This window comes from Enterobacter sp. 200527-13, from assembly GCF_027924865.1.
Lineage (GTDB): Bacteria > Pseudomonadota > Gammaproteobacteria > Enterobacterales > Enterobacteriaceae > Enterobacter > Enterobacter ludwigii.
The window spans coordinates 922,747-977,596 of sequence record NZ_BSCM01000001.1 but is presented as its reverse complement, the minus strand read 5'-3'; the positions used below and the strand labels follow the sequence as shown (position 1 = coordinate 977,596).

Sequence of the window (54,850 nt, the reverse complement as noted above, 5' to 3'; positions counted from 1 at the left end):
TCCTGCTAGTCGATAACATGCTGGTCGTGCTCGGCTTTTTTGTCGTGTTTCCTCTTATCTCGATCCGCTTTGTCGATCAAATGGGCTGGGCGGCGCTGATGGTTGGCATCGCGTTGGGGTTACGCCAGTTTGTCCAGCAAGGCCTTGGGGTGTTTGGCGGCGCCATTGCTGACCGCTTCGGCGCGAAACCGATGATTGTGACCGGTATGCTGCTTCGTGCGGCAGGCTTTGCCACGATGGCGGTTGCCCATGAGCCCTGGCTTCTGTGGTTCTCCTGCTTTCTCTCCGGGATCGGCGGAACCCTGTTTGACCCGCCGCGCACCGCGCTGGTGGTGAAGTTAATTCGCCCGCAGCACCGCGGACGTTTCTTCTCGATTTTGATGATGCAGGACAGCGCGGGCGCGGTAATTGGCGCGCTTCTGGGGAGCTGGTTGCTGCAGTACGATTTCCGTCTGGTCTGCGCGGCTGGCGCGGTGCTCTTTATTCTGTGCGCCCTCTTTAATGGCCTGTATCTGCCAGCATGGAAATTGTCGACGGTGAAAGCGCCGGTACGCGAAGGGCTGGGCCGCGTCCTGCACGACAAACGTTTTGTCACCTACGTATTGACCCTGACGGGTTACTACATGCTTGCCGTGCAGGTGATGCTGATGCTGCCTATCATGGTCAATGATATTGCGGGAACCCCGGCCGCCGTGAAATGGATGTACGCCATCGAAGCCGCGCTTTCGCTGACGCTGCTCTATCCGATTGCCCGCTGGAGTGAACGGCGTTTTCGCCTGGAGCATCGTCTGATGGCCGGGCTGTTTTTAATGACACTGAGCATGATGCCCATCGGTCTGGTGAATTCTCTCCAGCAGCTGTTTACGCTGATTTGCACCTTCTATATCGGCTCTATCATCGCCGAGCCGGCTCGTGAGACGCTGAGCGCCTCGCTTGCAGATGCGCGTGCCCGCGGCAGCTATATGGGGTTCAGCCGACTCGGTCTGGCCTTTGGTGGGGCTTTGGGTTACGCCGGCGGCGGCTGGCTGTTTGATGCAGGCAAAGCGCTGAATCAACCGGAACTGCCGTGGATGATGCTCGGCGCGGTGGGCTTTATGACGCTGCTGGCCCTCTGGTGGCAGTTCAGCCAGAAGCGCAGCGCAAGCGGCATGCTCGAACCGGGCGCGTAGCCCTTCCCTCTGGCGGGAGGTCGCTCCCGCCTCACTTCTCAGTTTTTTCTGCTGGTTTCTGCCATTTCACACTGACATACTGACGTAACAGGACAGAAGCGCCGATTTTTCGTTGAGGAACACTATGAAGAAAATTGTCATTGCCGCTGCATTCATTGTCAGCGGTCTGCTGGTGGGCTGTAACCAGCTTACGCAATACACCGTCAGTGAACAGGAAATTAATCAGGCGCTGGAAAAACATAACAACTTTTCAAAAGACATCGGCGTGCCCGGGCTTGCCGATGCGCATATCGTCCTCAGCAACCTGACCAGCCAGATAGGACGTGAAGAGCCAAACAAAGTGACGCTGAACGGGGATGCAAACCTCGATATGACCTCCCTCTTCGGCAACCAGAAAGCCAATATCAAGCTGAAGCTGAAAGCGCTGCCGGTCTTTAACAAAGAGAAAGGGGCTATTTACCTGCAGGAGATGGAAGTCGTCGATGCGGAAGTCACGCCGGACAAGATGAAATCTGTGTTGCAAACCCTGATGCCTTATCTGAATCAGTCGCTGCGTAACTATTTTAATCAGCAGCCAGCCTATGTCTTAAGTGAAGACAAGAGCAAGGGTGAAGCGCTTGCGAAAAAGTATGCTAAAGGGATAGAGGTGAAACCGGGAGAAATCATTATTCCCTTCACTGATTAACCCGTAGGGCGCCGAGGCGCCCTTTTTTTTACGGAAAAGTGTGCAAACGAAAACGTTTCCGCTTATGATTTGTGTCCGGCAAAAACAGCCATCCGAATGACTGATTCCTGACAAGCCGGAGCTTCCATGACTGCACAACCCCAGGTTCTTAAAATCCGCCGCCCTGACGACTGGCATATCCATCTGCGCGATGGCGATATGCTCAAAACCGTCGTGCCTTATACCAGCGAAATTTATGGCCGCGCGATTGTCATGCCTAACCTGGTGCCACCAGTCACCACCGTCGATGCCGCAATGGCGTATCGCCAGCGCATTCTGAATGCCGTCCCGGCGGGCCATGATTTCACCCCGCTGATGACCTGCTACCTGACCGATTCCCTGGATCCAAACGAAGTGGAGCGCGGGTTTAACGAAGGCGTATTCACCGCTGCGAAACTTTACCCGGCCAATGCCACCACCAACTCCAGCCACGGCGTTACCAGCATTGATGCCATCATGCCGGTGCTGGAGCGTATGCAGAAACTGGGTATGCCGCTGCTGGTTCACGGTGAAGTCACGCATGCCGAGATCGACATCTTTGACCGTGAAGCCCGTTTTATCGACTCCGTGATGGAGCCCCTGCGTCAGCGCCTTCCCGCGCTCAAAGTGGTCTTCGAGCACATCACCACCAAAGATGCCGCTGAGTATGTCCGCGACGGTAACGAGCTTATCGCCGCCACCATCACTCCACAGCATTTGATGTTTAACCGTAACCACATGCTGGTTGGCGGTGTACGTCCACATTTGTACTGTCTGCCGATCCTCAAGCGTAACATTCACCAGCAGGCGCTGCGCGAACTGGTTGCCAGCGGCTTCTCCCGCGCGTTTCTGGGCACGGATTCCGCACCTCATGCGCGTCATCGCAAAGAAGCAAGCTGCGGCTGTGCGGGCTGCTTTAATGCCCCAACTGCTCTCGCCAGCTATGCAACCGTGTTTGAAGAGATGAATGCCCTGCCGCATTTCGAGGCGTTCTGCTCACTCAATGGCCCCCGTTTTTATGGGTTGCCGGTCAATGAGACCTTCATTGAGCTGGAACGTAAAGAGAGCCAGGTTGAGGAAGCCATTCCACTGACCGATGACACGCTGATCCCATTCCTGGCAGGTGAAACCGTTCGCTGGACGGTAAAACGCTAAAAAATCAGTGCCCCTTGTTGTCAAACCGATAATATACCTGTATAAATAAACAGTATATTACACAGGGGGCATTTATGCGTATTGAAGTCACCATAGCCAAAACTACCGTTCTGCCTGCCGGCGCGCTTGATGCGCTTGCAGGCGAATTATCCCGTCGTATTAACAACACCTTTCCCGAAAACGATGGTGCCGTAACGGTGCGTTACGCGGCCGCAAACAACCTCTCCGTCATTGGCGGCGCGAAAGAAGATAAAGCGCGTATCACCGAAATCCTGCAGGAAACGTGGGAAAGCGCCGACGACTGGTTCATCACAGATTAACACTGCTCCCTCATTGTGTTTTTTTGCCGGGTCGCCCCGGCTTTTTTTTCGCCTGAAAATCCAGAAAGTTCAAATTAATTCGGCAACTTCTTTAAAAATCGTGAACAACATGGTGTTTTATTGTTCGAACAATCCTAAAAAGCAGAAAAATGTGTTGCTAGCTGTTTATTTTTCCCTTAGGAACCCTTATTACTTGTATACTGAAGTTGCTTCAGAAAAACATGCATTGAACCTCGAAGTCGTTGTCTTCTAACACGCATTATGGGGGTTATAATGGAAAAGAATAGCGAAGTCATCCAGACCCATCCACTCGTTGGCTGGGATATCAGTACCGTAGACAGCTACGATGCACTGATGCTGCGTTTGCACTACCAGACCCCAAATCAGCTGAACCGTGAAGAAGCGGAAGTTGGACAGACGCTGTGGCTTACGACAGACGTCGCCCGTCAGTTTATTTCTATTTTGGAAGCAGGCATCGCAAAAATAGAATCTGGCGACTACCAGGAAAATGAGTATAAACGGCATTAGCGTTTAGCCCACTTTTCACTCTACAGGCACCCTTGGGGTGCCTTATTTATTTCTCCCTTGTATAAGCCCCCGATGTTAATTACTCTGCTAACAAAGCGTTAGTTTAAGAGATGCCCATGAAATATGATCTGATTATTATTGGTAGCGGCTCCGTTGGTTCTGCCGCCGGATATTATGCCACCCAGGCTGGCCTCAAGGTTCTGATGATAGATGCCCATCTTCCCCCTCATTCAGAGGGAAGCCATCATGGCGATACTCGCCTCATTCGTCACGCCTATGGTGAAGGCGAGCGCTATGTCCCGCTGGTACTTCGCGCGCAAGCGCTCTGGGACGAACTGGCTAAACAGACTGAGGAACGCATTTTCGAACGCACGGGTATCATTAACCTTGGTCCTGCCCGCTCTGATTTTCTCGCCAGCGTCGAACGCAGCGCGAAGACATTCAACCTGGACGTTGAGAAGCTCGACGCGGCGGGGATCATGTCACGCTGGCCGGAAATCACCGTCCCGGACGATTATGTTGGTCTCTTTGAAGCCCATTCTGGGGTGTTGCATTGCGAAACAGCAATAAAAACCTGGATAGCGCTGGCCGCGAAAGCAGGCTGCGCCCAGCTTTTCAATTGCCCGGTCGAGGCCATTAAACATGACGCTGACGGCGTCACGGTGACAACCCTGGACGGAGAGTACACGGCCTCCCGATTGCTCATCAGTGCAGGTACCTGGGTAACCCGTCTGCTGCCAGACCTGCCCGTACAGCCGGTGCGCAAGGTCTTCTCCTGGTTCCAGTCTGATGGCCGTTACAGTACGCAGAATAAATTCCCGGCGTTCACCGGCGAGTTACCCAACGGCGATCAGTTCTACGGCTTCCCTTCGGATAAAGACGCGCTCAAAATCGGGAAACACAATGGGGGACAAATTATCTCCTCTCCTGAAGAACGTAAACCGTTTGGCGCCTACCCACAGGATGGCTCTGAAGCCTTCTCGTTCCTGCGAAATATTCTGCCGGGCGTCGGTGGCTTACTCTATGGCGCGGCATGCACCTACGACAACACCCCGGACGAAGACTTTATTATCGATACGCTGCCCGGGCATGAGAACACATTGCTCATCACCGGTCTGAGCGGTCACGGCTTTAAGTTCGCGTCGGTGCTGGGTGAAATTGCCGCGCAGTTTGCCCAGGGTATTACACCGCAGTTTGATCTGACGCCCTTCTCTCTTTCACGTTTTAACGGATAATCCACCACGGGCTTCGGACGTTCCGGAGCCCGTCTTTTTGTTACGGTTTGCGGGGCGCTATGCGCAAAGTTGTGGGTTTTCTCATCAATAATATTCGTGAGCATTTGATGCTCTATATCTTATTGTGGGCGCTGCTGGCCATCATTGATTTTATTTACATTGTATTTTACTGAAAGCCTGCCTGACATTTATTGACATTACTTTATATTTACTTAAGTTAGAACAATTCCTCAATTAGCCCTTTGTTAAGTCTTGCACGAAGACATTGAATTACCTTTGCGGATCATTTTCAAAACCGCTGAAATAAATAAAATAAAAATCAATATCGACTTATTTCAGTTGCAATATCATTCCTTCCCGTTCATTTTTACTGCTCTGTTTATTTGATAATGGTAATCCTGATGCAATTGCGTAACACCTCCCGGCGCTATGGAATAATATCCATAAGCTTGCACTGGATATTTGCTATTGCGGTCTATGCCATGTTCGGACTTGGCCTCTGGATGGTGACGCTCAGCTATTACGATGGCTGGTATCACCAGGCCCCGGAGCTGCATAAGAGTATCGGCGTGCTGCTGATGATGGGGCTGGTTATTCGCGTGATCTGGCGACACATTTCACCGCCGCCTGCCGCGCCAAAGACCCACAGTAAATTTACCCGTATCAGCGCTGTTGCCGCGCATATTACGCTTTATGCGCTGCTCTTCGCTCTTCTGATCAGCGGCTATCTCATCTCGACAGCAGAGGGTAAGCCAATAAGCGTTTTTGGCATTTTTGATGTCCCGGCAACGCTTGCCGATGCGGGATCACAGGCCGATATTGCCGGGGTGATTCACCTCTGGCTGGCATGGAGCGTGGTTATCCTGTCCGTGCTGCACGGGCTTGCCGCCCTTAAACATCATTTCATCGATAAAGACGATACGCTAAAGCGCATGCTTGGCCGCTCGTCAGTTGACTCTGGAGCTTAAAATGAAAAAACACCTGCTGGGTATCGCACTGGGTTCTCTGTTATTTACCACCGGCTCAGCCGTTGCTGCTGACTATAAAATTGATAAAGAGGGCCAACATGCTTTCGTCAATTTCCGTATTCAGCATCTCGGGTATAGCTGGCTGTATGGCACCTTTAATGATTTTGACGGCACATTCAGCTTTGACGAAAAAAATCCTGCCGCCGATAAAGTCAACGTGACCATTAATACCAACAGTGTCGACACCAATCATGCAGAACGCGATAAACATTTGCGCAGTGCGGAATTCCTGAACGTGTCTAAATTCCCACAGGCTACCTTCACCTCCACGGAAGTGAAAAAAGATGGCGATAAGCTGGATATTACCGGCAACCTGACGCTCAACGGCGTGACAAAACCGGTTACGCTGAATGCAAAATTAATGGGCCAGGGTGACGATCCGTGGGGGGGTAAACGTGCCGGATTTGAAGCCGCAGGTAAAATTCACCTGAAAGACTTTAATATTACTACCGATTTGGGCCCGGCTTCTCAGGATGTCGAACTGATTATTTCCGTTGAAGGCGTTCAGCAGAAGTCATAATAACGACGCCCGGCAGGCTTTCACACTGCCGGGCATCAGCCTTATTCAGGGTCGGGAATACCCAGTTTGGTGTTCAGACGGCCACGGGATTTATTAAAAATCTTGTTACCGTTTTCCCGTCCTGCACGACGACGGCGCTGCTCCTCTTCCGGCAGCATACTCTCTTCACTGCACAGTTCGCTGCAGCATCCGTTAAATTTCTCGGCACAGGTCGGACACTGAATAAACAGCAAATGACATCCGTCATTTTTGCAGTTGGTATGGGTATCACACGGCGTACCGCACTGGTGACAGTGGGCAATCACATCCTCTGAAATACGCTCGCCCATTCGTTCGTCAAAGACAAAGTTCTTACCGATAAAACGCACCGGTAAACCCTGCTCACGGGCACGGCGGGCGTACTCTATAATGCCGCCTTCAATGTGCCAAACCTTATTAAACCCGTTGTGCTTCATCCAGGCGCTGGCCTTCTCACAGCGGATCCCACCGGTACAGTACATCACGATCTTTTTATCTTTATGTTCCTGCATCATCTCAACCGCTTTTGGCAGTTGCTCGCGGAAGGTATCAGCCGGAATTTCCATCGCGTTTTCGAAATGCCCCACTTCATACTCATAGTGGTTACGCATATCGATGAACACCGCATCCGGATCGTCCAGCATCGCATTCACTTCCGCCGCTTTCAGGTATTCCCCGACATCAGCGGCGTTAAACGCCGGATCGTCAATACCGTCCGCGACAATGCGTTCACGCACTTTCATGCGCAGTACCCAGAATGATTTACCGTCATCATCCAGGGCAATGTTCAGGCGTACACCGTTGAGAGCCGGATCGAACCCGTAAAGCAGGTCGCGGAAGGCGTTTACTTTGCTTTCCGGTACGCTGATCTGGGCATTGATGCCTTCACGGGCAAGATAGACGCGACCGAAAACATTCAGCGTCGTGAAGGCCTGATAAAGCGCATCGCGGGTCGCTTGTGGATCGTTGATGGTGAAGTATTTGTAGAATGAGATTGTCGTGCGCGGTTCGGTTTCAGCCAACATACGCGCCTTTAACATCTCATTCGAAACGCGGTTGTGTAACACTGGCATGGTGTACAAGTCCTGCAATCGTTAGAGAGAATGAAAAATCGGTCGGCATCATATAGCAAACAATGACAATTTACATCCACACAATTTACGCTACATTTCACACACCCTAGTTAGTCAGACTTATCAATTGCTGCATTCGTACACGTTTCGAAGACAGACATTTTGGCTACGCCTCAAAAAATGAGACAATAGCTAAACAGGACGTTAGAACACAGGAAAGACATGACCCAGTTACCGAAATTTACTGTCGCCCTTTTGCATCCCCGCTATTGGTTGACCTGGCTTGGCATTGGTTTTTTATGGCTGATGGTCCAACTCCCTTACCCTGTGATTTTCCGTGTGGGCAAATGTGTGGGCCGTATTGGTCAAAAATTCATGAAACGCCGCGCCAGGATTGCCTACCGCAACCTTGAGCTGTGCTTCCCGCAGATGAGCGAGGCGGAACGTCATGAGATGGTTACCAGGAATTTCGAATCCGTTGGCATGGGGCTGATGGAAACCGGTATGGCGTGGTTCTGGCCAGACAAACGGATGGCCCGCTGGAGTGAAGTCACTGGGACGGGTATGGAGCCTGTGCATACGCTTCAGGCCAATAAGACAGGCGTACTGCTGATTGGCGTGCATTTTCTGACGCTGGAGATCGGTGCGCGTATGTTTGGCATGCAGGCACCCGGTATTGGTGTTTATCGCCCTAACGATAACCCGGTGATCGATTTAATCCAGACCAATGGTCGTATGCGCTCCAATAAAAGTATGATCGACCGTAAAGACCTGAAGGGGATGATCCGCGCGCTGAAATCAGGTGAAGTGATCTGGTATGCCCCTGACCACGATTATGGCCCGCAATCCAGCGTATTTGTCCCGTTCTTCGCCGTTGAAGAGGCGGCCACAACCACCGGTACCTGGATGCTGGCGAAAATGTCCAAAGCCGCGATCGTCCCGTTTGTCCCGCGTCGCAAGCCGGATGGCTCAGGCTACGAGTTAATGATGCTCGAGCCGGAACTCGCGCCGCCGCTGGACGATGCGGAAACGACCGCTCGCTGGATGAACAGAGTGGTTGAGAAATGCATCATGCTCGCGCCGGAGCAGTATATGTGGCTCCATCGTCGCTTCAAAACGCGGCCAGAGGGTATGCCGTCGCGCTATTAATTTTCCGTGCGGCCATCAGGGCCGCACGCTCATTTAGCTTTAAAAGCGCCTCCGCATTGCAGCGATCATAACCCAGGCGCATACTTAGCAGGCTTATTACTTCAGGCCTATGGTGCTCTGCACCTCATTATGCGGATTGTTATGTCACCCTCAGATGCCCCCATAAACTGGAAGCGTAACCTCACGGTTGCGTGGCTTGGCTGTTTTCTCACCGGTGCGGCGTTTAGCCTGGTGATGCCCTTCCTGCCGCTTTACGTTGAACAACTTGGCGTCACCGGTCACAGTGCGCTCAATATGTGGTCTGGCCTGGTCTTCAGTATCACCTTTCTCTTTTCCGCGATTGCTTCGCCCTTCTGGGGTGGCCTTGCCGATCGCAAAGGACGAAAGATCATGCTGCTGCGTTCGGCACTGGGGATGGCCATCATCATGGCGCTGATGGGCCTTGCGCAGAACGTCTGGCAATTTCTGATTTTGCGCGCGTTACTGGGGCTGCTGGGGGGCTTTATTCCTAACGCAAATGCGCTCATCGCCACCCAAATTCCGCGACACAAAAGCGGCTGGGCGCTCGGAACGCTCTCCACCGGTGGCGTGAGCGGCGCATTGCTGGGACCGCTGGCAGGCGGACTGCTGGCGGATAACTACGGCCTGCGTCCGGTCTTTTTCATTACTGCCAGCGTCCTTTTTCTCTGCTTTATCGTCACGCTGCTCTGTATCCGTGAACGTTTCACCCCGGTCCCCCGAAAAGAGATGCTCCACGCACGGGATGTGCTGACCTCGCTTAAAAACCCCAGGCTGGTGCTAAGCCTGTTCGTAACGACCCTGATTATTCAGGTAGCAACCGGGTCGATTGCCCCTATTCTGACGCTCTACGTTCGCGATCTGGCCGGTGACGTCAGTAATATTGCATTTATTAGCGGGCTTATCGCGTCGGTGCCCGGCGTGGCGGCGCTGCTCAGCGCCCCGAGGCTGGGAAAACTGGGGGACCGCGTGGGCCCGGAAAAAATCCTGATATGCGCCCTGGTGATTTCCGTTCTGCTCCTCATTCCGATGTCGATGGTACAAACGCCGTGGCAACTTGGCTTGCTGCGTTTCTTACTGGGAGCGGCAGACGGCGCGTTACTGCCTGCGGTTCAGACCCTGCTGGTTTACAACTCAACGAACCAGATAGCCGGCCGCATTTTTAGCTATAACCAGTCATTTCGCGATATCGGCAACGTCACCGGACCGCTGGTCGGTGCCGGGATTTCCGCCAGTTTTGGTTTCCGCGCCGTGTTTATCGTCACCGCGGGCGTGGTGTTGTTTAATGCGATTTATTCGTGGTTCAGTTTATCGAGGGCTTTACGACCGGTCGTTAATAAGACAAACGCGTGACAGCTTATTTTTGCATTCATACTTGCAGAACCCGATATTCAGCTATTCTTTCCCTGAAACCTTCAGGAAAACAGGGAGACACCAATGACCATGTACGCCACACTGGAAGAAGCTATTGATGCCGCTCGTGAAGAGTTCCTCGCCGATAATCCTGGCGTTGATGAAGAAAATGCTGACGTGCAACAACTTAATATCCAGAAATACGTTCTGCAGGACGGGGATATTATGTGGCAGGCCGAATTCTTTGCTGATGATGGCGAGGAAGGAGAATGTTTGCCGGTCCTGAGCGGAGAAGGTGCGCAGGCCGTCTTTGATGGCGACTATGACGAAATCGAACTACGGCAGGAATGGCTTGAAGAAAACACCCTGCACGAGTGGGATGAGGGCGAATTTCAGCTCGAGCCGCCGCTGGATACGGAAGAAGGACAGACCGCAGCCGATGAGTGGGATGAGCGTTAATTTCCCCTATTCATAAGGGCCGTGCTGAGCGTCGATCGGCAGCAATAGCGTATCGAATACCAGTGAAAACGGTAAATCGAGCACGGTGAGATAGCGCCACGCTGAGTCACGTACATCCCATTTTACCCCGGGGTAGTACTGATTACCGTGGCCTTGCCCTGGAATGGTGCGGCTGATGATGCTGCCACAGCCGCTGAGTAAACACGCCATCATCACGGCGAGGATTATTTTCATCAATGACCTCTAAAAAAATACCGGCTTTTCAGCCGGTATTTTTATTTGCCGGGTAGCATAACGCCGCCGGGCACAGAAGGCTTACTTCGCCTTCAGCGCGAGTGGATTAATTTTAATCTCTTTATAGTGGCTGACCCACGAAGAGTATTTTTCCGGCGCAGACCACACACGGTAGTGAAGGCGTGCCATCGTAACCGGATCGCTCAACAGCACCAGACGACGGTCGCGGTTGAGTTTTTCCGGCGTATCATTCAGCGCCTGCTCAACGTGACGATCGCGGGCAATCTCAAGTACCTGGCTTGCACGGTGACGCGCTGTCGCCATGGCCGTCGCCAGAGCGTTAAATGACGGGTTAAACACCGCATGCATAAAACCATCTTCCAGCGAACGTTTGCGGTTCTGCTCCAGATACGTGTCGGTATCCACCAGCACCTGTGGCGGCGAATACTCTTCCGGGATCAGGAACAGTTTCCAGCGTTTGGTACGCAGCCCCACCGTTGAACGGCTCGAAATCACTGACACAAACGGTGACAGGATCAGCGAGAAGACAATCGGTGCCAGCCAGAACAGGAAGCGCAGATCCAGCCAGGCCATACCTGCCGCCCATACCAGACCCAGCAGCAGCTGCGAGCCATGACGCATGAAGGCTTCCCCCCACGGCGTGGAGTCATCATCACGCTGCGGTGAATTCCAGACCACTTCCCAGCCGAGGAACGCGCTGACCACAAACACGGTATGGAACAGCATACGCACCGGCGCCAGCAGCACCGAGAACAGCACTTCCAGCAGAAGCGAGAGCGTCACGCGGCAGAAACCACCGTACTCTTTCGAGCCTTTGCACCAGATCAGAATGATACTGAGCAGCTTAGGCAGGAACAGCAGCACCATGGTGGAGGCAAACAGCGCAATCGCCAGCTCCGGACGCCACTGCGGCCACACCGGGAACAGCTGGCGCGGTTGCAGGAAGTATTGCGGTTCCGTCAGAGCATGCACCACCTGTAGCGCAGTAGAGAGCGCAAGGAACATAAACCACAGCGGTGCGGAGAGATAAGACATTACGCCAGTCAAGAACACAGCACGGTGAACCGGGTGCATCCCTTTTACGAGGAACAGGCGGAAGTTCATCAGGTTACCGTGACACCAGCGGCGGTCACGCTTGAGCTCATCCAGCAGGTTCGGCGGCAGCTCTTCGTAAGATCCCGGCAGGTCGTAGGCGATCCAGACGCCCCAGCCAGCACGACGCATCAACGCCGCTTCCACGAAGTCGTGCGACAGAATAGACCCCGCAAACGAACCTTCACCCGGCAGCGGAGCCAGCGCACAGTGCTCAATGAACGGCTTCACGCGGATAATGGCGTTGTGACCCCAGTAGTGAGACTCACCCAGTTGCCAGAAGTGCAGACCAGCGGTAAAGAGCGGCCCGTAGACGCGGGTTGCAAACTGCTGGCAGCGCGCATAAAGCGTGTCCATACCGGACGCTTTTGGCGAAGACTGGATAATCCCCGCATTCGGGTTGGCTTCCATCAGACGCACCAGACCGCTCAGGCAGTCGCCGCTCATTACGGAGTCAGCATCCAGCACGACCATGTAGCTGTACTGATTCCCCCAGCGACGGCAGAAGTCATCGATGTTTCCGCTTTTACGCTTCACACGACGACGACGACGGCGGTAGAAGATCTGGCCTTCACCCTGCACTTCCGCGATCAGTTCCATCCAGGCTTTTTGCTCGGCAACGCAGATGTCCGGGTTGTAGCTGTCACTCAGGATATAGACGTCAAAATGCGCCGCGTTACCGGTTGCCTTTACGGACTCCCAGGTCGCACGCAGACCCGCAAATACGCGGTCAACGTCTTCGTTACAGATAGGCATGATCAGCGCCGTACGGTGCTCAGGATTAAGGGGTTCATCCCCGACCGTTGAGGCTGAAATGCTGTATTTGTCCCGCCCCATCAGCAGCTGCAGGAAGCCCATCAGCGCGGTCCAGAAACCGGCTGACACCCAGCAGAAGAGAACGGCAAACAGCAGAAGAATGCCGCTCTGCAGGATATACGGCAGCAGCTGCATGAAGGAGACCCAGATATCCTGGCCCATCATGTCTGCAGGGTTGATAAGTGCCCAGCCCTGGTAAGGCAGAATGGTTTTCATGTACCAGGTGGCGACCACGGTCTGCGCCAGCGTCAGTAACAGCAGAATGTAACGACGAATGGTCCCCACGGTACGCCATTTCTGTTCGGAGGCCTGCTCTTCTTTCGTCAGGCGCGACAGATAGCGCGGCGTAACATCACGCCCACGCAGGCGATCCCAGAAGCGGCCAACCGGGTTGGTGCGCCACGGGTCAGGGAACATTGAGGAACGCGTGGCTTTCGGCATTGCCTGAAGCTGATCGCGTCCTTCGTCGTCTTTAATCAACTGCCCTTCTGCCAGCGAGTCTGGCCATGCCTGCTCCAGACGCGCCTTTACTGACCCCAGCGGCGTATCATCGTCACGGGAAAACGGACGATGTTCGCCATCCAGCGCGGTATGCACCGCGCGGATGTCGCTTTTAGGCAGCGCCGCTTTTTCAATGTCCGTCAGCGGCATGGCATCAATATATTCAGATGTATTATTCATTGGCAGGTAGCTGATAGCTCCAGGTTTCACTCAGCGGCTGATCGTTACTGACCAGCGCAGCACGCATTTCAGTGGTCTGTTTCGGATCTTTCACTTTCACGCGCAGCGTCAGACGCCAGCCTTTCGTTACCGGGTTATAGCGTACGGTGTTCTCAACGATTTCACCGTTATCACCGATGCTGGCCTGAGCCGCAACGGCAGTATCCGGGGACAGTTTTTTCATATCCTGGCCCGCGAAGTCCACAACAAAGGCCACGGTGCCATCAGGCTGACGGATCAGGTTAGACTGCTTCACATCACCCGTAGAACGGCGAGTCTGCATGACGTACGCGTTATCCGGCGCATGCAGTTTGTCTTCGTCGCGGCTAAAGGTAATGGTGTATTTGAAGTTCATCTCTTTACCGGCTTCCGGCAGCTGATCCGGCGTCCAGTAAGCAACGATGTTATCGTTGGTTTCGTCATTGGTTGGAATTTCAACCAGCTCAACCTTACCTTTACCCCAGTCACCTTTCGGCGTGACCCAGGCGCTTGGGCGCAGGTCATAGCGGTCATCCAGATCTTCAAATCGGGAGAACTGACGGCCACGCTGCAGGAGGCCGAAACCTTGCGGGTTTTCCATCGCAAAACTGCTGACAGCCAGATGTTTCGGGTTATTCAGCGGACGCCAGATCCACTCACCATTACCTGCATGAATAGAAAGACCGTTGGAATCGTGCAGTTCCGGGCGGAAGTTCGTCGCCGGTGACGGCTGATTCGGCCCAAACAGGAACATACTGGTCAGCGGTGCAACGCCCAGTTTGCCGACTTTATCGCGCAGGTAAACTTTGGACTGCACGTCAACGACCGTGTCACGGCCAGGCATAATCACAAAGCGATAAGCACCGGTCGCACGCGGGGAATCCAGCAGTGCATAAATAGTCAGGCGTTTGTCGGTAGGTTTTGGACGTTCAATCCAGAACTCGCGGAAACGCGGGAACTCTTCACCTGATGGCAGCGCGGTATCAATGGCGAGGCCACGCGCAGAAAGCCCGTACACCTGCCCTGCCCCGATCACGCGGAAGTAGCTGGCACCGAGCATGCTGACGATTTCGTCGTTTTTATCTTTGCTGTTGATCGGGTAAAGCACCTTGAAGCCAGCGAAGCCCAGGTCTTTAACCGTATCTTTATCGTGCTGAACATTGCCAAAATTGAAGTAATCCGGGCTGTACTTGATTTTACGTACCGCGGTCGCCGTCACTTCATTAATGGCAACAGGCGTGTCGAAGTACATTCCCTGATGATAAAACTCAAGCTTGAACGGGGTTTTAATGTTGTTCCAGTACGCTTTGTCATGGTTGAACTGGATCTGCTGATAGTCCGCATACTTCATGTCGCGGAAAACGGAGGGCAAGTTACTTTTTGGCGCTTCGTAGCTCTTGCCTGCCATCGATTTTGCCTGTTTTGCGACATCGTCGATGTTAAAGGCCAGTGCCGATGAGGTATACAGAGATAACACCACTGCAGCACCCAACCAACGCATTTTCATCATCTGTGGTTTATGTTTCATAATAAGTAAGCACTTCCCCCTTTGTGTGCTTATATCGATCCGATCCATTTTAATGGAAACTCAGGCAATCCGACAACATTATCACTGCTTTGTTCAGCTCGCTGGCTCATGGATTAAGCAAATGAAAGAACCCGCTTTTCACTTTGCGTGCTTATCCTGGAGACAGGGTGTCGGTCTTGGTGTAGGGTTGGCTTCGAATGTAACCATTATGAGTCTTAGGGATAAGGCGAAAAGTCTGAGAATGCACAAAGTTATATGAGCTCAACACCTGTAGAACGTGAATATTTCCTCGACTCGATCCGGGCATGGCTGATGCTGTTGGGGATCCCCTTTCACATTTCACTGATTTACTCCAGCCACACCTGGCATGTGAATAGCCAGATGCCCTCCTGGTGGCTCACGCTGTTTAATGACTTTATCCATGCCTTTCGTATGCAGGTGTTTTTTGTCATATCCGGCTATTTCTCCTACATGCTGTTCTTACGCTACCCGGTAAAACGCTGGTGGAAAGTGCGCGTGGAGCGTGTGGGCATTCCGATGTTGACCGCCATTCCCCTGCTGACGTTGCCGCAGTTTATTATGTTGCAGTACGTCAAAGGCAAGGCGGAGAACTGGCCAAATCTGACGCTGTATGAAAAGTACAATACCCTGGTCTGGGAACTGGTGTCTCACCTGTGGTTCCTGCTGGTCCTGGTGGTGCTCACCACGGTCAGCCTGGTCATTTTCAGCCGCCTGCGCCATCGCCTGAGTACCCAGGCCGATACCTTCTTCGCCAACATTACGCTGGGTAAACTGTCTCTGCTCTTTTTGCTGCTGGGGATCGCCTATGCGGCCGTGAGACGCACGCTGTTTATCGTGTATCCGCCGATACTGAGTGACGGGCTGTTCAATTTCGTCGTGATGCAGTCGCTGTTTTACATCCCCTTCTTTTTAGCCGGTGCGCTGGCATTTATTCATCCCAAACTTAAATCGCTGTTTACCACCCCGTCGCCATGGTGCGCCCTGGGTGCCGCTATCGCGTTTGCGGCCTATCTGTTAAATCAGCGCTATGGCAGCGGCGATGGCTGGATGTATGAAACAGAAAGCGTGATCACCATGCTGCTGGGCCTGTGGATGGTGAATGTGGTCTTCGCGCTGGGACACCGCTTGCTGAACTTTAAGTCCAGCCGCGTAACCTACTTCGTCAATGCTTCACTGTTTATTTACCTGGTGCACCACCCGCTGACGCTGTTCTTCGGCGCTTATATCACGCCACATATTGCGTCCAACACGCTGGGTTTCTTTACCGGACTGGTCTTTGTGATTGGGATTGCCATCGTGCTCTATGAAATCCATCTGCGGATCCCGCTCCTGCGTTTCCTCTTTTCAGGAAAACCGCAGGCTAAAGCCTCATAAACAAACGCGGCGCACTCAGTGCGCCGCGTTTGTTTTAGCTCTCTACGTCCTGTCCACGCTGCGTGAGAAGCCGCTGATAAAGGTGCGTGGTTTCTTCGTCGAAACAGACAAAAATCACCTTCTCAGGCATCGGCTTGAGGGAGAGGTATCGGTAAACGGTCTCTACCGCGATCGTGGCAGCGGCAGGTTTTGGATATCCGTATACCCCAGTGCTGATAGCCGGAAAAGCCATCGTCTTATAGCCGTTATCCGCTGCCAGGCGCAGGCAGTTGCGGTACGCCTCCTCCAGAAGACTCGCCTCATGCCGATCGCCGCCATGCCATACAGGCCCCACAGCGTGAATCACCGCTTTGGCAGGAAGATCTCCCGCGAGGGTAATCACCGCATGACCCGGAGGACATTCACCCTGCTGCTGACGCACAGCTTTACAGGCCTCAAGGAGCTGCGGTCCTGCAGCCCGGTGGATTGCGCCGTCAACACCGCCCCCGCCCATCAGTGATGGATTGGCCGCATTAACGATCACGTCGACGTGCATCGTCGTAATATCGCCATGAATGACTTCAATTTGCGGTTTCATACGTACCCTCTGCTACCCGCCTTTTTCTTAAGTGTATCGCAGAGGAGGTATGGATAAAAAACTATCGGGGAAAAACCTCTTCCGCCGGGGAGCGGAAGAGCGAGAATTAACGATACTGAATTTGAACAACCGCGAGCGTTTTTTCGGGATTAAGGTACTTCATGCTGAGAGTTGCGAGGCTGGAATCGTTGACCTGACCGTTAAGTACATCTTCATAGCTGACCCTGCGCGTTTGCATCCGATTATTATCCGGGCATGTCATTGCAAACGCGTCATGATGCGGTGTGACCACGCAGGGGTCTGCGACAATAGCGCCGCGAAAATGAATCACACCACCGTCGACAATCGTGGCTGAAAAAGCGGGAGTAATAAATGCAGAGAGGATCAAACCTAAACCATAAACCCGTCGGGCTAAATATTTGGTCACTATATGTACTCCTCAATGAAAGTCGTCCTTGAGGGGTAAACGCGCTCCGTTAGGGGAAACAAAGCATCACGTTATGGAACAGCACTGCACAGTTCCTGATAACAGCATAGCTCAACCGCGCACGCCCGCCATATCCACAACGTCTTGATTTCATAATCATTAGAGCGCACTTCCCGCCGGGGACCATTGCTGTGATAAATGAAGCGATTTCCCGTCAGAGACAGTGACAGTAATGTTCACCTTGTCTCCGGAATCTATATTTAAACTCAGCCGCATTAAATCAATCGTCTGATTAGCGGGAATAAAAAGTGTGTTTTGTTGCCGTGAAGAACTTTCCCCCCCCTGCCCCTGTCGCAAAGAGACAATCTGCACCTGACATTCACACGGTTCCGTCAGAATAACCTGCGGAATAATGGTGGTCATATTTCCCTGTTGCGACGTTTTAAACGTGATCTGACTGGAAAGCGCCGCGAGGAGAATTAAGGTATTCATGATGAACTCCCGAAAAAAAACAGGGCAAATGCCCTGTTTTTTGTAGCACAGACTGGAAATTAATACTGATGTGCAGTCGCGTGGTTGCCAAAACCAACCTGCTGAACAGTCACAGTGGATCCGGATGCGGTTTGATCAACAGCAGCACCGTTGCCACCACCGTACTGGCTAACGTTCATCACCGAGTGGTTACCATTCCACTGGTCAAGCGTTGCGCTGTTACCGAAACCATTCTGAGTCAGACTAATTGAGCTGTCATCAGAGCCCTGGCCAACGTCAGCACCGTTACCGCCGCCACTCTGATTAATGGTCAGTGTGGAATTTCTCGCACTGGTTTGCAAAGCGAGAGCCGAGTTACCGCCACCGTACTGGTAAATGCTCAGCGTTGAATTTGGACCACTGTCATGACCACCATGGCCATGCCCGTTACCCCAACCGCCTTGATTAATACTACCGGCCATAGCACTACCAGAAACTACGATTGCTGCAATTGCTGCCACTTTGATAAATTTCATGGTAAACCCCCATCGGATTGATTAAAGTCGCCGCTAAATAACTAACGCTGAATAACGCGAATCGCCATTTGCGACTGTCTCTGCACTACAACTGCGGTTTTCTGCGTACCGTACTGCGTAATATTTGCTCTATTACCCGACCCTTTTTGGATAATTTTCGCACTATTACCATACCCATCTTGCGTAATACCTGCATCATTCGCGCTACCGCTCTGATCGATCCAGGCAATATTATAAGTCCCTGATTGATCAACTCTCGCTCTGTTGCCTGCTCCATCCTGAGAAACAATGGACAATAATTTTGACCCGTCCTGGCGAACCTGAGCATCATTTAACATGCCCTGCTGACCAATAATGGCTGCCTGATTTAATGATGAACGACTTAATTCATTAACCGTGAAGTTATATTCAGCGTTAGCCAAATCTGAATCAGCCGCGATTACAAATCCAGGCGCACCCAGTAATGTAAACATCATAAATAACGATGTATTTTTCATGTTGTCACCCTGGACCTGGCTATTTGATAACGCCATAACCTTGTTACTGTGACTTCGTGTTAGAACGACTCGTAATTTGTTAACGCGTCGTTACGGTGATGAGTATGTCTGCCGAAACATTTTAAATATCTCACCCGCGTGGCTTATTTTTATTTATCACGTCACCTCAAAGTAGTAATTCCATGCAAAAAAACGTTATAGACCGGGGTTCTTATTTTTCTATTAAGCCTTTCTTAATAATCGATTGTGCAGCGGGACGAGAGGGGTAAAGCCCCCATGCAACGGACGCTAAACGAAACGCCAGGAGGACATTTTACACAACACGTGACACGAGACCTGTTTTCTTAAGACGCAGCATCGTTCATTCCAGGACTTAGAAAATCTCTGTGACTCATACCTCTTTACAGGAAGAAATAAATAATTAATATTCATAAAAATCAAACAATTATTAATATTTGTATGATTTTTAAAATCTGTGCAGGGTTATTTACATGTACAACTTTCTTATCATTCCACAACATTTAAAAGAGTCCATTCTCACAAATTAATATTGATTTTTACATCCTGTTACACGTTTAACACTTGCTTTAAAGTTAGTAATAGCTAGATTGAAATCAGATGTACGAAATTTGTTTTATATTTACCTCCTGCTGGAGGTTATGGTTTTTTTCTTCACACAGCAGTGCAACATCTGTCAGTACTTCTGGGGTCCTCTTTTTTATCTGGAGGACCGCTGTCAGGTGTCATAAAAAAGTGGGGTTTCATCATGTATAATGAAGTCCAAAGTTTACATGGTCATACGTTACTGTTGATCACAAAACCTTCGTTGCAAGCGACCGCTTTATTACAACATTTAAAGCATTCGCTGTCTCTGCACGGGAAATTACATAATATTCAACGTTCTTTTGATGATATTGCACCTGGCAGTATCATTCTGATTGATATGATGGAAGCGGATAAAAAGCTTATCCATTACTGGCAAGATAATTTAAGCAGGAAAAACAATAATATCCGCGTGTTATTATTGAATACCCCTGATGAGTATCCCTTCAGAGATATTGAAAGCTGGCCGCATATCAATGGTGTGTTCTATATCACGGAAGAAGAAGATCGGCTGGTCGAAGGTCTGCAGGGTATATTGCGCGGCGAGTGTTATTTTTCGCAAAAACTTGCCAGCTACCTCATCACGCACTCCGGAAATTACCGCTATAACAGTTCAGAGTCAGCGCTGCTAACGCACCGTGAGAAAGAGATCCTGAACAAATTGCGCATTGGTGCTTCAAATATTGAAATCGCCCGTTCGTTATTTATCAGCGAAAATACGGTAAAGACGCACCTTTATAATCTTTTCAAGAAGATAGCTGTTAAGAACCGAACTCAGGCTGTTTCATGGGCAAACGATAACCTCAGGCGTTAATCAAATGAAACGCACGTTGAGTTGGATCGCCGCAGCGAGTTTTATGCTCGCTGCCGGGAACGTACGGGCCGTCGAGGTCGAAGTTCCCGGATTGTTAACAGACCACACTGTCTCCTCGGTCGGGCACAATTTTTATCGTGCATTCAGTGACAAATGGGATAGTACATTTACTGGAAATATAACAATCAACGAGCGACCCAGTGCACGATGGGGAAGTTGGATAACAATAACGGCTAATCAGGACGTTATTTATCAAACATTTTTATTCCCCACGAAAATAGACTTCGATAAAAACGTAGCCTTAGCACTGGCTCAATCAGAAGATGCTATTAATCGCCTGCAAATTGATAAAGCGCTATTAAGCACCAGCGATTTAGCAAAAGACGAATTCTAGCGAACCTATATCCGGAGGCTGTCATGCGTATTGCATATGCAGTTGTTTCGATAATGCTAATAACCCCTATAAGCTGGGCCGGAAATATGACGTTCCAGTTCCGTAACCCTAACTTTGGCGGTAATCCCAATAATGGGGCGTTTCTGTTGAACGAAGCCCAGGCGCAAAACTCCTATAAGGATCCCAGCTTTAAGGATTTTAGCGTCGATACCCCATCGGCACTGGACAACTTCACGCAGGCTATCCAGTCGCAGATTTTGGGAGGGTTGCTGACCAACATTAATACCGGCAAACCCGGCCGAATGGTGACCAACGACTTCATTGTCGACATCGCCAACAAGGACGGACAACTCCAGTTGAACGTTACCGATCGAAAAACCGGGAAAACCTCCACCATTCAGGTTTCCGGTCTACAAAGTGATTCAACGAACTTTTAAACAACAACGAAATAAGGACAACGATCATGCAGCGCTTCCTGATATTTGTTGCAGTGTGCTTATTGAGCGGTTGTTTAACTGCTCCACCTAAAGAAGCTGCAAAACCAACATTAATGCCTCGGGCTCAAAGCTATCGTGATTTAACACATTTACCTGCGCCGACCGGTAAAATATTTGTCTCGGTTTACAACATTCAGGATGAAACGGGACAATTTAAACCTTATCCGGCAAGTAACTTCTCTACGGCAGTGCCACAGAGCGCCACCGCCATGCTGGTGACCGCCCTGAAAGATTCGCACTGGTTTATTCCTCTGGAACGTCAGGGTCTGCAGAACCTGTTAAATGAACGGAAAATTATTCGCGCTGCGCAGGAAAATGGCACCGTTGCGAATAATAACCGCATGCCGCTGGAATCACTGGCTGCGGCGAACGTCATGATCGAGGGATCGATTATCGGTTATGAAAGCAACGTTAAATCGGGTGGTGTGGGCGCGCGTTACTTTGGTATCGGTGCTGATACGCAATATCAGCTCGACCAAATCGCCGTAAACCTGCGTGTCGTCAACGTCAGCACGGGCGAAGTGCTCTCTTCGGTAACGACCAGCAAAACCATTCTTTCTTATGAAGTGCAGGCCGGGGTTTTCCGCTTCATCGATTACCAGCGTTTGCTGGAGGGTGAAATCGGGTATACCTCTAACGAACCGGTCATGATGTGTCTGATGTCAGCCATAGAAACCGGGGTAATCTTCCTGATTAATGATGGTATCGATCGTGGATTGTGGGACCTGCAGAACAAAGCAGAGGCGCAAAACCCGATACTGGTTAAATACCGCGATATGTCAGTGCCTCCGGAATCCTGACAGGAAGCGCATAAAAAAGGCGAGATCATCATCTCGCCTTTTTTTATTCGCTTACCGCACTGATGTTTTGCGCTTTATCCCGTCTGGCGGCCAGCCAGAGGCCGCTGTTCTTCATGGCATAGCCAAACACCAACCCCAGCATTAGCGAGGGAAGCACCAGCGCCCAGTCCCCCTGTCCTGCAAACGTCGCGCATGCGCCCATAAAGGTACCGGGTACAAACGACAGCAGCATATGCTTTGCCTGGATACACATCAAAAACGCGACTACGCCGGTCATGATATAGCCCAGGATCTCCAGATGCGGGGCCAACGCGCTGCCCTTCATAATCACGAGTGCCCAGATAACACCGCTCATCAGGGTACAGCCAGAGATAAAAAGCCCTTTTACGCCGCCCTGAGGGCAGGCAAAGTAGGCCGTACAGCCCAGAAACCCGGCCCAGCTGAGCAACCCGAGAGAGACCGCCACCCATCCCCATAGTCCGGAGAGAATGCCTGTCGTGAATGCGATACACAGTAATATGTTCATGGCGCGCATCTTAGCAGAAGCGCGCCATGGAAATGAGATCAGATGCACATTCCGTGCAAGATGAAATGTATGGTTGCAGAATTTATGTGATCTAAATCACTCTTCATCCTCTTCTTCCAGCTCATCCCACATTGCCGCAATGGCGTCGCGGGTCAGCGGAGCCAGCGTTCTCCAGAACGGCGAGGTCGCATGTGCTTCAACTTTGCCGAGGAAAGTACCGCACCACGGCAGCAGATACGCTTCGAAGAGCGTTTCGATAGCCTCGTTCTCATCATCAGCGGCGTGATCTTCAATCCAGGACGCAGCCAGCAACAGCGTTCCGATATGGTCCGCAGGGGTATCTGTCAGCGGCATTCCGCGTTCAGAGAGAAACGCGCGCACTTCCGCTTCCGTCGCCCCTTCCTGCCAGGCTGAACGGTACGGCGAAACGCGGCATTCGTCGCCAATAAACAGTGCGTTGTAATCCGTTGAAATCTGCTGCATATCGCAACTTTTTTGCAGACGCTCCAGCAACTCATCCTGTTCCAGCGGCCAGTTTTGCGCCAGTTTCCCTTCACGAATCAGGGTAAAGAGTGGAACCAGCAGCGGGTCTTGCGGCTGACGATAGAACAGCGTACCCAGCACGCGGCAAAGGATGGAAAACTCATTCATTTTTTTATTCCATTACACAATTAAAGATCGGCAAATTCATCAATCGGATCCATTCCGCGTGACTCGAGGAAATCAAGCATGCGGCGTGGGGTAACGTTAAGGATCCTGTCTTCCGGGAAATCCACGTCATTCAGTATTTTCAGGCATTCACTAAAATCACCCAGCGTAAACGCGGTATGGGAATCGGAACCCAGCGCCACCATGCCGCCGGCATCCCGTACTGCAGCTGCCACGGCGCGACAGTTTGCTTCACTGCCCTTGCGCGAGTGAACAAAAGAAGAGTTATTGATCTCCAGCGCCACGCGGTGTTTCGCTGCCGCCTGGGCAACAGCCTCGATATCAATCGGGTATTTAGGATTACCCGGATGAGAAATAATGTGCACGTTGCCGCTGGCTATGGCAGCAATCATCGCTCGGGTGTTCGTCTCTTTATCCTGCGGCGCGAAAACCGGCTCGTGGAAACCGGCAAGGATCAGATCCAGAGAGGTCAGCATCGGTCCGGTACAGTCGATTTCACCGTCTGTATTTTTAATGTTTGCCTCGATACCGCGCAGTATCCCAATACCGTCCACCAGACGTGGCCAGATCCGCATATTCACAAAATGCCAGTAGTGCGGCGCATCTGCCATGTCCGGGCCGTGATCGGTAATCGCAAAAAGCGTAATGCCCTTGCGTTTCGCTTGCGCGATATAATCATGGAGGTTGCTATACGCGTGGGTACTGGCGACGGTGTGCATATGCAGGTCAACGGGATACATCTTTCTCTCCTCTGCGGTTTTTCCAAAGGATAGCAGTTATCTGCAGCGAATATTAGCAAAAACCCGGCTAACGCCGGGTTTCACTCAGTAGCCGCGCTGTCTGTCGACCTGTCCGGTTACCGGATGGCCCTGCTCCATCTCACTGATGGTGTGGGTAATATAGGCCACAGCTTCCGCCGGACGCGTGACCGCTGCAATGTGCGGCGTCATCGCCACACGCGGATGTGCCCACAGCGGGCTTTCGGCCGGTAACGGCTCGCGGCTGTACACATCCAGCATCGCCCCTTTCAGTTTTCCGCTGTTCAGCGCCTGCAGCAGATCGGACTCAATAAGGTGTACCCCGCGCGCCAGGTTCATTACATAACTCTGGTCAGCCAGTTGATTTAGCAGTGCACCATTGATAATCCCCACCGTTTCGGCCGTATTTGGCAGCAGGTTGATGAGCACGCGCGTACCGTTCAGGAACGCAGGAAGCTCATCAGCGCCGGCAAAACTTTCTACGCCCGGATAATCCTTGCGGCTACGGCTCCAGCAGCGCAGTGGGAAGCCCCACGGGGCAAGTGCTTCAGCGACTTTTGAGCCGAGCACGCCAGCCCCGAGGATACCAATGGTAAAATCTTCGCGCTGATAATCCGGCAGCGGTTCCCAGTGGGATTGCTGTTTTAGTGCCTGATAGTCGTCGAAGCGGCGGAACCAGTGCAGCACCTGGCTGACAGCATACTCCTGCATTTGCTGGCCCATGCCGGTATCTTCCAGACGGAAAAGAGGGATCTCTTCCGGCAGCATTTCAGGGTGTGCTTTCAGTTTGCTCAGAATCGAATCCACGCCGGCGCCCAGTGCAAAAACGGCCTTCAGTTTACGGCCCTGGAGCATTTCTACCGGCGGATGCCAGACCAGCGCGTAGTCAGCATGTTCGTTATCACCACGTTTCCACTCCCGCACGCGCGCCCCGGGCAACGCCGCCGAAAGTGCCTTAATCCAGTAAGCAGTATCAAAAGTGGGGTGATAGAAGATTATATCCATAGTCATTCCTGCCTTTTATTGCGCTGTTTTGTGTTCATTTTCAACTGGATTGCCAGCATAACAAATTTTTACCGCCACCGCGTTGTTGATAAAAAAGGCGCTTTCAGCACATTTAAAAGCCATGTTGACTGAAGTTTGTCTAAATGCACTGATTTACTGAAAAAGTGAGTTGACGCCAGTTCGGCTTTTCCTTACATTAGCGCCCGTCCCGGCAACAACAGGATGACAATATGGTGAGGTGTCCGAGTGGCTGAAGGAGCACGCCTGGAAAGTGTGTATACGGCAACGTATCGGGGGTTCGAATCCCCCCCTCACCGCCATATTCAAGATAAGAGCTCGTACGAAAGTACGGGCTTTTTTCTTTTATATTCCCCGGACAGGGGGGATGAGAATCCCCGACCGGGATTCGACAACGGGCGACAGCCAGTTGGACAGACTGAGCGCGCAGCGAACAGGCTGCCCGCAGGGCGAGCGAAGCGAGTCAATCCCCCCCTCACCGCCATATTTAAGATAAGAGCTCGTACGAAAGTACGGGCTTTTTTCTTTTATATCCTCCGGACAGGGGGGATGAGAATCCCCGACCGGGGTTCGACAACGGGCGAAAGCCAGTTGGACAGACTGAGCGCGCAGCGAACAGGCTGCCCGCAGGGCGAGCGAAGCGAGTCAATCCCCCCCTCACCGCCATATTCAAGATGAGAGCTCGTACGAAAGTACGGGCTTTTTTCTTTTATATTCCCCGTCCATGCAGCATGAGGCCTTGTGTGGTGTAAGATCCTCACCCTCGCTCCAGGGGAGAGGGAAAGATTAATCTTCCACCATCCGCGCATACTCTTCGGTAAGAAAATCCACCAGTGCCCTGACAGACGGGAGTAACCCGCGTCTTGAAGGATACACAGCATGAATCACCTCACGTCGTGGCTCCCAGGCATCAAGTACGCGAATGAGGTCCCCTGACGCAAGCTGATTTTTCACCATCAATATGGGCAACTGCACCACGCCGATACCCGCTATAGCCGCTTCACGCAGCGCCAGCATATCGGTAGTGATCAGGCGAGGATGGTAATGGATTTCCGCCTTCGCCCCTTCGGGTCCACTCAGTTCCCATTTATGGATGTGTTTACCCTCGTTCGTGCTTAATCCAGGCCAGGCACTGAGTTCAGAGGGCACCAACGGTTTACCCATCCGCTGTATCAACGCCGGTCCGGCGACCAGACAATGTCCCCGGTCAGCCAGTACCCTTAACACCAGATCGCTGTCATCGAACGGACGCGGGCGCACGCGAATCGCGACATCAATCCCCTCCCCCACCAGGTCTACCCGCCGGTTGGTTGCCTCAAGCTGCAGCGCGATCCCTGGATAGCACGCCATAAATCTCGCCAGCATCGGGCCAACATGGACATGCAACAATGTTATCGGGCAGGTGATCCTGACAATACCGCGCGGCTCAGCCTGTAACGCGGCCACCGCCTCCTCAGCAGCTTCTGCTTCCACCATCATCGCTTTACAGTGCTGATAGAAGGTCTGGCCAACTTCTGTCACCGTAAACTGCCGCGTTGTGCGATGTATTAACCGCACGCCAAGCCGCTCTTCCAGCTGAGCTATCCGGCGGCTTAGCCGGGACTTCGGCAAATCGAGCGCACGCCCCGCTGCAGCAAAACCACCGTAGTCGACCACCTTCACAAACCAGACGAAGTCATTGAGATCCTGCATAAATCCTCATCGTTCTATTTTCAGAACAGTGAATGCCATTTTCACTATCTACCGGGATATTAACGCTGAATATAAGCTAATTACATCAACAACGCTTCAGGAGTTCATCATGAAAAACGTAACAGGCGTGTATACCGCTCCCCGTCAACACTGGGTTGGTGATGGTTTCCCGGTACGTTCAATGTTTTCTTACCAGACGCACGGCGAACCGCTCAGCCCGTTTTTACTGCTGGACTATGCCGGGCCATACACCTTCCCGGCGGATGGGGCAAAGCGCGGCGTCGGCGAGCATCCGCACCGGGGTTTCGAAACGGTCACCCTCGTCTATTCCGGCGAAGTTGAACATCGCGATTCCACCGGCAGAGGCGGCGTAATAGGCCCCGGGGACGTGCAATGGATGACGGCGGGCGCTGGCATTTTGCACGAGGAGTTCCACTCCAGCGCGTTCGCGCAGAAAGGCGGTGAACTGAAAATGATGCAGCTATGGGTCAACCTGCCTGCCAAAGACAAAATGGCGACGCCGGGCTACCAGAGCATCACTAAGGCGGATATCCCTGTGGTCACGCTGCCGGATAACAGCGGCTCGCTGCGGGTTATCGCAGGTCGCTACGAGGATGTTGCTGGCCCCGCGCACACCTTTTCGCCGCTAAACGTCTGGGACATCGCGCTCAATCAGGGTAGCCATCTCACGCTCAGTCAGCCGGAGGGCTGGAGCACGGCGCTGGTTGTGATGGAAGGCACCATTACGGTGAACGGAACAGCCCAGGCAGGCGAGGCACAGCTGGTTGTATTAAGCCAGCAAGGCGACACACTCCATCTGGAAGCGAGCCTCGATGCCAAAGTCCTGCTGATGGCCGGCGAACCGCTGAATGAACCCATCGTGGGCTATGGGCCGTTTGTGATGAACAGTAAAACCGAAATCGCGGAAGCCATTCGTGATTTCAACTCCGGCCGCTTCGGCCAGATCTGATGGTAATAAAGGAGAAGAAGATGTCTGCACCTGCAAATTTTAACGGCTCACGCCCGGTTATTGATGTAAACGATGCGGTGATGTTGCTTATCGATCACCAGAGCGGACTTTTCCAGACCGTGGGGGATATGCCAATGCCAGAGTTGCGCGCACGTGCTGCGGCGCTGGCAAAAATCGCTACCCTGGCGAAGATCCCGGTGATCACCACCGCTTCTGTTCCACAGGGACCGAATGGCCCCCTTATCCCGGAGATCCACGCTAATGCGCCACATGCGCAATACGTTCCACGTAAAGGTGAGATCAACGCCTGGGATAACCCGGAGTTTGTGGCTGCGGTGAAAGCCACCGGGCGCAAAACGTTGATCATCGCCGGCACCATCACCAGCGTCTGCATGGCATTTCCCTCTATTAGCGCAGTCGCGGAGGGTTATAAAGTGTTTGCGGTTATTGATGCCTCCGGCACCTACAGCAAAATGGCTCAGGAGATCACCCTGGCGCGCGTGGTCCAGGCCGGGGTGGTACCAATGGATACTGCGGCGGTTGCCTCTGAGATCCAGCGGACATGGAACCGGGAAGATGCAGCCGAGTGGGCTGAAGTGTATACCCATATCTTCCCTGCCTATCAGCTGCTGATCGAAAGCTATACCAGAGCACAAGAGGTGGTCAAAAACAGCGAAGTGCTCGATTCACAGCGTTAATCACCGGCTCCACGGTCAAAAAGACGTGGAGCTGATTATTGCTTAACCGAACAAGCACTAAAGCAGAAAATCTGCTTGACCGTTTTAGCGCAACTCCCTATAGTAGCGCCCCGTTGCCCCCCAAGCGGTCAGGCAGCAAAACAATATGGTGAGGTGTCCGAGTGGCTGAAGGAGCACGCCTGGAAAGTGTGTATACGGCAACGTATCGGGGGTTCGAATCCCCCCCTCACCGCCATATTTAAGATAAGAGCTCGTACGAAAGTACGGGCTTTTTTCTTTTATATCCTCCGGACAGGGGGGATGAGAATCCCCGACCGGGGTTCGACAACTGGCGACAGCCAGTTGGACAGACTGAGAGCGCAGCGAACAGGCTGCCCGCAGGGCGAGCGACGCGAGTCAATCCCCCCCTCACCGCCATATTCAAGATAAGAGCTCGTACGAAAGTACGGGCTTTTTTCTTTTATATTCCCCGGACAGGGGGGGATGAGAATCCCCGACCGGGGTTCGACAACGGGCGACAGCCAGTTGGACAGACTGAGCGCGCAGCGAACAGGCTGCCCGCAGGGCGAGCGAAGCGAGTCAATCCCCCCCTCACCGCCATATTCAAGATAAGAGCGCGTACGAAAGTACGGGCTTTTTTCTTTTATATTCCCCGGACAGGACGCCCGCACAAAAAACAAAGCCCGGTTTCCCGGGCCTTGAACACAACGGCTAACTCAATAGTACGCTTGCAGCGTGCGCTGGCAGAGCGCTGAACGCACGCAGTCTTCTTTCGTGAAGCGTACCACCCCAATCATCTCATCTTCCTCAAAACGTGACATGGCGTCGCTCAGTCCGGACTTCACGCCCGACGGCAGATCGCACTGGGTAATATCACCATTGACGATGACCGTCACGTTTTCCCCGAGGCGCGTTAAAAACATCTTCATTTGCGCTGCGGTCACGTTCTGAGCCTCGTCAAGAATGACGACCGCATTTTCAAATGTACGTCCGCGCATATAAGCGAACGGCGCGATTTCCACCTTGCCAATCTCTGGTCGCAGACAGTACTGCATAAAGGATGCTCCCAGACGTTTCACCAGCACGTCATAGACGGGCCTGAAGTAAGGGGCAAACTTCTCTGAAATATCTCCGGGCAAGAAGCCAAGATCTTCATCAGCCTGCAGTACCGGACGGGTGACAATAATTCTCTCCACGTCTTTATGGATCAGCGCCTCTGCCGCTTTGGCTGCACTGATCCACGTTTTCCCGCATCCGGCTTCGCCGGTTGCAAAGATGAGCTGTTTACTCTCGATAGCATTCAGGTAGTGCGCCTGAGCCTCATTGCGCGCCACAATTGGAGAATTATCACGGCTGTCTCGGGCCATGCCAATTGCTTCTACGCCACTCATCTGCACAAGCGAGGTGACCGATTCTTCTTCACGCTGTTTATGACTACGTGAATCCCGTCTCAGCACACGTTTTGCTTCGCGACGAGCTTTGATCACTGCTTTTTGTCTTCCCATGGATAGCACCTTGAGTTGTTGGTATTCATCACACGTGCCAGTTTCAGCACGATTATGCGCACGAACATCAGAGGGTTGGCTTCCTTGTAAGCCATTGCTTGCTTTACCGGATGACGCAACAGAACGGCTACGCGCACCATTCTGCACGTCGGTCGAAAGAGATTCTTGAGTTGAGGGGGATAATTTTGTGGTGAGGAAATCGCTGCCGGAGTCTGAGCCTCCGCGCCGGGTGCTGCGGGTGTTGTGTTTACCATGTCCAGTACAGGACGCAACCATTCGCGATCTCCATAGTGATTCAGCATCACTGCCGGGAACTACCGCTGTCTTATCTTAAGTACATCAGGAGTTATCATAAATGCAACATTTATTTTACCTGAACGTAACTTTAAGACTGTCCCTACAGTGGAAATCAGTCTCATACAGGAATATTACAGAAATATAACAGCAGGACAGGCATATGAAAAAATAATGTCCCCGCGAATTATCGCAGGGACAATTATCAGGCTTCAATCAACCCTTGAGCGAGATAGGCGTTGCGATCGCGTGCGCCAGGCAGGGCAAAGAAATAACCGCCGCCGATGGGTTTAATGTACTCTTCCAGCGCTTCCCCGTTTAAGCGTTTCTGTACGGTCAGGAAGCCCTTCTCCAGGTCGTGCTGATAGCAGACAAACAGCAGCCCCATATCGAGCTGGCCGGCGTTGGTTACGCCAAGTGAATAGCTATATCCCCGACGCATCATCAGGCTGGATTGTGTCTCTTTGGTACGCGGATTGGCCAGGCGGATATGGCTGTCCAGCGCGATGACATCGCCATTCGGATCGCTGGCGTAGTCAGGCACATCATGCTCGTTCTTCATCCCGAGCGGAGCGCCACTCTGTTTATCGCGGCCAAAAATCGTCTGCTGCTCTTTGAGCGGCGTACGGTCCCAGAACTCCACGTGGAACTGAATAATCCGCACCGCCTGATAACTTCCCCCCACAGCCCATGCCGGCTCGCCCTGATCGGCCGTCACCCAGACCACCTCTTTCATGAGCGGGTCATTACGGCTGTCCGGGTTGGCCGTGCCGTCTTTAAAGCCCAGCAGGTTAACCGGCGTCTCTTTCCCTTTGCTGCGGGCGGCATGGTCAGAGATAAACCCTTCCCGCTTCCAGCGAACGCTCAGCAGGTCCGGCGTGTGCTTGATGATGTCGCGCAGCGCGTGGATCACCGTATCCTGGGTGTTGGCGCAAATTTGCAGGAGCAGATCGCCGTGGCAGAGAGCAGCATCCAGAGAATCATTCGGGAAACGCGTCATTTTCTGCAGCGCTTTTGGCTTCTGTTTTGCCAGCCCGTAGCGCGCATCAAACAGCGACTCACCGAGCGAAACGGTTATCGTCAGGTTATCCGGAGCGATGAATGCCCCGAGGATACCGGAGTCCATCGGCGGCAGACGCGGGTTAGGCGTGTCCGGCGCCGGACCACCGGCGGTGAGAAACGCGATGCGCGTCGTCAGCAGGCGGAACAAACGCTCAAGATCGGCTTTATCGCTTGCCAGCGAATCAAAAGCCACCAGCATCATGGAGGCCTGCTGTGGCGTCAGAATGCCCGACTGATGCTCGCCATAAAAAGGCTGCGTCTCCATGCGTGCATTGGGTGACAGCGTGCCTGGAGCACTTTGCGGTTTCGCCGCATGCGCCACCGGGCACCCTCCGGCCAGAGCAAGGGCGCCCCCCAGCGCCCCTACTCCTTTTAACAATCGACGACGTGAAGGTTCCACCACGTCGTGTTCATTCTGCTTGTTCATCGTGCTTAATCCAGACCCAGTACGCCACGCAGCAGGGAGAGATCTTCCGCCAGTGTGGTAATCGGGCCTTTCAGCGCGTTACGGTCGGCATCGGTCAGTTTATCGTAGGTTTCAAACCCGTCTTTGGTACGGTACTTCGCCAGAATGGTGTCGACTTTTTTGAAGTTGGCATCCACTTTCGCCAGCAGTTCGCTGTTATCTTTCTGCAGCTGAGGACGCAGCAGATCGACAATTTTCTGCGCGCCATCGACGTTCGCCTGGAAGTCCCACAGGTCGGTGTGGCTGTAACGGTCTTCTTCACCGCTGATTTTACTTGCCGCCACTTCTTCAATCAGACCCGCGGCACCGCCCACCACTTTTGATGGCGGGAAGGCCAGCTCACTGATGCGTTTTTGCAGCTCAAGCACGTCACTGTTCAGCTGATCGGCATATTTATCCATCCCTTTGAGAGTGTTATCGCCAAACAGGGCTTTCTCCAGACGGTGGAAGCCGGTAAATTTCGGGTCGGCGGCTTTCTGCTCAAAATCATCTTCACGGGCATCAATGCTGCCATCCAGGTCAGAGAACAATTCGGCAATCGGCTCAATACGCTCGTAATGCTGACGGGTTGGCGCATACAGGGATTTCGCTTTCGTGATATCGCCCGCTTTCACCGCATCGGTGAAGGCTTTGGTACCCGCAGCCAGGTCCGCCGTCTCTTTGATGACATACGCTTTATAAGCAGTAATCGCATCACCCAGGCTCAACAGGGCCGTGCCTTTTCCGGCGTCGGCCGTGGCGTCGCCCTTCACGATAAGCTTGCCTTTAGGGTTCGTCAGCAGCCCGCAGGTCATCTCATATTCACCCGGCTGCAGGTTGGCGGTCATCTTCTGACTAAAGCCCGGCGCGATATTTTCACGCTCTTCCACCACCATGACGCCTTTCAGGATTTCCCACTCCAGCGCCTTCTGGCTGTGGTTCTGAATAATAAACTGGGTTTTGCCGCTGTTGACCGTGATAGTCATCGGCTCGCACTGCTTATCATTGACCGAAACCTTGACCTGCGGAACATCCGCGCCCCAGGCGGAAAATGCTGAAGCGAACAGCGCGGCAATGCCTGCGCATAACGCACTACGACGGAACTGAATTGCCATGACTCTTCCCTTTAAAAGTATGTTGTAACTAATGCAGACAGATTACGGCGCAACGCGCGACGTCTGAGTGCCGGTGCGCGGCGGCATGGCAAACAGCACCAGCGCCGGAACCAAATAGATAAAGTACATCGCCACTTCGCTGACGCTCGGCGTTTCCTGGTAACCAAAAATACCTTCGAGCAAGGTACCGGTCAGGGAGTGCGTTGAGAGCACGTTACTGAGGTCGAACGCCACTTCCTGGAAGTGATTCCACAGGCCCGCTTCGTGGAAAGCGCGGATCGCCCCCGCCGCCAGCCCAGCGGCCACCAGCAGAATAAACAGGCTAGTCCATTTAAAGAATGCACCCAGGTTAAGGCGAATGCCGCCCCAGTAGAGCAGGAATCCCAGCACCACAGCAGTGGCCAGACCCAGCATCGCACCCAGCGGTGGCCAGATCCCCACATCCTGCTGAAATGCCGCCAGCAGGAAGAAAACCGACTCCAGCCCTTCCCGCGCCACGGCGAAAAAGACCATCATGATCAGCGCCCAGCCGTGGTTATTGCCCTTTTGCAGGGCGTTATCCACCGCCTGCTCCAGCTGCACCTTCACGTTGCGGGACACTTTACGCATCCAGAACACCATCCAGGTGAGGATTACCACGGCAATGACGGCCACGATCCCTTCAAACAACTCTTGCTCTTTCTGGGGAAACTCACCGGTGGTTTCATTGATAAGAATGCCAAGGCCCAGACAGAGTGCTGCGGCGAGGAATACCCCAATCCACATGACACCAATCCAGCGTCCACGCTGGGTTCGCTTCAGATAACTGGCGATGAGGCTGACGATGAGGGCCGCTTCGAGACCTTCACGTAACATAATGAGAAATGGAACAAACATGCCGACACCTTAAATGTTTATCGCGGTCAACTGATGCAAAGAAAGGTAAATTCTTGTGATAGTGATTATCATTACGCCAGCAAGAAAAACAAGCGAAATGTGTGTTGTTTTGATGACGAGTTGTAAACACCCAGCCTGGTAATAATTGCTGGCGTTATCGTTAAGTTTATAAGTTATAGCGAAAATGCCCATTTACGGTTAATCAGGGCTGTGGCTAAATATCTGCCTCAAAAACCAACTGAAAATTAACCATGTTTAACATTATCCATTTCCTGCTGGCGCTGGTGATTATTCTTGCGCTTGCCTGGCTGGTGAGTTTCGACCGCCGAAAAATTCGCATTCGTTTTGTTTTACAGCTGATTGTCATTGAAATAGCCCTGGCGTTCTTTTTCCTGCATGCCGAAAGCGGGCTGTTCATTATTAAATATGTCTCGGGATTCTTTGAGTCACTGCTGAAATTCGCGGCTGAAGGCACCAATTTCGTCTTTGGCGGGATGGGTGAAAAAGGACTGGCGTTCATTTTCCTCGGCGTACTCTGCCCGATTATTTTTATCTCCGCACTGATTGGTATTCTTCAGCACTGGCGAATTCTGCCGATTTTTATTCGGGTGATCGGGACACTGCTGTCAAAACTGAATGGCATGGGTAAGCTGGAATCGTTCAACGCGGTGAGCTCGCTGATCCTCGGACAGTCTGAAAACTTTATTGCCTACAAGGGTGTACTGGGCGACCTCTCCTCTCGCCGTCTCTTCACCATGGCGGCCACGGCCATGTCGACGGTATCTCTGTCGATTGTCGGTGCCTATATGACCATGCTCGACGCCAAATTTGTCGTTGCCGCGCTCATCCTGAACATGTTCAGCACCTTTATTATTCTCTCCATTATCAACCCGGCGCGCCCGGAAGCAGAGCCGGACATCAAGCTTGAAAAGCTGCACGAGTCCCAGAGCTTCTTCGAAATGCTTGGCGAGTATATCCTGGCCGGTTTTAAAGTGGCGATGATTATTCTGGCGATGCTGATTGGCTTTATTGCCCTTATTAGCGCCGTTAACGCCCTCTTCTCCAGCGTATTTGGTATGAGCTTCCAGCAGATCCTGGGCTATGTATTTTATCCGCTGGCGTGGCTGGTTGGTATTCCACTGAGCGACGCTTTGAATGCCGGCAGTATTATGGCAACCAAGCTGGTCGCAAATGAATTTGTGGCAATGATTGAGCTGCAAAAAATTGCGCATCAGATGTCACCACGCGGACTGGGCATTTTGTCCGTTTTCCTGGTGTCGTTCGCTAACTTTGCCTCTATCGGCATTGTGGCCGGGGCGATCAAAGGCCTGAACGAGCAACAGGGGAACGTGGTATCGCGTTTTGGCTTACGTCTGGTGTATGGCGCGACGCTGGTCAGTTTACTGTCCGCCAGCTTTGCAGGACTGGTGCTGTAAGCGATAACGGCGGGTTCTCCCGCCGTTTTTCATTAAAACTGCACGCACACCGGCTGATCGACCCGCATCACCGACTCCTGCGCGAAGCGTGATTTATAAATACCGCGCAACGCTTCAATATTCTTCTCGCTCTGCGCATCTTTACCGTGGATCAGCATAAGCGCCTTGCTCGGTTCACGCGCCACTTTCCCGTCGTTACCCAGCCACTGTCCGCGCGCATCAAAGACCGTCAGGCCATCGCGAAAACGCGGCGTCACGTCCTGGTCAACGAACTGCTGCCACTCGCCGGTGGTGATTTGCGCCCCTGCAGGACGGTTTAGCCCGAAATAGAGCGTGGTTTGCTGCATCTGGTTATCCGCTTTGCAGGTCTCCATCGCCGCGTGTTGCGACGGCACACTGCAGCCCGCCAGCATCAATAATGCCGCTGCCATTACCCCTGTTTTGATTGTCATGCTTCGCTATCCTCATTGTTATAAGCACAGCGATATCATCGTAAATTGCGGATTTTGGCAAGAAAAAAGCCGGGTAGCGCGCGCGCTTACCCGGCCTGACTATCAGCGAAAAAGATTACTCAGCCTGCAGCTTAGACGGCGGTGCAGTGTGATAGTGTGCGTCTGCTTCAGCAAAACGTTTCTGCATTGAGGCAGAAGGCGCTTTACCCAGCAGGCTGAACACCACAATGCCGATACTGCCGAAGATGAAGCCCGGAATAATTTCGTACAGACCGAGCCAGGCGAACTGCTTCCAGACGATCACGGTAAGCGCACCGATAATCATCCCCGCCAGCGCGCCGTTGCGGGTCATGCGCGACCACAGCACCGAGAAGAGCACCACCGGACCAAACGCCGCACCAAAGCCCGCCCACGCGTAGCTTACCAGGCCCAGCACGCGGTTCTCAGGGTTTGCCGCCAGCGCAATGGCAATTAAGGCCACCACCAGCACCATGAAACGCCCCACCCATACCAGCTCTTTCTGGCTCGCATCTTTACGCAGGAACGCTTTGTAGAGGTCTTCGGTGATTGCACTTGAGCAGACCAGCAGCTGGCAGCTCAGGGTGGACATCACGGCCGCCAGGATCGCGGAGAGCAGAATACCGGCAATCCACGGGTTGAACAGAATGCCCGCCAGTTCGATGAACACACGCTCGGCGTTCTGGTTTACTGCACCTGCCTGCGCCGGGTTATTGTTGAAGTAAGCGATGCCGAAGAAACCAACCGCACAGGCACCCGCCAGACAGAGGATCATCCACGTCATACTGATACGACGGGCATGAACAATCGTGTGGTGAGAGTCAGCGGCCATGAAGCGCGCCAGAATGTGCGGCTGACCGAAGTAGCCCAGACCCCAGCCCATCAGAGAAACGATGGCGACAAAGTTCAGCCCTTTCAGCATGTCGACGTTTTCAATGCTCTTCTGCTTAATCACTTCCAGCGAATCAGCAAAGCCGCCGACGGTGAAGATGACAATGACTGGCGTCAGGATCAGAGCGAAAATCATCAGGCTCGCCTGCACGGTGTCAGTCCAGCTTACGGCCAGGAAACCGCCCACGAAGGTATAAAGAATGGTTGCCGCAGCACCGGCCCACAGCGCCGTTTCATAGCTCATGCCGAAGGTGCTTTCGAACAGGCGCGCACCGGCCACAATGCCAGAGGCACAATAGATGGTGAAGAACACGAGGATAACCAGCGCAGAGATAATGCGCAGCACGCGGCTGTTATCTTCAAAGCGTCCGGTGAAGTAATCCGGCAGGGTCAACGCATTGTTGTTGGCTTCGGTATGCACGCGCAGACGACCTGCAACCAACTTCCAGTTGATCCATGCCCCGACGGTCAGGCCAATGGCGATCCAGCTTTCAGAAATACCGGAGATGAAAATCGCCCCCGGCAGGCCCATCAGCAGCCAGCCGCTCATGTCGGACGCGCCCGCAGAGAGTGCGGTGACCATCGGCCCTAAGCTACGCCCGCCCAGAATGTAGTCGTCAAAGTTCTTTGTTGAACGCCATGCCAAAAACCCTATCAGGATCATGCCAAATATATAAACGAGAAATGTCACCAGCATCGGTGTGCTAATTGCCATTTAAATTCTCCAAAATGTCGAGCGACAACCGTCCGGGTTGCCTTGTTATGTCATCACCGGAACGTAGTGATGTGTGTATGTGTTTCTGTTGGCCGCGCGTATCCTGCCGTAAGCAGTGCTCGCACACAAACGATTTAACACTGCATTTACATCAAATTCATCCCTGGTTTTATACGTCTTTCGTATAGGTTGCACTCGCTCACGCTTTTACGGGTTGCACCTTTTAAAAGTGTTAAGTCCCGCATAAAAACAGGCCTCTCATCCAGAAGCCAGCACTTTTTTCCAGCTAACCATCTCTTAACATTCCATTCATTTCCTGGGTTGCAAACCAGGTCACATTTAACACGGTTGCACAAAGTTGCAACATGGTGGATATTTCACGCTATCGATAGCACACGACGACAGAACAACAGGAGCTTTGGCATGGGTATGACCACCATGGGGGTTAAGCTGGATGACGCAACCCGCGAACGGATTAAGACCGCAGCAACCCGCATTGACCGCACGCCGCACTGGCTAATCAAGCAGGCGATTTTTAACTACCTCGAAAGACTCGAAAGCGATGAGGGGCTGCCAGAGCTGCCCGCGCTGCTGGCGGGTGCAGCCAATGAAAGTGATGAGGTTTCCGCCGCTGCTGACGAAAACCATCAGCCGTTCCTTGAATTCGCCGAGCAGATCCTGCCTCAGTCCGTCAGCCGCGCCGCCATTACCGGTGCTTACCGTCGTGCCGAAACCGACGCCGTACCGATGCTGCTGGAGCAGGCCCGTCTGCCAGAAGCCATTGCCTCTCAGGCGCACAGCCTGGCGTATCAGCTTGCCGACAAACTGCGTAACCAGAAAAATGCCACCGGCCGCGCCGGAATGGTACAGGGTCTGCTGCAGGAGTTTTCCCTCTCCTCTCAAGAGGGCGTAGCGCTGATGTGTCTGGCGGAAGCGTTGTTGCGTATTCCTGACAAAGCCACCCGTGACGCACTGATCCGCGACAAAATCAGCAACGGTAACTGGCAGTCACACATTGGCCGCAGCCCGTCGCTGTTCGTCAACGCGGCGACCTGGGGCCTGCTGTTTACCGGCCGACTGGTCTCGACTCATAACGAAGCCAACCTCTCTCGCTCCCTGAACCGCATCATCGGCAAGAGCGGTGAACCGCTGATCCGCAAAGGCGTGGATATGGCGATGCGCCTGATGGGCGAGCAGTTTGTTACCGGCGAAACCATCGCGGAAGCGCTGGCCAACGCCCGTAAGCTCGAAGATAAAGGTTTCCGCTACTCTTACGACATGCTGGGTGAAGCGGCGCTGACCGCCGCCGACGCGCAGGCTTATATGGTCTCTTACCAGCAGGCGATTCACGCCATTGGTAAAGCGTCAAACGGTCGCGGTATTTATGAAGGCCCGGGGATCTCCATCAAGCTCTCGGCCCTGCATCCGCGCTACAGCCGTGCGCAGTACGACCGGGTGATGGAAGAGCTCTATCCGCGCCTGAAGTCTCTGACCCTGCTGGCGCGCCAGTACGACATCGGTATCAACATCGATGCCGAAGAGGCCGACCGCCTGGAGATCTCCCTCGATCTGCTTGAAAAACTGTGCTTCGAGCCGGAGCTGGCAGGCTGGAACGGAATTGGTTTCGTTATCCAGGCGTATCAGAAACGTTGTCCGTTCGTGATTGATTACCTGATTGACCTGGCAAGCCGCAGCCGCCGTCGCCTGATGATCCGCCTGGTAAAAGGCGCCTACTGGGACAGCGAAATTAAACGCGCCCAGATGGAAGGTCTGGAAGGCTATCCGGTCTATACCCGCAAGGTTTACACCGATGTCTCATACCTTGCCTGCGCGAAAAAACTGCTCGGCGTGCCGAACCTGATTTACCCGCAGTTTGCCACCCATAACGCCCACACTCTGGCGGCCATCTACAGCCTGGCCGGTCAGAACTACTATCCGGGTCAGTATGAGTTCCAGTGCCTGCACGGCATGGGTGAACCGCTGTACGAGCAGGTCACCGGTAAAGTGGCGGATGGCAAACTGAACCGTCCGTGCCGTATTTATGCCCCGGTGGGCACCCATGAAACCCTGCTGGCGTACCTGGTGCGTCGTCTGCTGGAGAACGGGGCGAACACCTCCTTCGTTAACCGTATCGCCGATACCACCCTGCCGCTTGACGAGCTGGTTGCCGATCCGGTGCAGGCGGTTGAGAAGATGGCGGCCCAGGAAGGTCAGATTGGCCTGCCGCATCCTAAGATCCCGCTGCCGCGTGAACTGTACGGCAAAGGTCGCGTGAACTCCGCGGGCCTGGACCTGGCGAACGAACACCGTCTGGCCTCCCTCTCCTCCGCCCTGCTTAACAGCGCGCTGCAGAAATGGCAGGCCAAACCGATTCTGGAGCAGCCCGTCGCTGATGGCGAAATGCAGCCCGTGATTAACCCGGCGGAGCCAAAAGATATCGTCGGCTACGTGCGGGAAGCAACCGAAGCAGAAGTGGATCAGGCGCTGGACAGCGCGGTGAATAACGCGCCAATCTGGTTCGCGACGCCGCCGCAAGAGCGTGGCGCCATTCTGGAACGTGCTGCGGTGCTGATGGAAGACCAGATGCAGTCGCTCATCGGGATCCTGGTGCGCGAAGCAGGTAAAACCTTCAGCAATGCCATTGCCGAAGTTCGTGAAGCGGTCGACTTCCTGCACTACTACGCAGGCCAGGTTCGTGATGATTTCGATAACGAAACCCACCGTCCTCTCGGTCCGGTGGTGTGTATCAGTCCGTGGAACTTCCCGCTGGCGATCTTCACCGGCCAGATTGCCGCCGCACTTGCCGCAGGCAACAGCGTGCTGGCAAAACCGGCGGAGCAGACCCCGCTGATTGCCGCTCAGGGTATTAACATTCTGCTGGAAGCGGGCGTGCCTGCGGGTGTCGTACAGCTGTTGCCGGGCCGCGGTGAAACGGTCGGGGCGAAACTGACCGCCGATAACCGTGTGCGCGGCGTGATGTTTACCGGCTCGACTGAAGTGGCCTCCCTGCTGCAGCGCAACATCGCCACCCGTCTTGATGCACAGGGGCGTCCAACGCCGCTCATCGCTGAAACCGGCGGCATGAACGCCATGATCGTCGACTCCTCCGCGCTCACCGAACAGGTGGTGGTCGATGTTCTCGCCTCCGCCTTCGACAGCGCGGGCCAGCGCTGTTCCGCCCTGCGCGTACTGTGTCTGCAGGATGACGTGGCAGACCACACGCTGAAGATGCTGCGCGGCGCGATGGCCGAATGCCGCATGGGTAACCCGGGCCGTCTCACGACCGATATCGGGCCGGTTATCGACGCGGAAGCCAAAGCAAATATCGAAAACCACATTCAGACCATGCGCGCCAAAGGCCGTCCGGTCTTCCAGGCCGTGCGTGAAAACAGCGAGGATGCCCGCGAGTGGCAGACCGGCACCTTTGTGCCGCCAACGCTGATTGAACTGGCCAGCTTCGACGAGCTGAAAAAAGAGGTCTTTGGCCCGGTATTGCACGTGGTGCGCTACAACCGTAACAACCTCAACGAGCTGATTGAACAGATTAACGCCTCCGGCTATGGCCTGACCCTCGGCGTGCATACCCGCATCGATGAGACCATCGCTCAGGTGACCGGCAGCGCTAAAGTAGGCAACCTGTACGTCAACCGTAACATGGTCGGCGCGGTGGTGGGCGTACAGCCGTTCGGCGGTGAAGGTCTGTCAGGTACCGGTCCAAAAGCCGGTGGTCCACTCTACCTGTACCGTCTGCTGGCAAACCGTCCGGACAATGCGCTCGGCGTGACGCTGGCACGTCAGGATGCCGAACGTCCGGTGGACGCGCAGCTGAAGGCCGTGCTGACACAGCCGCTGGAGGCGCTCATCACGTGGGCAGAAAAACGCCCGGAACTGCGCGCTGTCGCACAGCAGTATGGCGAACTGGCGCAGGCGGGTACGCAGCGCCTGCTGCCGGGGCCAACCGGTGAGCGCAACACCTGGACGCTGATGCCGCGCGAGCGTGTGCTGTGCGTGGCAGACAACGAGCAGGATGCGCTGGTTCAACTGGCCGCTGCTGCTGCAACCGGTTGTGAAGTGCTGTGGCCGGAAGATGCACTGCATCGTGACCTCGCGAAACAGCTGCCGAAAGCGGTCTCTGCCCGCATTCATTTTGCGAAGCCCGATGCTCTGCTGACTCAGCCGTTTGATGCCGTTATCTATCACGGTGATTCCGACCAGCTACGCGAACTGTGCGAGCAGGTGGCGGCCCGCAGCGGTGCGATTGTTTCGGTACAGGGCTTTGCCCGCGGCGAAACCAATCTGCTGCTGGAACGTCTGTACGTTGAGCGCTCGCTCAGCGTGAACACCGCGGCGGCGGGCGGTAACGCGAGCCTGATGACAATCGGTTAATCGTGTAAAATATCCCCGGTGGCACTACGCTTACCGGGGTGACAAAAAAACCCAGGGCCGGATAAGCACAGCGCATCCGGCTTTTTTACATGGAGGGGATGATGAAAAGATATCTGATCGCGGGGGCTGCATTGCTGCTGAGCGCGAACGCGCTGGCAGAAGAGTGCGCAAATGCGACCACCCAGCTTGAAATGAACACCTGTACGGCGCAGCAGTACCAGGCAGCCGATAAAAAACTGAATCAGACGTATCAGGCTGCCATCAAACGCGCAGAAGCCCCACAGCGTGAGCTTCTGAAAAAAGCACAGCAGGCGTGGATTGCCCTGCGCGATGCCGACTGCAACTTTATCGGGTCGGGTACTGAGGGAGGCAGCGTCCAGCCGATGATCATCAGCCAGTGCCTGAACGAAAAAACCGTTGAGCGTGAAGCGTTTCTTGCCTCACTGATGCAGTGTGAAGAGGGCGATTTAAGCTGCCCTCTTCCGCCGGGAAACTAACGCACGCGGATCCCTTCAATGATCATCTGCTGAACGTTTTCCAGCGTGCTGTGGAAAAACGCCTCATCCTGGAGCGTTTTACCGGTCACCGCTTCAACCTGGGCCGCAAAGTCAGCGTAATGCTGAGTGGAGGCCCAAATCATAAAGATCAGATGATGTGGGTCAACTGGAGCCAGCTTCCCGCCCGCCACCCATCCGGCAATAATGGCCGATTTCTCGTCAACCAGCTGTTTTAAATCCCCGGTCAGCTCCGCCTGCAACAGCGGTGCGCCCTGCAGCATCTCCAGGCAGAACAGCCGTGACGCCTGCGGATAATCACGCGACACCTCCAGCTTCAGGCGAATGTACTCCCTGATCGCCACCAGCGGGGCAAGCTCTTCGCGAAACGCCTTGAGCGGCGCCAGCCAGATATCGAGGATCTGTTGCATCACCGCAATATAAAGCGCCTCTTTCGACGGATAGTAGTAGAGCAGATTCGTTTTCGACACCCCGGCCTGTTCTGCCACCTGCTCAAGACGCGTGCCATGAATACCAAACTGCGAAAAGGTCTCCAGCGCCGCACCGAGGATGGCCTGCTTCTTCGCACTGACTGCCTGCGAACGTTTACCGGGTGTTTTCACTGCACCTTGTGTCATTCCCGCTCTCCATATTTTGCGTTGCCATCAGCATAGCAAAACCCCTCACCGACCACGACACTCTGCACTCCGATCGCGCATGAATGCCTGTTTTCTGTGCAATGTTTTTGACCATTTAGTCCACATTTGCATACCTCAATTAACCAACCATTGATTAACACATTAATAACAAAGCCATTTTCAAAACTGGCATTGCCTTTGCAAAACCCTTTTTACCTGCAACGTCGTAAAGAGAGGTTCGTGATGAAAATTGGCGTATTTGTACCTATCGGCAACAACGGCTGGCTAATCTCGACCACCGCCCCGCAATACATGCCTACTTTTGAGCTGAATAAGGCCATCGTGCAAAAGGCGGAGCACTACCATTTCGATTTTGCGCTTTCGATGATCAAGCTGCGGGGTTTCGGCGGCAAAACCGAATTCTGGGATCACAACCTGGAGTCCTTCACCCTGATGGCCGGGCTGGCAGCCGTCACCTCGCGCATTCAGATCTACGCGACGGCCGCCACCCTCACCCTGCCGCCGGCGATCGTTGCCAGAATGGCCTCCACCATCGACTCCATCTCCGGTGGTCGCTTTGGCGTTAACCTGGTTACGGGCTGGCAAAAACCTGAGTATGAGCAGATGGGGATCTGGCCGGGCGACGAGTATTTCTCCCGCCGCTACGACTACCTGACCGAGTATGTGCAGGTGCTGCGCGATCTCTGGGGCACCGGCAAAAGCGACTTCAAAGGTGATTACTTCACCATGAACGACTGCCGCGTCAGCCCGCAGCCTTCCGCCCCGATGAAAGTGATCTGCGCCGGGCAGAGCGACGCAGGAATGGAATTCTCCGCTAAATACGCCGACTTCAACTTCTGCTTTGGCAAAGGCGTGAATACCCCAGCCGCCTTCGCCCCGACCGCGGCACGCATGAAAGAGGCCGCGGACAAAACCGGTCGCGATGTGGGTTCCTATGTCCTGTTTATGGTCATTGCCGACGAAACCGACGACGCCGCCCGCGCGAAATGGGAACGGTATAAGGCGGGCGCGGACGACGAAGCGCTGAGCTGGCTCACCGAACAGAGCCAGAAAGATACCCGTTCCGGCTCGGACACCAACGTCCGTCAGATGGCCGACCCGACCTCAGCGGTCAACATCAACATGGGCACGCTGGTCGGTTCCTATGCCAGCGTCGCCAGAATGCTCGATGAAGTGGCCGCCGTGCCCGGTGCGGAAGGCGTGCTGCTGACCTTCGATGAGTTCCTGACCGGTGTGGAAACATTCGGCGAGCGCATTCAGCCGCTGATGCAGTGCCGCGCCCACATTCCTGCCATCACAAAGGAGGTCGCGTAATGACCACGCTTGCAGCACGTCCGGAAGCCATCACCTTTGCGCCGCACCAAAGCGCCCTGATTGTGGTGGATATGCAAAACGCCTATGCCAGCCAGGGCGGCTATCTGGATCTGGCGGGATTTGACGTCTCCGCCACCCGACCGGTAATTGAGAACATTAAAACCGCAGTCAACGCAGCCCGCGCGGCAGGCATGCTGATCGTCTGGTTCCAGAACGGCTGGGACGATCAATATGTGGAGGCCGGTGGCCCGGGCTCTCCCAATTTCCATAAATCGAACGCCCTGAAAACCATGCGCAAACGGCCCGAACTGCAGGGCACACTGCTGGCGAAAGGCAGCTGGGATTACCAGCTGGTGGATGAGCTGGTGCCAGAGGCAGGCGATATCGTGCTGCCCAAACCACGCTACAGCGGCTTTTTCAACACCCCGCTCGACAGCCTGCTGCGCAGCCGGGGGATCCGTCATCTGGTCTTTACCGGCATCGCTACCAACGTCTGCGTGGAATCCACCCTGCGCGACGGCTTCTTCCTGGAATATTTTGGCGTGGTGCTGGAAGACGCCACCCATCAGGCCGGGCCGGCGTTTGCGCAGCAAGCGGCCCTGTTCAACATCGAAACCTTTTTTGGCTGGGTCAGCAACGTCGCGGATTTTTGCGACGCCCTGAATCCACCATTAGCCCGTATTGCCTGAGGAACAAGACCATGCCGAAATCCGTGATTATTCCGCCAGGAACCAGTACCCCGATTGCCCCGTTCGTGCCCGGCACGCTGGCCGATGGTGTGGTGTATGTATCCGGCACGCTGCCGTTTGATCAGCACAATAACGTGGTCTACCCCAACGACCCAAAGGCGCAAACCCGCCACGTGCTGGAGACGATCAAAAAAGTGATCGAAACAGCGGGTGGCACAATGGAGGATGTGACGTTCAACAGTATCTTTATCACCGACTGGAAAAACTACGCCGCGATTAACGACATTTACGCCGAATTCTTTCCCGGTGATAAACCGGCCCGGTTCTGCATTCAGTGTGGGCTGGTGAAGCCAGATGCGCTGGTTGAAATCGCGACCGTTGCACACATCGCAAAGTGAGGCGGCCATGAAGCTCTCTGTCTCACCTCCCCCTTACGACGGCGCGCCCACGGTTGTCCTGATTGCCGGGCTTGGCGGGGGCGGCAGCTACTGGCTACCGCAGCTTGCCGTCCTGGAGCAAGAGTACCAGGTGGTGTGCTACGACCAGCGCGGGACGGGCAATAATCCCGACGTGCTGCCGGAAGCATATAGTCTGGCGATGATGGCCGACGAGCTGGCCCGGGCGCTGAATGCCGCCGGGATCGTTCGTTACTGCGTCGTGGGTCATGCGCTGGGGGCGCTGATCGGCCTGCAGCTGGCGCTCGACCACCCCGATGCCCTCAGCGCGCTGGTGTGCGTGAACGGCTGGCTCACTCTGAATGCTCATACCCGACGCTGTTTCCAGATCCGCGAACGCCTGCTTCATGCAGGCGGCGCACAGGCGTGGGTAGAGGCACAGCCGCTGTTTCTTTACCCGGCCGACTGGATGGCCGCCCGCGCGCCGCGCCTGGAGGCCGAGGAGGCCCTGGCACTGGCCCACTTCCAGGGCAAAAACAACCTGCTGCACAGGCTGAATGCCCTGAAGAAAGCGGACTTCAGTCGCCATGCGTCACGCATTCACTGCCCGGTACACCTCATCTGCTCCGCCGACGATCTGCTCATCCCTGCGGTCTGTTCCACTGAGCTGCAGGCGGCCATCCCCGGCAGCCACAAGGTGGTGATGCGTCAGGGCGGGCACGCCTGCAACGTCACCGAGCCAGAAACCTTTAATACGCTGCTGCTGAACGGGCTTGCCAGCCTGCTGCACAGCCCTGAACCCGCTTTATAAGGAGCCCTGATGAGCGAAGCGATTACCCCTGCCGCGCTGGCATCACTGTTTACCGGCGCACGCACCCATAACGGCTGGCAGGCGATCCCCGTCAGCGACGAGACGCTGCGCGAGATCTACGACCTGATGAAATGGGGTCCCACGTCCGCCAACTGCTCGCCAGCGCGGATTGTGTTTGTACGAAGCGCAGAGGGAAAAGAAAAACTGCGCCCGGCGCTTTCCAGCGGCAACCTGGAGAAAACCCTCACCGCCCCGGTCACGGCGATTGTCGCCTGGGATAGTGAATTTTATGAACGCCTTCCCGCCCTGTTCCCCCACGGGGATGCGCGGAGCTGGTTTACCTCAAGCCCGGCGCTTGCCGAAGAGACCGCCTTTCGCAACAGCGCGATGCAGGCGGCTTACCTGATTTTCGCCTGTCGGGCGCTGGGGCTCGATACGGGCCCGATGTCAGGCTTTGATCGCCAAAAAGTCGACGACGCGTTTTTCACCGGCACGTCGCTGAAAAGTAATCTGCTTATCAATATTGGCTATGGCGATACCAGCAAACTCTATGGCCGTTTGCCGCGTCTGGCCTTTGAAGACGCATGCGCACTGGCATAAGGAGCCATCATGATGACACCCGATAAACAAACCTTCCGTGATGCCATGGCCTGCGTCGGTGCGGCGGTCAATATCATCACCACCGACGGTCCTGCCGGGATGGCGGGTTTCACCGCCAGCGCGGTGTGCAGCGTAACGGATTCGCCGCCCACGCTGCTGGTATGCCTGAACCGTGGCGCATCCGTCTGGCCGACCTTCAGTGAAAACCGCACCCTGTGCGTCAATACCCTGAGCGCCGGACAAGAGCCGCTATCAAACCTGTTTGGGGGGAAAACCCCGATGGACGAGCGCTTCGCCGCCGCGCGCTGGGAGACCGGCGAAACGGGTTGCCCGCGTCTGGAGGAGGCGCTGGCCTCGTTTGACTGCCGTATCAGCCAGGTGGTGAGCGTGGGCACGCACGACATCCTGTTTTGCGACATCGTTTCGATTATTCGCCACCCCGCGCCGCAAGGGCTGGTGTGGTTTGACCGCGGCTATCACGCGCTTATGCGACCCGCCTGTTAACCCTCCTTAAGGAGTCAGCTCATGGCAATGTTCGGTTTTCCCCACTGGCAGTTGAAATCGACCTCTACGGAACCTGGCGTGGTCGCGCCGGATGAAAGGCTCCCGCTCGGGCCAACCTTAGTGATGGGGGTTCAGCACGCGGTCGCGATGTTCGGCGCAACGGTGCTGATGCCCATGCTGATGGGGCTTGATCCCAATCTGTCCATTCTGATGTCGGGTATCGGTACCCTGCTGTTCTTTTTCATCACCGGCGGGCGCGTGCCCAGCTATCTTGGTTCCAGCGCTGCGTTTGTCGGCGTGGTCATCGCCACCACCGGCTTTAACGGTCAGGGCATCAACCCGAATCTGAGCGTCGCGCTCGGCGGCATTATCGCCTGCGGGCTGGTCTACACGCTGATTGGCCTGGTGGTCATGAAGGTCGGGACGCGCTGGATAGAGCGGATGATGCCTCCCGTCGTCACCGGGGCGGTGGTGATGGCAATTGGTCTGAACCTTGCGCCAATAGCCGTCAGAAGCGTCTCCGGTTCGCCCTTTGAAAGATGGATGGCGGTGATCACGGTACTCTGCATTGGCCTGGTGGCGGTGTTTACGCGGGGGATGATCCAGCGACTGTTGATCCTGGTGGGGTTAATCGTTGCCTGTCTGGTGTACGCCCTGTTGGCAAACGTCTTCGGTCTGGGCAAGCCGGTTGATTTTACGCTGCTGCATAACGCCGCCTGGTTCGGCCTGCCGCAGGTGACGTCTCCGGTCTTTAACACGCAGGCGATGATGTTAATCGCGCCGGTTGCGGTGATCCTGGTGGCAGAAAACTTAGGCCATCTGAAAGCCGTTGCGGGTATGACCGGGCGCAGCATGGACCCTTACATGGGCCGCGCCTTTGTCGGCGACGGTCTGGCTACCATGCTCTCCGGCTCGGTCGGCGGTAGCGGTGTAACGACCTACGCTGAAAATATTGGTGTGATGGCAGTGACCAAAGTTTACTCCACCCTGGTCTTCGTGGCGGCAGCGGTGATGGCGATGCTCCTCGGCTTCTCACCGAAATTCGGCGCGCTGATCCACACCATTCCCGCACCGGTGATTGGTGGGGCATCGATTGTGGTATTTGGTCTGATTGCCGTTGCCGGGGCACGCATCTGGGTGCAGCACCGTGTCGATCTGAGCCAGAACAGCAACCTGATTATGGTGGCGGTCACGCTGGTGCTGGGGGCGGGAGATTTTGCCCTGACGCTGGGCGGCTTCACCCTTGGTGGGATTGGCACCGCAACCTTTGGCGCAATCCTGCTTAACGCCCTGCTGAGCCGCCGGGAAGCGGCCGCACCGCAGGGCGACGTGGTACATCAGGACTCTTGATTTATCGCAGCGCTGTCACGCTCTGGCAGCGCTTTTTTCTTCCGTTTCAGCTTCAGCTCACTCACCAGCACGCCGGCGACAATAAACGCCGCACCCACCAGCGCCAGCAGCGGTAAACGCTCTCCCGCGATACGCCCGAAAATGCCCGCCCATACCGGTTCACCGGTATAGATAACCGTCGCACGCGTCGGGGAAACGCTGCGCTGCGCCCAGTTCATGGTGACCTGGATAATGGCGCTAAAGATGCCCAGCCCCAGCGCCACCACAACCAGCCCGGTGGACATCGGCGGAACAGACTCCCCTGCCGGCACCATGGTGGCAAAAGCCACCAGCGACGCGGTCGCCAGCTGAACCACGGTGACGCGCTTGACGTCCACTTTGCCAGCCCAGGCGCTGATCAGAATAATTTCCGCTGCAATCGCGATAGCGCCCACCAGCGTAATGATTTCGCCCGGCCCCAGCGCCAGCAGGTTGTTTTCCGGCCCGGCAAGCAAGATAAGGCCAATAAACGCCAGTACGATCCCCGTGCAGGACATCAGACCCGGTATTCTCCCCAGACAGAGCCATTGCAGTAACGGCACCAGCGGCACATACATGGCGGTGATAAACGCCGATTTGCTGCTGGTGATGGTCTGTAATCCCCACGTCTGCAGACTGTAGCCCATGGCAATCGCAACCCCTATGGCCACCCCGGCCTTCAGTTCTTTAAGCGTCAGCCCGCGCAAGGTTTTAAGCGAGAGTAATCCCACGGCAATCGCCGCCGTCGCAAAGCGCAGGCCGACAAAAAAGAACGGACCGCTCAGCGTAACCGCATACTGGACGGCAAGAAAGGTTCCGCCCCAGAACATGGTGATCAGAATGAGAAGGGCTTCCTGAGGTTTGACGGAGAATGTGAAACGGGAGAGAGACATGCGGCACCAGCAAATAAGCATCAATCCTCTAGTGTGCGATGCCTTTGGTTACAGTTCAATGTTGCAGAAATAAAAAACCGCCGGGAGATCCCGGCGGCAGGGTATCAGCCCGGCGTATTACTTATTGCTGCCATGACTGTTTTTACCCCCTTTTTTGCCAGCTTCTGATGCGCGCTGAGGGTCATTTTTGAAATTCCCCCCGCTAGACTGGCCACCTTTACGACCTGCTTCTGATGCTCTTTCACGGTCTTCAGCGAAATTACCTGAACCACCACGATGGTTTGCCATCTCTAACCTCCAGAGTGTGAAACATTAGACATCATATTGCATTCAGTAAAAGAGGATTCTTTCACCGCGCGGCTGAAGGACAGTGCCTTTATCTGTGCCGCGTGAAATTAAGCTTAGTGGAATGCGGCTATCCGGCAAGTCAGAGGTAATATTCTGCAACATGATCTCAGCCATTCGGGTGAGATTACGCGACGGCCATTTATAAGCCTTTCTTATCATTTTAAAAATCCGCAGCGGGAAAGTTGTTTCATTTTGCTACAAAGCGCTTTTGTATCCATATTGTTATAAATCAAAGAAATGCCGTTCATTTTTGCAGTCTGGCTGTGATGACATATCTTTAAATGAACGCAGCGATCCGCTGTCAGAAAACACAAACGAGGAGTGATGCAAAATGGCAAAAGTTCTGGTGCTCTATTATTCCATGTATGGACACATTGAAACCATGGCTCACGCGGTAGCAGAAGGTGCAAACAGAGTGGACGGCGTAGAAGTTGTGGTGAAACGCGTACCGGAAACGATGCAGGCTGAGGCGTTCGCCAAAGCCGGGGGGAAAACACAAAATGCCCCGGTTGCCACCCCGCAGGAACTGGCTGATTACGATGCCATTATTTTCGGCACCCCTACCCGATTTGGCAATATGTCAGGCCAGATGCGGACCTTCCTCGATCAAACCGGAGGACTTTGGGCATCCGGAGCGTTATACGGCAAACTCGCCAGCGTCTTCAGCTCCACCGGGACCGGCGGCGGTCAGGAGCAGACGATTACGTCAACCTGGACTACCCTTGCTCATCATGGGATGGTGATTGTGCCGATTGGCTACGGCGCGCAGGAACTGTTTGATATTTCCCAGGTTCGTGGCGGGACACCGTACGGCGCCACCACCATTGCCGGTGGCGATGGCTCCCGACAGCCGAGCAACGAAGAGCTCACTATCGCCCGCTATCAGGGTGAGTATGTCGCAGGCCTCGCCAAAAAACTGAACGGCTAACTCAACAGGAGGACAAGCATGCCAACTCAAGAATCCAAAGCCCACCGCGTGGGTGAATGGGCAAGTTTACGCAACACCTCTCCGGAGATCGCCGAAGCCATTTTTGAAGTCGCGAACTATGACGAGAAGCTGGCAGAGCAGATTTGGGAAGAAGGCAGCGATGAAGTGCTGGAACGTGCCTTCGGGAAAACGGACAAAGACGCGCTCTTCTGGGGTGAGCAAACCATCGAACGTAAAAACGTCTGAACGTTTCCCCCCGCCTGAGCGGGGGGTTTTACCTATTTCGCCGCGTTATTCATCACCGCATTGAATTTATCGATTGGGCAAAAACCGTTCGCATCAACCGGACACCCCTTCAGCTCCAGCGTCACACGCTGTGCCGGCGCATCCAGTGACAGTACGCTGGCGTTACGCAGCTGGTCGGCGCTCTGATAGACATACTCAATCTTCATGAGCTCCTGGTTGGCGTTTTTATCATGCCAGCGCTGGAAAACAATTTTCCCGCCAATTGGCGTCCGCTCGTGCTGGTCATGCAGCTGGTACGGTTTGAAATCCAGCGCCGTAAGCAGCGACGCGATATTGGAATCATGCCCCACCAGCAGGGTGATTTTCGGCGCTTTCGCCTGCCCGGTGACGAGGGCCTGGTCGATATACTTCACCAGCGGTTTGGCCACGTTTTGCGCCACCTCGGTGGAGGTAAACAGCGAGTCCTGATAGCCATTTTTCAACTGCGACAACACGCGCCACTGCTGATCGGTTTTAATTTCCCCCCAGGCAACCTGGTCTGCCGGGAAGCCTTCGTAATACTGCAGCGTGAAGGCATCCACCAGCGAGTTACCGACTTTTAACGGCCCCGATACGCCAGGTTCTTTTTCATAGTCGGCGCTGAAGGTATCTTTCGCCTCTGCCAGCGAGCACACGTTCTTCTCTTTACAGGACGGTGAATCGGCGTAATTCGTCATCTGCTCCAGCAGCTTGTAGCTCTCGCCAAGCTGCATTTTCTGCCGCTCAGTCTCCATCGCCTTCAGCGCTTTTTCACGGAATGCAGGTGAGTTATCCGTAATCACCGGGTTAAAGGTCGGATCCATGGTGCCCATTTTTTCCTGATGATGCACAGGCACATCGCACCCCGGGAAGGCGCCGGTGATAAAGAACTGCGCGGTGGCGACAGTGCGCTGCAGGCTGTTGGCATAGGCATATACGCTATCCGCGGCCGGGCACTCGCCGGTTTTCACCATCCCCTGCTGTGCCAGCCACTCGCGCATATAGTGGCCCATGTAGACTTCAAGCACGCCACCTTTGGTGGTGAGCTGGCCGCCTGGCACCTCCCATTCTGGCCACTGCTTCGGTGTGGATTGCTCGAGCACGCTGCCATTATTGGCGAGCGGCGCGCGCAAATTATGGCGACTCATGATTAAAACTTGTTCCAGCTGATACCCTTCCGGCGTCTCTTGCGCCTGCACGCCAGATGTCACTGCAATGGAACCGGCGATTGCCAGCGCGAGTAGTGCTTTTCTCATCCCTAATTCCTCACTCGTTTTAAAATGTCGCAGTGAGTGTGACAGATTCGTGACAATTTTCCGGGAAGCGTTTCGCAAACTGAGGATTACTTTTCAAGGCGATCGCCGTATTCGCTCATCCAGTCGGCCAGCGGGGAGAGCGCGCTCTGCAGGGTTAATCCCAGCGCGGTTATCTGGTACTCCACCCGCGGTGGGATCTCCGGGTAGATAGTGCGCGACACCAGCCCGCGCTGCTCAAACAGGCGCAACTGCTTCGTGAGCTCTTTTTGCGTGATGGGGGCGGCGGCGCGCAGCAGATCGCCAAACCGGACCGGTGCATTGAGCATAATCAGGCGATAGAGCACCGGGATCGCCCACTTACCGGAAATCAGGTTTACAAACTGCGTCATCGGGCAGAGATAAACCTCAGATTTTTTTTCACAGGGTATAGTGAGTGATTCCGCCATAGCACACCTCTTGCCTCATTAGTATCCAAATGGTACCTGGTTTCCTTTCGATACTAACGTTTCTATAGTGCTTTCTCCAGAGTCATTTCAGGAGAAGCACATGGGTCGTTTAGCAGGTAAATATACGCTGATTACCGGCGGCACTTCCGGTATTGGACTCGCTACCGCGCAGGAATTTATTGCCGAAGGGGCGCACGTTGCTGTCACCGGACGTAACCCAGATACCCTTGCCGAAGCACAACGCATTCTGGGCGATAATGCCTGGGTTATTCCGACCGATGCGGGTGACATCGCCGCGCAAAAAGCGCTGGCGGACACGCTCGCCTCTCGCTGGCCACGTCTTGATGCCGTGTTTATTAACGCCGGCGATGTGACGCACGGGCTGCTTGAAGAGTGGCAGGAAGACGCCTGGGATCGCCTGATGGGCATCAACCTTAAAGGACCGTTCTTTTTGATTCAGGCCCTGCTGCCGCTGCTCAATAATCCCTCCTCTGTGATCCTGTGCGGGTCCGTGAGCGCCCGCATCGGGCTGCCTGCCAGCAGCGTTTATGCCGCCAGCAAGGCGGGATTACTGTCGCTGGCACGCACGCTGTCAGGGGAGTTGTTGCCGCGCGGTATTCGCGTCAACGGCCTGAGCCCGGGTCCGGTAGAAACACCGGCATTTAATAAAACGGGGTTAAGCGAGGAAGCGCTCAAGGCGATGCTGGGGGATATCACCAAACTTGTGCCGCTGGGCAGAATGGGCACGCCGACGGAGCTGGCGAAAGCCGCGCTCTATCTTGCCTCTGACGAATCGCGCTATATGGTGGGAACGGAACTGCTGGTCGACGGCGGAATGGGAAACCTGTAGGTCAAAAGGCGCTGATGCCGGTGACGATGCCGACATACAGCGCCGCCCATACGACGGCTGAAATCAGGCTTACCGCGTACACCTTCGCCGCGTTCAGTCTGAGCATGCCCGCTGCCAGCGGGACGATATAACGCAGCACCGCCAGGAAACGCGCGGTAAAGAGCACCAGCACGCCGTTTTTCTGCAGCTGATGTTGTACCCGCAAAAATTTCTCGGCGTGCCGGGAGGTGAAGCGCGTGACCAGCCGCGTGTGGCCCATCAACTGGCCGATATGATAATTCAATACCGACCCTGTTGTGGCACCCGCCGCGACAGCCAGCCACGTCAGTCCCGGATGCAGGCTGGTCTGGCTGACGGTGATCCCTGCCAGCAGCATCACCGAGGCCGGCGGAAGCACGGAGGAAACCAGTACCGTAGACTTGCTCAGCGCGATGACGAAAAGCAGCGCGAACAGATGCGTCGGATAGAGCGCAAAATGATTCAGCAGATTGTCAAACCACGTCATATTCCACCCCGCAGCGTTCGTGATGCTGACCATTAGAAACGAACAACCTTAAATGGGGTATCAACCGCTCAGACCTCCAGCAGGAAGGCATTAACGACACGCGAAAATGTCAGCGCCATTTAGAAACACAGAGGTGTGGAATTATACTCTCTTGAGCAATAACCACCGTCATTGATGAATAATCGATGTCATTAATACGCGGGATTAAATTATTGTTCTAAACGTTTCTTAAACGTCTTTTAAATTCCACAGCGCGACGTTTAAAGTGGCGTATTATCCCTCTCGTTTTACAACGATCTCGTTATGGCGAGGCTCCTGTACAAATACACGTTATCGCTCTGGTGGGTTCGAGAGAACCGGCACAGGGTAAAACAGGCACTGTCGAATCAAGGCTTTGTCAGTATAACTTCCCTTACGGGATACGGTGTACAGTGCTGAACCCAGGACGTGGGGATCTCCTCTTCGACATGCCCTGTCTTGCTCGCCCCTGAGAGATTTTATTATTCAAAGGGAATTCACTATGTCTTACGCTATTCACAATCAAAACCTGGCATTCAATGACAGCGCAATCGCGCAATATATGAATACCGATTTTATCGTCCTCGATATTTCATTATGCGTGGCGCTGGCACGCGAGCAATTTTTCGAAAAATTAAAAGACGATGATATTCCATCGCATATTTTCCTCGAAGATAACGGTCGGCTGGCAGGCATGGTTGCGGTGCGCAAACTGCTGCAGACCGCCGATACGGTACAGCCGGTGAAAACGCTGATGATTTCTCAGTTTCTGCAGGTCAAACCGGAAGACGAGCGTGCCGATGTCGCCGGGCTGCTGGCCCACGGCGAGGCGGATGTCGTGCCGGTGG

59 protein-coding genes, 2 tRNA genes, 3 other RNA genes and 1 riboswitch (2 of these 65 running past the window's edge) are annotated in these 54,850 nt (G+C 54.2%); of the genes, 38 read left to right on the top strand and 26 right to left on the bottom strand.

Annotated elements, in window-relative coordinates:
- The 9 genes from mdtH to QMG44_RS04545 form a co-directional block, all read left to right on the top strand.
- Window positions 1-1,169, top strand: the 3' portion of a protein-coding gene (gene mdtH / locus QMG44_RS04585) for a multidrug efflux MFS transporter MdtH (RefSeq protein WP_014169547.1). It extends 40 nt beyond the left edge of the window; 1,169 of the gene's 1,209 nt are visible here — the last part of the coding sequence; its start codon lies beyond the left edge, outside the window; it ends in the stop codon at window positions 1,167-1,169.
- A 124-nt stretch (window positions 1,170-1,293) separates the two neighbouring features.
- Window positions 1,294-1,854 carry a lipoprotein gene (locus QMG44_RS04580; RefSeq protein WP_020884685.1) on the top strand — a complete coding sequence of 187 codons (561 nt, stop codon included), beginning with the start codon at window positions 1,294-1,296 and terminating at the stop codon, window positions 1,852-1,854.
- A gap of 126 nt (window positions 1,855-1,980) precedes the next feature.
- Window positions 1,981-3,027, top strand: coding sequence for a dihydroorotase (pyrC, locus tag QMG44_RS04575; RefSeq protein WP_047955359.1), 1,047 nt, complete (start codon window positions 1,981-1,983; stop codon window positions 3,025-3,027).
- A gap of 74 nt (window positions 3,028-3,101) precedes the next feature.
- Window positions 3,102-3,347 (top strand): DNA damage-inducible protein I, encoded by a 246-nt coding sequence (dinI, locus tag QMG44_RS04570; protein WP_020884687.1) that lies wholly within the window; start codon window positions 3,102-3,104, stop codon window positions 3,345-3,347.
- Between the two features lie 273 nt (window positions 3,348-3,620).
- The gene (bssS, locus tag QMG44_RS04565) at window positions 3,621-3,875 is read left to right on the top strand and encodes a biofilm formation regulator BssS (RefSeq protein WP_008500827.1); all 255 of its coding nucleotides are present in this window, start codon (window positions 3,621-3,623) and stop codon (window positions 3,873-3,875) included.
- A 116-nt stretch (window positions 3,876-3,991) separates the two neighbouring features.
- Window positions 3,992-5,110 carry an N-methyl-L-tryptophan oxidase gene (gene solA, locus QMG44_RS04560; protein ID WP_020884688.1) on the top strand — a complete coding sequence of 373 codons (1,119 nt, stop codon included), beginning with the start codon at window positions 3,992-3,994 and terminating at the stop codon, window positions 5,108-5,110.
- A 59-nt stretch (window positions 5,111-5,169) separates the two neighbouring features.
- Complete coding sequence (locus tag QMG44_RS04555; protein WP_032670549.1) at window positions 5,170-5,283, top strand: DUF2770 family protein; 114 nt, start codon at window positions 5,170-5,172, stop codon at window positions 5,281-5,283.
- 228 nt (window positions 5,284-5,511) lie between these two features.
- The gene (locus tag QMG44_RS04550; RefSeq protein WP_032670551.1) at window positions 5,512-6,078 is read left to right on the top strand and encodes a cytochrome b; all 567 of its coding nucleotides are present in this window, start codon (window positions 5,512-5,514) and stop codon (window positions 6,076-6,078) included.
- Window position 6,079: 1 nt separating this feature from the next.
- Window positions 6,080-6,658, top strand: coding sequence for a YceI family protein (locus QMG44_RS04545; RefSeq protein ID WP_020884691.1), 579 nt, complete (start codon window positions 6,080-6,082; stop codon window positions 6,656-6,658).
- A 41-nt stretch (window positions 6,659-6,699) separates the two neighbouring features.
- On the opposite strand, the gene QMG44_RS04540 is transcribed toward QMG44_RS04545, so the two are convergent.
- Window positions 6,700-7,749 carry a rhodanese-related sulfurtransferase gene (locus QMG44_RS04540; protein WP_032677865.1) on the bottom strand — a complete coding sequence of 350 codons (1,050 nt, stop codon included), beginning with the start codon at window positions 7,747-7,749 and terminating at the stop codon, window positions 6,700-6,702.
- Window positions 7,750-7,971: 222 nt separating this feature from the next.
- Here QMG44_RS04540 and QMG44_RS04535 point away from each other — a divergent pair, with 222 nt between their 5' ends.
- From QMG44_RS04535 to QMG44_RS04525, 3 genes are all read left to right on the top strand, one after another.
- Entirely contained in the window at window positions 7,972-8,898 is a 927-nt protein-coding gene (locus QMG44_RS04535) for a Kdo(2)-lipid IV(A) acyltransferase (RefSeq protein WP_014169534.1), read from the top strand.
- Between the two features lie 141 nt (window positions 8,899-9,039).
- A complete protein-coding gene (mdtG, locus tag QMG44_RS04530; protein WP_086532694.1) occupies window positions 9,040-10,269 on the top strand; it encodes a multidrug efflux MFS transporter MdtG in 1,230 nt (409 codons plus the stop codon).
- Between the two features lie 84 nt (window positions 10,270-10,353).
- Window positions 10,354-10,728: a MysB family protein gene (locus tag QMG44_RS04525; RefSeq protein ID WP_086532695.1), complete on the top strand. Its 375-nt coding sequence runs from the start codon at window positions 10,354-10,356 to the stop codon at window positions 10,726-10,728.
- Window positions 10,729-10,734: 6 nt separating this feature from the next.
- Here the strand turns inward: QMG44_RS04525 and QMG44_RS04520 are convergent, their stop codons facing one another.
- From QMG44_RS04520 to mdoG, 3 genes are all read right to left on the bottom strand, one after another.
- Window positions 10,735-10,962, bottom strand: coding sequence for a YceK/YidQ family lipoprotein (locus QMG44_RS04520; RefSeq protein ID WP_020884695.1), 228 nt, complete (start codon window positions 10,960-10,962; stop codon window positions 10,735-10,737).
- An 81-nt stretch (window positions 10,963-11,043) separates the two neighbouring features.
- Window positions 11,044-13,572 (bottom strand): glucans biosynthesis glucosyltransferase MdoH, encoded by a 2,529-nt coding sequence (gene mdoH, locus QMG44_RS04515; protein ID WP_032681268.1) that lies wholly within the window; start codon window positions 13,570-13,572, stop codon window positions 11,044-11,046.
- Window positions 13,565-15,118, bottom strand: a complete 1,554-nt coding sequence (mdoG, locus tag QMG44_RS04510) for a glucans biosynthesis protein MdoG (protein WP_025204472.1) — start codon at window positions 15,116-15,118, stop codon at window positions 13,565-13,567. The genes mdoH and mdoG overlap by 8 nt, the downstream gene beginning before the upstream one ends.
- A 255-nt stretch (window positions 15,119-15,373) precedes the next feature.
- Here mdoG and mdoC point away from each other — a divergent pair, with 255 nt between their 5' ends.
- Window positions 15,374-16,513, top strand: coding sequence for a glucans biosynthesis protein MdoC (mdoC, locus tag QMG44_RS04505; protein ID WP_014169528.1), 1,140 nt, complete (start codon window positions 15,374-15,376; stop codon window positions 16,511-16,513).
- Between the two features lie 34 nt (window positions 16,514-16,547).
- Here mdoC and ymdB read toward each other — a convergent pair whose 3' ends face one another.
- From ymdB to csgB, 5 genes are all read right to left on the bottom strand, one after another.
- Window positions 16,548-17,090 carry an O-acetyl-ADP-ribose deacetylase gene (gene ymdB / locus QMG44_RS04500; protein ID WP_086532696.1) on the bottom strand — a complete coding sequence of 181 codons (543 nt, stop codon included), beginning with the start codon at window positions 17,088-17,090 and terminating at the stop codon, window positions 16,548-16,550.
- A gap of 106 nt (window positions 17,091-17,196) precedes the next feature.
- Window positions 17,197-17,517: a hypothetical protein gene (locus QMG44_RS04495; protein WP_014169526.1), complete on the bottom strand. Its 321-nt coding sequence runs from the start codon at window positions 17,515-17,517 to the stop codon at window positions 17,197-17,199.
- Between the two features lie 159 nt (window positions 17,518-17,676).
- A complete protein-coding gene (csgC, locus tag QMG44_RS04490; RefSeq protein ID WP_086532697.1) occupies window positions 17,677-18,009 on the bottom strand; it encodes a curli assembly chaperone CsgC in 333 nt (110 codons plus the stop codon).
- A 59-nt stretch (window positions 18,010-18,068) separates the two neighbouring features.
- Window positions 18,069-18,524, bottom strand: a complete 456-nt coding sequence (gene csgA, locus QMG44_RS04485) for a curli major subunit CsgA (RefSeq protein WP_014169524.1) — start codon at window positions 18,522-18,524, stop codon at window positions 18,069-18,071.
- Window positions 18,525-18,565: 41 nt separating this feature from the next.
- Window positions 18,566-19,021 (bottom strand): curli minor subunit CsgB, encoded by a 456-nt coding sequence (gene csgB / locus QMG44_RS04480; protein ID WP_020884698.1) that lies wholly within the window; start codon window positions 19,019-19,021, stop codon window positions 18,566-18,568.
- Window positions 19,022-19,787: 766 nt separating this feature from the next.
- Between csgB and csgD the strand changes: the two genes are divergently transcribed.
- The 4 genes from csgD to csgG are packed head-to-tail and all read left to right on the top strand — an operon-like array spanning window position 19,788 to window position 22,129.
- Window positions 19,788-20,438, top strand: a complete 651-nt coding sequence (csgD, locus tag QMG44_RS04475; RefSeq protein ID WP_044867555.1) for a biofilm master transcriptional regulator CsgD — start codon at window positions 19,788-19,790, stop codon at window positions 20,436-20,438.
- Window positions 20,439-20,442: 4 nt separating this feature from the next.
- Window positions 20,443-20,832 (top strand): curli production assembly/transport protein CsgE, encoded by a 390-nt coding sequence (gene csgE, locus QMG44_RS04470; RefSeq protein ID WP_020884700.1) that lies wholly within the window; start codon window positions 20,443-20,445, stop codon window positions 20,830-20,832.
- Between the two features lie 23 nt (window positions 20,833-20,855).
- A complete protein-coding gene (csgF, locus tag QMG44_RS04465) occupies window positions 20,856-21,269 on the top strand; it encodes a curli production assembly/transport protein CsgF (protein ID WP_020884701.1) in 414 nt (137 codons plus the stop codon).
- Between the two features lie 26 nt (window positions 21,270-21,295).
- On the top strand, window positions 21,296-22,129 hold the full coding sequence (gene csgG, locus QMG44_RS04460) for a curli production assembly/transport protein CsgG (RefSeq protein ID WP_014169519.1): 834 nt from the start codon (window positions 21,296-21,298) through the stop codon (window positions 22,127-22,129).
- Window positions 22,130-22,172: 43 nt separating this feature from the next.
- Here the strand turns inward: csgG and QMG44_RS04455 are convergent, their stop codons facing one another.
- From QMG44_RS04455 to ghrA, 4 genes are all read right to left on the bottom strand, one after another.
- Complete coding sequence (locus QMG44_RS04455; RefSeq protein ID WP_074147008.1) at window positions 22,173-22,655, bottom strand: DUF1097 domain-containing protein; 483 nt, start codon at window positions 22,653-22,655, stop codon at window positions 22,173-22,175.
- 96 nt (window positions 22,656-22,751) lie between these two features.
- Window positions 22,752-23,306: a molecular chaperone gene (locus QMG44_RS04450; RefSeq protein WP_020884703.1), complete on the bottom strand. Its 555-nt coding sequence runs from the start codon at window positions 23,304-23,306 to the stop codon at window positions 22,752-22,754.
- A 20-nt stretch (window positions 23,307-23,326) separates the two neighbouring features.
- Window positions 23,327-24,064, bottom strand: coding sequence for a phosphatase (locus QMG44_RS04445; RefSeq protein ID WP_014169516.1), 738 nt, complete (start codon window positions 24,062-24,064; stop codon window positions 23,327-23,329).
- A gap of 84 nt (window positions 24,065-24,148) precedes the next feature.
- On the bottom strand, window positions 24,149-25,087 hold the full coding sequence (gene ghrA, locus QMG44_RS04440) for a glyoxylate/hydroxypyruvate reductase GhrA (protein WP_063934350.1): 939 nt from the start codon (window positions 25,085-25,087) through the stop codon (window positions 24,149-24,151).
- 232 nt (window positions 25,088-25,319) lie between these two features.
- On the opposite strand from ghrA, the gene QMG44_RS04435 reads away from it, so the two are divergent.
- Both QMG44_RS04435 and QMG44_RS04430 read left to right on the top strand, forming a co-directional pair.
- Window positions 25,320-25,407 (top strand) — tRNA-Ser (locus tag QMG44_RS04435).
- A 226-nt stretch (window positions 25,408-25,633) separates the two neighbouring features.
- A non-coding RNA gene (locus tag QMG44_RS04430) (RtT sRNA) lies at window positions 25,634-25,771 on the top strand.
- A gap of 120 nt (window positions 25,772-25,891) precedes the next feature.
- Here the strand turns inward: QMG44_RS04430 and QMG44_RS04425 are convergent.
- Complete coding sequence (locus QMG44_RS04425) at window positions 25,892-26,797, bottom strand: LysR family transcriptional regulator (RefSeq protein WP_086532698.1); 906 nt, start codon at window positions 26,795-26,797, stop codon at window positions 25,892-25,894.
- A gap of 109 nt (window positions 26,798-26,906) precedes the next feature.
- Here QMG44_RS04425 and QMG44_RS04420 point away from each other — a divergent pair, with 109 nt between their 5' ends.
- From QMG44_RS04420 to QMG44_RS04400, 5 genes are all read left to right on the top strand, one after another.
- The gene (locus QMG44_RS04420; protein WP_020884706.1) at window positions 26,907-27,767 is read left to right on the top strand and encodes a pirin family protein; all 861 of its coding nucleotides are present in this window, start codon (window positions 26,907-26,909) and stop codon (window positions 27,765-27,767) included.
- Window positions 27,768-27,787: 20 nt separating this feature from the next.
- On the top strand, window positions 27,788-28,465 hold the full coding sequence (locus tag QMG44_RS04415) for an isochorismatase family protein (protein WP_040017121.1): 678 nt from the start codon (window positions 27,788-27,790) through the stop codon (window positions 28,463-28,465).
- Between the two features lie 147 nt (window positions 28,466-28,612).
- A tRNA-Ser gene (locus tag QMG44_RS04410) sits at window positions 28,613-28,700 on the top strand.
- 44 nt (window positions 28,701-28,744) lie between these two features.
- A non-coding RNA gene (locus tag QMG44_RS04405) (RtT sRNA) lies at window positions 28,745-28,882 on the top strand.
- Between the two features lie 45 nt (window positions 28,883-28,927).
- Window positions 28,928-29,065: non-coding RNA, RtT sRNA (locus QMG44_RS04400), on the top strand.
- A 116-nt stretch (window positions 29,066-29,181) separates the two neighbouring features.
- Here the strand turns inward: QMG44_RS04400 and phoH are convergent.
- The 4 genes from phoH to efeU form a co-directional block, all read right to left on the bottom strand.
- Window positions 29,182-29,970: a phosphate starvation-inducible protein PhoH gene (gene phoH / locus QMG44_RS04395; protein ID WP_024908976.1), complete on the bottom strand. Its 789-nt coding sequence runs from the start codon at window positions 29,968-29,970 to the stop codon at window positions 29,182-29,184.
- A gap of 499 nt (window positions 29,971-30,469) precedes the next feature.
- Window positions 30,470-31,753, bottom strand: a complete 1,284-nt coding sequence (efeB, locus tag QMG44_RS04390; RefSeq protein WP_020884708.1) for an iron uptake transporter deferrochelatase/peroxidase subunit — start codon at window positions 31,751-31,753, stop codon at window positions 30,470-30,472.
- A 5-nt stretch (window positions 31,754-31,758) separates the two neighbouring features.
- On the bottom strand, window positions 31,759-32,886 hold the full coding sequence (efeO, locus tag QMG44_RS04385) for an iron uptake system protein EfeO (protein WP_086532699.1): 1,128 nt from the start codon (window positions 32,884-32,886) through the stop codon (window positions 31,759-31,761).
- Between the two features lie 42 nt (window positions 32,887-32,928).
- Window positions 32,929-33,762, bottom strand: coding sequence for an iron uptake transporter permease EfeU (efeU, locus tag QMG44_RS04380; RefSeq protein WP_020884710.1), 834 nt, complete (start codon window positions 33,760-33,762; stop codon window positions 32,929-32,931).
- 251 nt (window positions 33,763-34,013) lie between these two features.
- Between efeU and QMG44_RS04375 the strand changes: the two genes are divergently transcribed.
- Window positions 34,014-35,198, top strand: coding sequence for a NupC/NupG family nucleoside CNT transporter (locus QMG44_RS04375; protein ID WP_014169507.1), 1,185 nt, complete (start codon window positions 34,014-34,016; stop codon window positions 35,196-35,198).
- Window positions 35,199-35,230: 32 nt separating this feature from the next.
- Here QMG44_RS04375 and QMG44_RS04370 read toward each other — a convergent pair whose 3' ends face one another.
- Window positions 35,231-35,650, bottom strand: a complete 420-nt coding sequence (locus tag QMG44_RS04370; protein ID WP_014169506.1) for a DUF3574 domain-containing protein — start codon at window positions 35,648-35,650, stop codon at window positions 35,231-35,233.
- Window positions 35,651-35,765: 115 nt separating this feature from the next.
- Entirely contained in the window at window positions 35,766-37,274 is a 1,509-nt protein-coding gene (gene putP / locus QMG44_RS04365) for a sodium/proline symporter PutP (RefSeq protein WP_020884712.1), read from the bottom strand.
- A 423-nt stretch (window positions 37,275-37,697) separates the two neighbouring features.
- Between putP and putA the strand changes: the two genes are divergently transcribed.
- Together putA and QMG44_RS04355 are read left to right on the top strand one after the other, a co-directional pair.
- Window positions 37,698-41,660, top strand: a complete 3,963-nt coding sequence (putA, locus tag QMG44_RS04360) for a trifunctional transcriptional regulator/proline dehydrogenase/L-glutamate gamma-semialdehyde dehydrogenase (RefSeq protein ID WP_063934352.1) — start codon at window positions 37,698-37,700, stop codon at window positions 41,658-41,660.
- Between the two features lie 101 nt (window positions 41,661-41,761).
- Window positions 41,762-42,157: a lysozyme inhibitor LprI family protein gene (locus QMG44_RS04355; RefSeq protein WP_020884714.1), complete on the top strand. Its 396-nt coding sequence runs from the start codon at window positions 41,762-41,764 to the stop codon at window positions 42,155-42,157.
- Here the strand turns inward: QMG44_RS04355 and rutR are convergent.
- On the bottom strand, window positions 42,154-42,792 hold the full coding sequence (gene rutR / locus QMG44_RS04350; protein WP_020884715.1) for an HTH-type transcriptional regulator RutR: 639 nt from the start codon (window positions 42,790-42,792) through the stop codon (window positions 42,154-42,156). The two genes, QMG44_RS04355 and rutR, sit on opposite strands and share 4 nt — an antisense overlap.
- Window positions 42,793-43,035: 243 nt before the next feature.
- On the opposite strand from rutR, the gene rutA reads away from it, so the two are divergent.
- From rutA to rutG, 7 genes are read left to right on the top strand one after another with little or no spacing between them, the layout of a single operon-like run.
- Entirely contained in the window at window positions 43,036-44,127 is a 1,092-nt protein-coding gene (gene rutA, locus QMG44_RS04345; protein ID WP_025204484.1) for a pyrimidine utilization protein A, read from the top strand.
- A complete protein-coding gene (gene rutB / locus QMG44_RS04340) occupies window positions 44,127-44,816 on the top strand; it encodes a pyrimidine utilization protein B (protein WP_020884717.1) in 690 nt (229 codons plus the stop codon). The genes rutA and rutB overlap by 1 nt, the downstream gene beginning before the upstream one ends.
- Before the next feature lie 11 nt (window positions 44,817-44,827).
- Window positions 44,828-45,214 carry a pyrimidine utilization protein C gene (gene rutC / locus QMG44_RS04335; protein WP_020884718.1) on the top strand — a complete coding sequence of 129 codons (387 nt, stop codon included), beginning with the start codon at window positions 44,828-44,830 and terminating at the stop codon, window positions 45,212-45,214.
- A gap of 7 nt (window positions 45,215-45,221) precedes the next feature.
- Entirely contained in the window at window positions 45,222-46,022 is an 801-nt protein-coding gene (rutD, locus tag QMG44_RS04330) for a pyrimidine utilization protein D (protein WP_020884719.1), read from the top strand.
- 9 nt (window positions 46,023-46,031) lie between these two features.
- Window positions 46,032-46,622 carry a malonic semialdehyde reductase gene (locus QMG44_RS04325; RefSeq protein ID WP_086532700.1) on the top strand — a complete coding sequence of 197 codons (591 nt, stop codon included), beginning with the start codon at window positions 46,032-46,034 and terminating at the stop codon, window positions 46,620-46,622.
- Window positions 46,623-46,631: 9 nt separating this feature from the next.
- A complete protein-coding gene (gene rutF / locus QMG44_RS04320; RefSeq protein ID WP_014169496.1) occupies window positions 46,632-47,126 on the top strand; it encodes an NADH-dependent FMN reductase RutF in 495 nt (164 codons plus the stop codon).
- A 21-nt stretch (window positions 47,127-47,147) separates the two neighbouring features.
- Window positions 47,148-48,476, top strand: a complete 1,329-nt coding sequence (rutG, locus tag QMG44_RS04315; RefSeq protein WP_086532701.1) for a pyrimidine utilization transport protein G — start codon at window positions 47,148-47,150, stop codon at window positions 48,474-48,476.
- Here the strand turns inward: rutG and QMG44_RS04310 are convergent.
- Together QMG44_RS04310 and QMG44_RS04305 are read right to left on the bottom strand one after the other, a co-directional pair.
- Complete coding sequence (locus QMG44_RS04310) at window positions 48,464-49,387, bottom strand: DMT family transporter (RefSeq protein WP_041162529.1); 924 nt, start codon at window positions 49,385-49,387, stop codon at window positions 48,464-48,466. The genes rutG and QMG44_RS04310 overlap by 13 nt on opposite strands.
- A 117-nt stretch (window positions 49,388-49,504) precedes the next feature.
- Window positions 49,505-49,675 (bottom strand): general stress protein, encoded by a 171-nt coding sequence (locus tag QMG44_RS04305; RefSeq protein ID WP_001273664.1) that lies wholly within the window; start codon window positions 49,673-49,675, stop codon window positions 49,505-49,507.
- A gap of 391 nt (window positions 49,676-50,066) precedes the next feature.
- Between QMG44_RS04305 and wrbA the strand changes: the two genes are divergently transcribed.
- Entirely contained in the window at window positions 50,067-50,663 is a 597-nt protein-coding gene (gene wrbA / locus QMG44_RS04300; protein WP_014169491.1) for an NAD(P)H:quinone oxidoreductase, read from the top strand.
- Window positions 50,664-50,681: 18 nt separating this feature from the next.
- A complete protein-coding gene (locus QMG44_RS04295) occupies window positions 50,682-50,909 on the top strand; it encodes a YccJ family protein (RefSeq protein WP_014169490.1) in 228 nt (75 codons plus the stop codon).
- Between the two features lie 32 nt (window positions 50,910-50,941).
- Here QMG44_RS04295 and agp read toward each other — a convergent pair whose 3' ends face one another.
- Together agp and QMG44_RS04285 are read right to left on the bottom strand one after the other, a co-directional pair.
- Entirely contained in the window at window positions 50,942-52,183 is a 1,242-nt protein-coding gene (gene agp, locus QMG44_RS04290) for a bifunctional glucose-1-phosphatase/inositol phosphatase (RefSeq protein ID WP_025204488.1), read from the bottom strand.
- An 86-nt stretch (window positions 52,184-52,269) separates the two neighbouring features.
- Complete coding sequence (locus QMG44_RS04285; RefSeq protein WP_020884724.1) at window positions 52,270-52,629, bottom strand: helix-turn-helix domain-containing protein; 360 nt, start codon at window positions 52,627-52,629, stop codon at window positions 52,270-52,272.
- A 100-nt stretch (window positions 52,630-52,729) separates the two neighbouring features.
- On the opposite strand from QMG44_RS04285, the gene QMG44_RS04280 reads away from it, so the two are divergent.
- The gene (locus QMG44_RS04280) at window positions 52,730-53,479 is read left to right on the top strand and encodes an SDR family oxidoreductase (RefSeq protein ID WP_032681279.1); all 750 of its coding nucleotides are present in this window, start codon (window positions 52,730-52,732) and stop codon (window positions 53,477-53,479) included.
- Between the two features lies 1 nt (window position 53,480).
- Here the strand turns inward: QMG44_RS04280 and QMG44_RS04275 are convergent, their stop codons facing one another.
- Window positions 53,481-53,984: a DedA family protein gene (locus tag QMG44_RS04275; RefSeq protein ID WP_032670645.1), complete on the bottom strand. Its 504-nt coding sequence runs from the start codon at window positions 53,982-53,984 to the stop codon at window positions 53,481-53,483.
- A 290-nt stretch (window positions 53,985-54,274) separates the two neighbouring features.
- Window positions 54,275-54,444: riboswitch (M-box (ykoK) riboswitch) on the top strand.
- Between the two features lie 60 nt (window positions 54,445-54,504).
- Between QMG44_RS04275 and QMG44_RS04270 the strand changes: the two genes are divergently transcribed.
- Window positions 54,505-54,850 carry the beginning of a magnesium transporter gene (locus QMG44_RS04270; protein ID WP_032677848.1) on the top strand. It continues 656 nt past the right edge of the window, so 346 of the gene's 1,002 nt are visible here — the first part of the coding sequence; it begins with the start codon at window positions 54,505-54,507; its stop codon lies beyond the right edge, outside the window.

What these genes read in the sequence shown, in the direction of transcription:
- QMG44_RS04580 (WP_020884685.1), top strand. Translation starts at nt 1,294, where the DNA reads ATGAAGAAAATTGTCATTGCCGCTGCATTCATTGTCAGCGGTCTGCTG.
- pyrC (WP_047955359.1), top strand. Translation starts at nt 1,981, where the DNA reads ATGACTGCACAACCCCAGGTTCTTAAAATCCGCCGCCCTGACGACTGG.
- dinI (WP_020884687.1), top strand. Translation starts at nt 3,102, where the DNA reads ATGCGTATTGAAGTCACCATAGCCAAAACTACCGTTCTGCCTGCCGGC.
- bssS (WP_008500827.1), top strand. Translation starts at nt 3,621, where the DNA reads ATGGAAAAGAATAGCGAAGTCATCCAGACCCATCCACTCGTTGGCTGG.
- solA (WP_020884688.1), top strand. Translation starts at nt 3,992, where the DNA reads ATGAAATATGATCTGATTATTATTGGTAGCGGCTCCGTTGGTTCTGCC.
- QMG44_RS04555 (WP_032670549.1), top strand. Translation starts at nt 5,170, where the DNA reads ATGCGCAAAGTTGTGGGTTTTCTCATCAATAATATTCGTGAGCATTTG.
- QMG44_RS04550 (WP_032670551.1), top strand. Translation starts at nt 5,512, where the DNA reads ATGCAATTGCGTAACACCTCCCGGCGCTATGGAATAATATCCATAAGC.
- QMG44_RS04545 (WP_020884691.1), top strand. Translation starts at nt 6,080, where the DNA reads ATGAAAAAACACCTGCTGGGTATCGCACTGGGTTCTCTGTTATTTACC.
- QMG44_RS04540 (WP_032677865.1), bottom strand. Translation starts at nt 7,749, where the DNA reads ATGCCAGTGTTACACAACCGCGTTTCGAATGAGATGTTAAAGGCGCGT.
- QMG44_RS04535 (WP_014169534.1), top strand. Translation starts at nt 7,972, where the DNA reads ATGACCCAGTTACCGAAATTTACTGTCGCCCTTTTGCATCCCCGCTAT.
- mdtG (WP_086532694.1), top strand. Translation starts at nt 9,040, where the DNA reads ATGTCACCCTCAGATGCCCCCATAAACTGGAAGCGTAACCTCACGGTT.
- QMG44_RS04525 (WP_086532695.1), top strand. Translation starts at nt 10,354, where the DNA reads ATGACCATGTACGCCACACTGGAAGAAGCTATTGATGCCGCTCGTGAA.
- QMG44_RS04520 (WP_020884695.1), bottom strand. Translation starts at nt 10,962, where the DNA reads ATGAAAATAATCCTCGCCGTGATGATGGCGTGTTTACTCAGCGGCTGT.
- mdoH (WP_032681268.1), bottom strand. Translation starts at nt 13,572, where the DNA reads ATGAATAATACATCTGAATATATTGATGCCATGCCGCTGACGGACATT.
- mdoG (WP_025204472.1), bottom strand. Translation starts at nt 15,118, where the DNA reads ATGAAACATAAACCACAGATGATGAAAATGCGTTGGTTGGGTGCTGCA.
- mdoC (WP_014169528.1), top strand. Translation starts at nt 15,374, where the DNA reads ATGAGCTCAACACCTGTAGAACGTGAATATTTCCTCGACTCGATCCGG.
- ymdB (WP_086532696.1), bottom strand. Translation starts at nt 17,090, where the DNA reads ATGAAACCGCAAATTGAAGTCATTCATGGCGATATTACGACGATGCAC.
- csgC (WP_086532697.1), bottom strand. Translation starts at nt 18,009, where the DNA reads ATGAATACCTTAATTCTCCTCGCGGCGCTTTCCAGTCAGATCACGTTT.
- csgA (WP_014169524.1), bottom strand. Translation starts at nt 18,524, where the DNA reads ATGAAATTTATCAAAGTGGCAGCAATTGCAGCAATCGTAGTTTCTGGT.
- csgB (WP_020884698.1), bottom strand. Translation starts at nt 19,021, where the DNA reads ATGAAAAATACATCGTTATTTATGATGTTTACATTACTGGGTGCGCCT.
- csgD (WP_044867555.1), top strand. Translation starts at nt 19,788, where the DNA reads ATGTATAATGAAGTCCAAAGTTTACATGGTCATACGTTACTGTTGATC.
- csgE (WP_020884700.1), top strand. Translation starts at nt 20,443, where the DNA reads ATGAAACGCACGTTGAGTTGGATCGCCGCAGCGAGTTTTATGCTCGCT.
- csgF (WP_020884701.1), top strand. Translation starts at nt 20,856, where the DNA reads ATGCGTATTGCATATGCAGTTGTTTCGATAATGCTAATAACCCCTATA.
- csgG (WP_014169519.1), top strand. Translation starts at nt 21,296, where the DNA reads ATGCAGCGCTTCCTGATATTTGTTGCAGTGTGCTTATTGAGCGGTTGT.
- QMG44_RS04455 (WP_074147008.1), bottom strand. Translation starts at nt 22,655, where the DNA reads ATGAACATATTACTGTGTATCGCATTCACGACAGGCATTCTCTCCGGA.
- QMG44_RS04450 (WP_020884703.1), bottom strand. Translation starts at nt 23,306, where the DNA reads ATGAATGAGTTTTCCATCCTTTGCCGCGTGCTGGGTACGCTGTTCTAT.
- QMG44_RS04445 (WP_014169516.1), bottom strand. Translation starts at nt 24,064, where the DNA reads ATGTATCCCGTTGACCTGCATATGCACACCGTCGCCAGTACCCACGCG.
- ghrA (WP_063934350.1), bottom strand. Translation starts at nt 25,087, where the DNA reads ATGGATATAATCTTCTATCACCCCACTTTTGATACTGCTTACTGGATT.
- QMG44_RS04425 (WP_086532698.1), bottom strand. Translation starts at nt 26,797, where the DNA reads ATGCAGGATCTCAATGACTTCGTCTGGTTTGTGAAGGTGGTCGACTAC.
- QMG44_RS04420 (WP_020884706.1), top strand. Translation starts at nt 26,907, where the DNA reads ATGAAAAACGTAACAGGCGTGTATACCGCTCCCCGTCAACACTGGGTT.
- QMG44_RS04415 (WP_040017121.1), top strand. Translation starts at nt 27,788, where the DNA reads ATGTCTGCACCTGCAAATTTTAACGGCTCACGCCCGGTTATTGATGTA.
- phoH (WP_024908976.1), bottom strand. Translation starts at nt 29,970, where the DNA reads ATGGGAAGACAAAAAGCAGTGATCAAAGCTCGTCGCGAAGCAAAACGT.
- efeB (WP_020884708.1), bottom strand. Translation starts at nt 31,753, where the DNA reads ATGAACAAGCAGAATGAACACGACGTGGTGGAACCTTCACGTCGTCGA.
- efeO (WP_086532699.1), bottom strand. Translation starts at nt 32,886, where the DNA reads ATGGCAATTCAGTTCCGTCGTAGTGCGTTATGCGCAGGCATTGCCGCG.
- efeU (WP_020884710.1), bottom strand. Translation starts at nt 33,762, where the DNA reads ATGTTTGTTCCATTTCTCATTATGTTACGTGAAGGTCTCGAAGCGGCC.
- QMG44_RS04375 (WP_014169507.1), top strand. Translation starts at nt 34,014, where the DNA reads ATGTTTAACATTATCCATTTCCTGCTGGCGCTGGTGATTATTCTTGCG.
- QMG44_RS04370 (WP_014169506.1), bottom strand. Translation starts at nt 35,650, where the DNA reads ATGACAATCAAAACAGGGGTAATGGCAGCGGCATTATTGATGCTGGCG.
- putP (WP_020884712.1), bottom strand. Translation starts at nt 37,274, where the DNA reads ATGGCAATTAGCACACCGATGCTGGTGACATTTCTCGTTTATATATTT.
- putA (WP_063934352.1), top strand. Translation starts at nt 37,698, where the DNA reads ATGGGTATGACCACCATGGGGGTTAAGCTGGATGACGCAACCCGCGAA.
- QMG44_RS04355 (WP_020884714.1), top strand. Translation starts at nt 41,762, where the DNA reads ATGAAAAGATATCTGATCGCGGGGGCTGCATTGCTGCTGAGCGCGAAC.
- rutR (WP_020884715.1), bottom strand. Translation starts at nt 42,792, where the DNA reads ATGACACAAGGTGCAGTGAAAACACCCGGTAAACGTTCGCAGGCAGTC.
- rutA (WP_025204484.1), top strand. Translation starts at nt 43,036, where the DNA reads ATGAAAATTGGCGTATTTGTACCTATCGGCAACAACGGCTGGCTAATC.
- rutB (WP_020884717.1), top strand. Translation starts at nt 44,127, where the DNA reads ATGACCACGCTTGCAGCACGTCCGGAAGCCATCACCTTTGCGCCGCAC.
- rutC (WP_020884718.1), top strand. Translation starts at nt 44,828, where the DNA reads ATGCCGAAATCCGTGATTATTCCGCCAGGAACCAGTACCCCGATTGCC.
- rutD (WP_020884719.1), top strand. Translation starts at nt 45,222, where the DNA reads ATGAAGCTCTCTGTCTCACCTCCCCCTTACGACGGCGCGCCCACGGTT.
- QMG44_RS04325 (WP_086532700.1), top strand. Translation starts at nt 46,032, where the DNA reads ATGAGCGAAGCGATTACCCCTGCCGCGCTGGCATCACTGTTTACCGGC.
- rutF (WP_014169496.1), top strand. Translation starts at nt 46,632, where the DNA reads ATGATGACACCCGATAAACAAACCTTCCGTGATGCCATGGCCTGCGTC.
- rutG (WP_086532701.1), top strand. Translation starts at nt 47,148, where the DNA reads ATGGCAATGTTCGGTTTTCCCCACTGGCAGTTGAAATCGACCTCTACG.
- QMG44_RS04310 (WP_041162529.1), bottom strand. Translation starts at nt 49,387, where the DNA reads ATGTCTCTCTCCCGTTTCACATTCTCCGTCAAACCTCAGGAAGCCCTT.
- QMG44_RS04305 (WP_001273664.1), bottom strand. Translation starts at nt 49,675, where the DNA reads ATGGCAAACCATCGTGGTGGTTCAGGTAATTTCGCTGAAGACCGTGAA.
- wrbA (WP_014169491.1), top strand. Translation starts at nt 50,067, where the DNA reads ATGGCAAAAGTTCTGGTGCTCTATTATTCCATGTATGGACACATTGAA.
- QMG44_RS04295 (WP_014169490.1), top strand. Translation starts at nt 50,682, where the DNA reads ATGCCAACTCAAGAATCCAAAGCCCACCGCGTGGGTGAATGGGCAAGT.
- agp (WP_025204488.1), bottom strand. Translation starts at nt 52,183, where the DNA reads ATGAGAAAAGCACTACTCGCGCTGGCAATCGCCGGTTCCATTGCAGTG.
- QMG44_RS04285 (WP_020884724.1), bottom strand. Translation starts at nt 52,629, where the DNA reads ATGGCGGAATCACTCACTATACCCTGTGAAAAAAAATCTGAGGTTTAT.
- QMG44_RS04280 (WP_032681279.1), top strand. Translation starts at nt 52,730, where the DNA reads ATGGGTCGTTTAGCAGGTAAATATACGCTGATTACCGGCGGCACTTCC.
- QMG44_RS04275 (WP_032670645.1), bottom strand. Translation starts at nt 53,984, where the DNA reads ATGACGTGGTTTGACAATCTGCTGAATCATTTTGCGCTCTATCCGACG.